Below are 57420 nucleotides of genomic sequence, written 5' to 3' on the forward strand. Positions count from 1 at the left end.
GACGATCGTGGGTGCCACGACGATCTTGGGCCCCGCGATGGTCTTGACGTCGGGGCCAGTCACCAGCTTGATGTCCACGGCGTTGACGACTTCGATGAGGCCGCTGCCGGTGATTCGGATGTCGATGCCGCTTAAGAGGCGGATGGTGCTGCCGTTGACGGTCAGCAGGATGTCGCCGTCGACGGTCTCCGTGATGCCGCCGTTGACCGTTCGCGTCTCCCCGCCCGTGATGGTCTCGGTCGCCCCGCCCGTGATCGTGCGCGTCTCCCCACCCGTCACCGTCTCGGTCGCACCGCCCGTCACCGTGCGCTCTTCCCCGCCGTCGATGGTCTCGACGGCCCCGCCCGTGATGTGCCGCTCCTCGCCCGACTCGTACGTCGCCGACTCATGCCCCTTGATCAGCGTCGTGCGCGTCTTGTCGGTCGTGTGCGTCTCGTCACCCTCCACCTCCACGTCCAGGTTGCGCTCGGCGTGCACCAGGATCTGCTCGGCCCCCATCCTGTCCTCGAACACGAAGGCGTTCGCGTTCGCGCCCGAGCCGCCCTTGCTCGAGCGCGTCACGATCCCGCTCTTGGTCGCCTCGCCCGGCAGCGCGAACGGCGGCATCTGGTCCGCGTTGTACACGCGCCCCACGATCACCGGCCGGTCGGCACGCCCGCCGATGAAGTCCACCACCACCTCCTGCCCTATGCGCGGCGTGAACACGCCCCCGAAGCGCTCCCCGGCCCAGATGTGCGACACCCGCACGAAGCGCGAGCTGTTCTCGTTGCGCTGGCCCACGCGGTCCCAGTGGAACTGCACCTTGACCCGCCCGTATTGATCCGTCCAGATCTCCTCGCCCTCCGGGCCCACGACCGTTGCGGTCTGCGGCCCGCTCGTGCGCGGCACCGGCGTTTGCCTGGGCGCCCTGAACGCCAGCGCGCTGGGCTGCACCACGAAGTCGAAGTTGTATTCGCCACTGGCCGCCCCGCTCGCATAGCCGCCCTCGCGCAGCGCGTACGACACGCCCACCACCAGGTACTCCTGGTTGTCCTGCGAGCGCGGCGAGTTGCGCATCGTGAAGGTGTAGCCCGGCGCCATGCCGCGCACCGTCGCGTGGCCCGCGCTGCGCTGCGCGAGCGCCTGCGACTCCTGCAGCCGCACCCGCGCGTAGTGCTCCCCATCTCCCGCATCCGCGTAGTCGCCCAGCCACTCGTACATGTCGTAGCTGACGTTGCCTCCGCCCAGCGGCTGGTTGCGCACGTTGATCAGCTCGCCCTTGGGCGTGGTGAAGTTGAAGTCGTCCACCGTGTAGCTGCCCGAGCGCACCTCCTCGCTGGGCTGCCAGTCGCGGATGACCTCCATGTCTTCGCCGATGTCGCGGTCCGCCGCGAAGTAGTCGATGGTCTCGTAGCCAGGCATCGCCTCGTGCGCGCCGATGTCGTCGGCCAGCACCAGCGTGTGCTGGTTCTTCTCGTGCTTGAAGTAGTAGTAGATGCCTTCCAGCTCCATCAGCCGGCTCACGAAGGCGAAGTCGCTCTCGTCGTACTGCACGCAGTACTCCCACGTCCGGTAGCTGCCACCCAGCTTCTTCTCGAACGCGAAGCCGTAGTCGCCGAACACTTCCTCCAGGATTTCCACCACGCTCTTGTTCTGGAAAATCTTGTTGTCGCTCGAGCGCGTGAGGTACCACAGCCACGGCCGAACGCTCGCGCGGTAGATGGTGTGGCGTGACGTGCCGCCCTCGCGACCCACCATCGAGAAGCGCACCACCTGGCCGTTCAGAAAGCGCGGCTGCGCGCCCGCCGTCTGGATCTCCAGCGACAGCGCCTTGCCCAGCACCGACTTCAGGTCCAGCGCCGCGCTCGCACTCAGCAGGTCCACCTCCAGCTCGAACAGCTGCGACAAGCCCTCGGTGCCTCGCATCGAGCGGAACGCCAGCTGCTCTTCGCCCAAGGGGGTGTGGGCCTTCACGATTCTCACCATCGCTATCGTCTCCTTGTTCTCTCTCCAGGGCGAACGGCTGGCGGCCTCTGCACTGGCAACGCCTCAGTTGGTCCTGACGAAAATCGTTCCACGCGAGAACTTCGCGCCCGTTTGCTTGCGGGTCTTCAAATGCTGCTTCACCTCGACGAACCCGAGGGCGTACTTGCCTGCATAGTGAATCCGGCTCTTCACCGCCACGTTGGTGAAGAAGCCATTGGCAGACCAGAAGATCCGGCAGACCTGGAGCTTGTAGCCGTAGATGTCGAAGGCCTGGCCGTGGGATTTCGCCCTGAACGAATCGATCTCGTAGCGGGTCAGCCGCCAGTGGCTGTGATCTTCGGTCTTGATCGTGTGGATCGGGGTCTTGTAGATCACCACGTCGGCAATGAGCTCGTAGTTGACCGTGTTGATCGTGTAGGTGATCGCGTGCTTGATGATGGTGGGTGCGAACACGATCTTCGGCCCGCCCACCACGGTGATGTTGGGCCCGAGGACGACCTTGGCATCGATGGCATTCACGATCTCGATGCGCCCGCCGCCAGTGATGCGGATGTCGGTGCCACTCACGATGCGCACGACGGTGCCGTTCACCGTGAGGGTCACGGAGCCGTTCACGGTCTCCGTGATGCCGCCGTTGACCGTTCGCGTCTCCCCGCCCGTGATGGTCTCGGTCGCCCCGCCCGTGATCGTGCGCGTCTCCCCACCCGTCACCGTCTCGGTCGCACCGCCCGTCACCGTGCGCTCTTCCCCGCCGTCGATGGTCTCGACGGCCCCGCCCGTGATATGCCGCTCCTCGCCCGACTCGTACGTCGCCGACTCATGCCCCTTGATCAGCGTCGTGCGCGTCTTGTCGGTCGTGTGCGTCTCGTCCCCCTCCACCTCCACGTCCAGGTTGCGCTCGGCGTGCACCAGGATCTGCTCGGCCCCCATCCTGTCCTCGAACACGAAGGCGTTCGCGCCCGAGCCGCCCTTGCTCGAGCGCGTCACGATCCCGCTCTTGGTCGCCTCGCCCGGCAACGCGAACGGCGGCATCTGGTCCGCGTTGTACACGCGCCCCACGATCACCGGCCGGTCGGCACGCCCGCCGATGAAGTCCACCACCACCTCCTGCCCTATGCGCGGCGTGAACACGCCCCCGAAGCGCTCCCCGGCCCAGATGTGCGACACCCGCACGAAGCGCGAGCTGTTCTCGTTGCGCTGGCCCACGCGGTCCCAGTGGAACTGCACCTTGACCCGCCCGTATTGATCCGTCCAGATCTCCTCGCCCTCCGGGCCCACGACCGTTGCGGTCTGCGGCCCGCTCGTGCGCGGCACCGGCGTTTGCCTGGGCGCCCTGAACGCCAGCGCGCTGGGCTGCACCACGAAGTCGAAGTTGTATTCGCCACTGGCCGCCCCGCTCGCATAGCCGCCCTCGCGCAGCGCGTACGACACGCCCACCACCAGGTACTCCTGGTTGTCCTGCGAGCGCGGCGAGTTGCGCATCGTGAAGGTGTAGCCCGGCGCCATGCCGCGCACCGTCGCGTGGCCCGCGCTGCGCTGCGCGAGCGCCTGCGACTCCTGCAGCCGCACCCGCGCGTAGTGCTCCCCATCTCCCGCATCCGCGTAGTCGCCCAGCCACTCGTACATGTCGTAGCTGGCGTTGCCTCCGCCCAGCGGCTGGTTGCGCACGTTGATCAGCTCGCCCTTGGGCGTGGTGAAGTTGAAGTCGTCCACCGTGTAGCTGCCCGAGCGCACCTCCTCGCTGGGCTGCCAGTCGCGGATGACCTCCATGTCTTCGCCGATGTCGCGGTCCGCCGCGAAGTAGTCGATGGTCTCGTAGCCAGGCATCGCCTCGTGCGCGCCGATGTCGTCGGCCAGCACCAGCGTGTGCTGGTTCTTCTCGTGCTTGAAGTAGTAGTAGATGCCTTCCAGCTCCATCAGCCGGCTCACGAAGGCGAAGTCGCTCTCGTCGTACTGCACGCAGTACTCCCACGTCCGGTAGCTGCCACCCAGCTTCTTCTCGAACGCGAAGCCGTAGTCGCCGAACACTTCCTCCAGGATTTCCACCACGCTCTTGTTCTGGAAAATCTTGTTGTCGCTCGAGCGCGTGAGGTACCACAGCCACGGCCGAACGCTCGCGCGGTAGATGGTGTGGCGTGACGTGCCGCCCTCGCGACCCACCATCGAGAAGCGCACCACCTGGCCGTTCAGAAAGCGCGGCTGCGCGCCCGCCGTCTGGATCTCCAGCGACAGCGCCTTGCCCAGCACCGACTTCAGGTCCAGCGCCGCGCTCGCACTCAGCAGGTCCACCTCCAGCTCGAACAGCTGCGACAAGCCCTCGGTGCCTCGCATCGAGCGGAACGCCAGCTGCTCTTCGCCCAAGGGGGTGTGGGCCTTCACGACTCTGCTGGTCATGCTGGATCTCCTTGCTTTGGTGTCACTCGGCAAACTCGTAGTGGAAGTCGTCGCCAGCGGCCGAAAGCCGCACGCCCTTGAGCTTGCGCGCACTGACCGTGGCGCCGATGACTTCCTCGCTCAACCGCGGCAGGATGGTGTGCGTGAGGATCGCATCGATCATCCGGCCGCCCGACTCGATGGCGGTACAGCGGCGCGCCACGAGCTCCACGGCGCTGTCGTCGTAGTCCAAGGTAATGCCGTGGTTCGCCGTGAGCCGCGCGGCGATGCGGTCGAGTTGAAGACGGATGATGCGATGCAACGCATCGGCCTGCAACGGGTAATAAGGCACTACAACCAGCCGCCCGAGCAGCGCGGGCGCGAACACCTTCAGGAGCGGTTCGCGCAGCGCGGCCGCGAGCGGCTCGGGGTCGGGGCGCAGGGTCGGGTCTTCGCACAGCTGCATGACCAGGTCGGTGCCGACGTTGGAGGTCATGATGATCACGGTGTTGCGAAAGTCGATGTGGCGGCCTTCACCGTCTTCCATCCAGCCCTTGTCGAACACCTGGAAGAAAATCTCGTGCACGTCGGTGTGCGCCTTCTCGATCTCGTCCAGCAGCACCACGCTGTAGGGCCGGCGGCGCACGGCCTCGGTGAGCACGCCGCCTTCGCCATAACCCACGTAGCCGGGCGGCGCGCCCTTCAGCGTGGAGACGGTGTGCGACTCCTGGAACTCGCTCATGTTGATGGTCACGAGGTTCTGCTCGCCGCCATACAACGCCTCTGACAGCGCCAGCGCGGTCTCGGTCTTGCCGACGCCCGAAGGGCCGCACAGGAGGAACACGCCCACGGGCTTGTTGGGGTTGTCCAGCCGCGCGCGCGCGGTGCGGATGCGCCGCGAGATGGTCTCCAGCGCATCGGGTTGCGCGACCACGCGCGCCGAGAGAATCTCGCCCAGGCGCAGCACCGACTGCGCATCGTCGCGCACCATGCGGCCGATGGGAATGCCGGTCCAGTCGGCCACGACGGTGGCGATGGCCTGCGCATCGACGGCGGCGAGGATGAGCGGCGATTCGCCCTGCAGCTGCACGAGCTTGTCCTGCGCCTGGTCGAGCTCGGCGCGGATTTCTTCGGGTGTTCGCTCGGGCTCGGAGGGCGCGATGTGGGCGCGCTCTTCTTCTGTCTCTTCTTCGGCTTCGGCCTGCACCGGCACCGCCGCGGGCGACAGCAACTTGCGCAGCGCCACGATGCGCTCGACCAGCGCAGCCTCTTCCAGGCGCCGCTGCTCCAGCAGGTCGAGTTCGGCCTGCGCCGCCGCCACTTGGGCCGCGATGTCTTCGACACGCTGGTGCTCGCCCACGCCGATCGCCGCCTCGCGCCCCGCGATGCCCGATTCGATGCCCAGCACCTCGATGCGCCGCTGCAAGTCTTCCAGCGCGGCCGGCAACGCATGCTGGCTCAACGCGACCCGCGCGCAGGCTGTGTCGAGCAGGCTCACCGCCTTGTCGGGCAACTGCCGCGCGGGAATGTAGCGGTGCGAGAGGCTCACGGCCGCCTCGAGCGCGGCATCGAGGATGAGCACGCCGTGGTGCTTCTCCAGCTCCGCCGAAATGCCGCGCAGCATGATCACCGCCTTGGGCTCGGTGGGCTCATGCACCTGGATGGTCTGGAAGCGCCGCGTGAGCGCCGGGTCTTTCTCGATGTACTTCTTGTACTCCGACCAGGTGGTCGCGCCGATGGTGCGCAGCCGGCCGCGCGCGAGCGCTGGCTTGAGCAGGTTGGCCGCGTCGCCGGTGCCGGCGGTGCCGCCCGCGCCGACCAGCGTGTGCACCTCATCGACGAACAGCACGATGGGCTTGGGGCTCTTCTCCACCTCGTCGATCACCTGGCGCAGCCGCTGCTCGAACTCGCCCTTCACGCCCGCGCCGGCCTGCAGCAGCGTGGGGTCGAGCACCCACAGCGACACGTCCTTGAGCGAGGGTGGCACGTCGCCCGAAGCGAGGCGCGAAGCGAGCCCCTCGACCACTGCGGTCTTGCCCACGCCGGCCTCGCCGGTGAGCAGCGGGTTGTTCTGCCGGCGGCGCATGAGGATGTCGATGATCTGGCGGATCTCGTCGTCGCGGCCATACACCGGATCGAGCTCGCCGGCGCGCGCCTTGGCGGTGAGGTCGCTCGCGTACTTGGCGAGCGCCGAGCCGCCGGCCGGGGCGCCATCGCCCTGATGCTGCACCGCGGGCGCGCCGCCGCCCGTGCCCGTGCCTGGCGCGGCGTCGTAGTCGTCTTCGGGCGAACCTTCGGTCCACGCGGCGAGCTGCGCCACCAGCACGTCGGGCACGATCTTGTCGAACTCGCGCGAGATGCCCGAGAGCACCTGGCGCAGCCCCGGCGTCTTGATGATGCCGGCGAGCAGGTACGCGCCGCGGATCGACGTGGCCTCGAAACGCAGGCTCGCATACACCCATGCGCGCTCGACGGCGTTGTCCACGTGCTCGGAGATGTCGCTGATCGACGTCGCGCCGTGCGGCAGGCGGTCGAGCGCGCGCACGAGGTCTTGCTCCACCGCATCGAGGTTGAGCCCCGCGCGCTTGACGATGCGCAGCATGTCGCTGTCCTGCAGCTGCAGGATCTGGTGCAGCCAGTGCACGAGCTCGACGTACGCATTGCCGCGCAGCTTGGCGAAGGCGGTGGCGGTCTCCAATGCCTTGTAGAGCATCGGATTGAGCTTGGAGAAAAGAGAGACGCGGCGGATGTCGGTCATAGGGCCATGGAAGATGCGGATTCGGCAGGCCCATCGGCCGCCGAAGCATTGCGGGGATACAGCGCCTCGGGCGCGAACAGCATGTCGCCGGCGTCGGTGTCCGAGAGGCGCGTGCCGACCCAGCTGCCCCAGCCCAGGCCCTGGTCGCTGCCCAGTTGCATGCCGCGCGCTTCTTCTTTCTTCAGCACGAGCCGCAGTTCCCAGGCGAACTCGATGCCGACGTACTGCCGCACCCAGTCGACCACCTGCTGCAACCTGCGGCTGCCCGGCAAGAATTCGCGGAACTGCTGCTGCGAGAGCGGCCCGAGCTCCAGGCGAAACTTGCTCTGCGCATCGCGTACCGCCAGACCGATGGTCGCGCCGCCGCCCAGGCGATGGTTGCGCCCGAAGAGGCCGAGCGTGCTCACCTGCCGCTCGTCGATCATCACCCAGTCGCTCACGAATTCCTCGACGCGCACGGGCACGTCGAAGTACAGGCGCAGGATCTGGATCAGCCCCTCGGGGTTGCGCGTCTGGCGCACGAGGTGGCCCGCCATGAAGGTGCGCGCATGGTCGGCGATGCGGTCGCGTTCCTTCAGGCCCGGTTGCCCCATGTTCATGAGGCTCGCGACGTAATCGACGAAGCGGTGGCCGTCGGGCCGGTCCAGGCTGTTGACCGACTGCGCATCGGCCCACGCGCGGTAGAACAGCAGGATGAGCCGGTGATGGAACAGGTCGGCGAAGGCGCTGAGCGTGTGGTCGTTGTGGTGGCGCTTGCGTTCGCGCGCGTACTCGGTCAGGTGCAGCGGCAGCGGTCCGTTGGGGCCGAACAAGCCGAAGCCATAGATCGAGATGCGCGGCGGCCCGTCGCCATCGACGTCCACGCCCGACACGTTCGACGGCGCGAAGGCCATCGAGGGCTCCTGCCCGAGGCGCAGCGGCTCGTCCGAGGGGCGCGGTGCGCGGCCCAGCAGCGGGTGATCGCCTTGCGCATCGAGCCGGCGCAGCAGCATGAAGAGATCGTGCTCGAAGGGCTGATCGACCAGGCCGGCCCAGAGCGCGGGGTCCGCCAGCAGCGCATCGCGGCGGGGCGCCGTCGCGATCTCGCGCATCTCATGGCCAGCGGTTTCATCGGCCGAAGGCAGCTCGAACAATTCCTCGCCCTCCGCCTGCTCGGCGTGCGACATCCCGTTGGAGAAGCCGGCTGCACTCATACGGCGGGGCGGCGCCCGACCCGAGGGGTCCAGCGCGCGATTTCGCCGCGCTGCAGGCTGGAGAGCGCGAACTCGGTGAAGGCGTTGAGCGACACGTGGCGGCTGAAGAACTGCTCCAGCACCGCGCCGAAAAGATAAGGGCTCGCGCCGGAGAAGGCGACCTCGTCGATCTTGAGCGCCACCTCCACGCCGCGCCCGAAGACGATCGGCCCCGGCTCGGGCAGGCGGCGGAACACCGGCGCGAGCGCCATCGAGCGCACGCCCTGGATCTGGCGGCGCACCGCGGGGTCGGCGAGGTTGCCGTACAGGTCGAGCATCTCGCGCAGCGCGGCGGCGCCCTGCGCGGCATCGACGTCGGTGAGGCTCAGGTAATTGAGGCCCAGGTGGCTGATGAGCCGCCAGGTGAGCGCGCCTTCCGCGAGCGCGGGGTACGGCCGCGACGGGCCGCGCAGGATGCGGATCGCGCGCACGGGCGCCGAGATGCGCAGCGTGAAATCCGATTCGAGCCCCGTGGGCAGCAACAGCGGCAGGTCGCGGTTGGTGCACAGCGCATCGAGCGTGATGTGCCGCAGGCTGTGCGGAAACGGTGCGTCGTGCTGGTCCACCAGCGACACATACACCTCGCTGCCGGTGTAGCTGGTGCGCGTGCCCTGCGCGCGGGCGCGGTCGGACACCAGGCGCGGCTCGCGGCGCAGCGAGAAGTAGGCGCCGAAGTCGCCGTCGTCGGTCGCGAACGAGCCGAGGAAGGGGCGGAACTCCCGCTCCTCCGAGCCGTTGGCCATGTGGCCGGTGACGCGCTCGACGGTGAAGATCTCGAAGTCGCGCGGCCGCGTGCGGTCGATCACCGCGTGGTGCTCGTGCTGGCCGGGGCCGACCGGAATGCGGTCGCTCCTGCGCGGCACGAGGTTGATGATGGGCGTGCAGAAGAGCGAGAAATGCTTGGCATCGACCAGCCGCTCCAGGTCGCCGTCGGCGCGGTCCAGCAGGATCACGATTTCCATCGTGCTGCCGCTCATGGCCGAGACCGCGGCGCGCAGGTTCTTCACGCTGAAGAAGAGGTAGCGGTCGGGAAACGCGAAGTACTCGTGCAGCAGCCGGTAGCCCTGGAACGAACGCGCGTCGTAGGGCAGCAGCGACTGGTCGGGATCGAACCCTTCGTGGCGGATCGCCTCGTCGCCCAGCGGCACGATGCGCGAGGACCCGCCTTGGGCGCCCGGGCCGCTGCGGCACACGGTGCCCACGCTGTGGTGCGCCACCAGTTCGAGCACGCGCAGCGCGTGCAGCTCGGCGCCCGAGAGAAAGAACTCGAGCCTGTCGAGCGGCATCTCGGAAAAGCGCGCACCGCCCACCGCTTCGAGCTTGATGGTGATCGCGCTCTTGGCCTGGCGCGCCACCATCGGCATCGCATGCCCGATCTCCGCGGGCACCGGGCCGATGCTGGCCTCGGCGATGCGGATGGGCCACAGCGTGACGGCGTGGCCCGTGCGGAACTCGCAGGCCGTCTGCTCGCCCTTGATCATGCGGCCGCGCAGGATGGTGTGGCGCGGCAGCTCGTAGCCTGCCTTCAGCGACCCTTCGTTGAGGTTGCCGTCGATCTGCACCACCGCCATCGCGGGCAGCGGCGCGAGGAAGTTGGGGTACACCACTTCCAAGAGGCGCTGCGAGAAGCGCGGGAACTCCGCGTCCATCTTGAGCTGGATGCGCGCGGTGAGAAAGCTGAAGCCTTCGAGCAGGCGCTCCACGTACGGGTCGCTGACCTCGATGCCGCGCATGCCCAGGCGCCCCGCGATCTTCGGATAGCGCTGCGCGAACTCGGCCCCGAGCTCGTGCATGTAGGTGAGCTCGCGGTTGTAGTAGTCGAGAAGCCTTGCGTCCATCAGAGGCCTCCCGTGGGCCGCAGGATCATGTGGCCGCTTTCCAGGTCGAGCTCCGAGCGCAGGATGAATTCGATCGGGTAAGGCACCGACCACAGCGTGCCGCGGATCTCCAGCGCGAGCAGGTTGTGGTGTTCCAGGTCGGTCGCATCGGTCACGCAGCGCACGTCGATGCTGTCCTTCATGATGCGCGGCTCGAAGTCGATGATCGAGGCGCGGATGGCCGCCTCGACGTCCGCGAAGTCCACCTCCGACATGCGCCCGCCGGCCCAGCCGCGCACGCCGTAGTTCACGACCGAGCGCCGCGCGCGCGGCATGGCGTTGATGTCGTGGTCCGCGCCGAAGTTGGTGGTGTTGAGTAGCCACTGCAGATCGCGCAACACGGAGTCGCGCAGGAGCTTGCCGCTCATGAGGAAACTGCCCGCGCGCTCCTGGCGGCTTTGCGGCTGCTTGTCGGTCAGGCGGTCCAGCAGCACAGGCTGCAGGCGGTCGCGTGCGACGCTTTCCTGCGGATCGCCGTCGGCCTCCATGGGCACGCGGCTGGCGGGCAGCAGGGTGCTCACGGTGCGGCGCCCTCCGCGGTTGCCGCGTCGAATTCGACGAGCCGCACATCCAGGAGCGAATGGTCGCCGGCCTCGCTGATGAGCGTGCGCTGGCCGATGCCCGCGTACTGCTCCTCGCCCGCGAGCGGCAGCCAGTCGGTGCGGCGGCCCAGCGTGGTGTCGTCGTCGAGCCCGTCGAGCTTGCCGGGATAGCGCACCGGCACCAGGCCGTTGAGGCCGCGGCCGTCCTGCAGCACGATCTCGGCCGGCGCCCACAAGAGGTCGACCAAGTGCTGCGGGCGTTTGAATTTCAGGCGGCGCACCGCATGCAGCGGCAGCCACGCATAGCCCGAAGGCGTGAGGAGTTCGAGCACGGCGCCGATGCGCACGTCGCCATCGCAGAGCCAGGCGAAATCGGCGGTCTCGACCGGCTCGCCGTCGATGGCTTCGACGGCGCGCGAATCGGAACGGTCGACCACGCTCAGCGTGCCCTGCGATGCGGGCGCGTCCTGCCGCGCTGCTTCGCGCAATGCAGCCGCTTCGTCGCCCTGCTCGGGCGGCAACGCCGCCGCGGCGATCAGCCCGTCGACCCAGCCAGCGGGGCCGGCAACGACGGCCGGCGCGCGGCCGCCGTTCCCATTCCAGAAATCGGTGCGATGGCGCTCGGCCGCCAGCGCCATCGCGCAGGTGGCGCTGGCCGGCGCGAAAGAGGGATCGATCTTCGCGGCGAGCTTGAGCTGGTCTTCAGCCCGCTGCCATTCGCCGCGCAACGCGAGGAAATGGCACAAGGCGAGGCGCAGGCTGGCGTTCTGGGGACTCGCGCGGATCTGCCGCTGTACCCATTCGGTGTGCTCGGCCACGGAGCGCTCGCCCAGCACTGCAAACCCATCGCCCATGAAGCTTCCTCATTGACTGACTCGCACACGACGCGCGGGTCGCGCGCGTCGTGCGGTGGTGATCGATCCTCGGCCGGAAGGCGGGCTTTCTTTGCATCGGCGCGCGAGTTGCTCGCGCGGCCTGCCCCCGGCATGACTGCAACGGAAGACTCAGGCTTCCTTGTTTTCCTTGAGGTTCCAGGCCAGCACGGTCTCGGCGCCCTTGCCGCCCTTGTCGGTCTGCTCCCAGTACTGCTGCTTGACCTTGGCCGCCTGGAACGCGAACTGCACGAGCACCGCGTCGCCGCCCTGCTCGGCCGTGTACTGCACCGAGGTGACCAGCACTTCCTCCAGTGTGACGCGGGAGTACTCGATCTGCGTGCCGCCGGCCTTGCACACCGACACCTCGACCTTGCTCAGGTGCTTGCCGCTCGCGCAGTTCTTCATGATGGAAGGCGCCGCCTTGTCGATGCGCGCGAGCACCTGCAGGTCGTTGAAACTCGCCTTGCCCACACCGCCGCCACCGCCGCTGACCATGTTTCCAGGCTGCGTCGCACCCCACGCGAACGACTTGATATCGCTCCAGTCCTTGTGGTTCGAGTCCTTGGATTCGCCGTTCGCGCCCTCAACGCGCATGAACATGTCTACTGCCATGAGTAACCCCCAAAGTTATTTGCGCCCTCGTGGAGCACCGTTGATTTAGCTGCTGTCCTTCTTGTTGGACGGCAGCTTCGAAACCAGCCGCAAGGAAACCGTCAGCCCTTCGAGCTGATAGTGCGGCCGGAGAAAAAACTTGGCGGCGTAATAGCCGGGGTTGTCCTCGATGGCTTCCACCTGGACCTCCGCCGCCGCCAGCGGCTTCATTGCCTTCGTGTCCTGGGACGACGTGCCGGGGCTGCCGTCCACGTAGTTCATGATCCAGTCGTTGAGCCAGCGCTCCATGTCCTCGCGCTCGCGGAACGAACCGATCTTGTCCCGCACGATGCACTTGAGGTAGTGCGCGAAACGGCAGCACGCAAAGAGGTACGGCAGGCGTGCCGCGAGGTTCGCGTTGGCCGTGGCATCGGCGTCGTAGTACTCGGCCGGCTGCTGCAGCGACTGCGCGCCGATGAAGGCCGCGAAGTCGGAGTTCTTGCGGTGCACCAGCGGCATGAAGCCGTTCTTGGCGAGCTCGGCCTCGCGCCGGTCGCTGATGGCGATCTCGGTCGGGCACTTCATGTCCACGCCGCCGTCGTCGGTCGGGAAGGTGTGGGTGGGCAGGTTCTCCACCGCGCCGCCCGACTCCACGCCGCGGATCGAGGTGCACCAGCCGTACTGCTTGAACGAGCGGTTGATGTTCACGCCCATCGCATAGGCCGAGTTGGCCCAGGTGTAGCGGGTGTGCGCGGCCGAATCGGTTTCTTCCTCGAACTCGAACTCGTCCACCGGGTTGGTGCGCGCGCCGTACGGCAGGCGCGCGAGGAAGCGCGGCATGGCCAGGCCGATGTAGCGCGCGTCTTCCGATTCGCGCAAGCTGCGCCACGCGGTGTGCTCGGTGTTCTGGAAGATCTTGGTGAGGTCGCGCGGGTTCGACAGCTCCTGCCACGAATCCATCTGCATCACCGTGGGCGATGCGCCCGCGATGAAGGGGCAGTGCGCGGCCGCGGCAATCTTGGCCATCTCGCCGAGCATCTCCACGTCGGGCGGGCTGTGGTCGAAGTGGAAGTCGCCGATCAGCGCGCCGAAAGGCTCGCCGCCGAACTGGCCGTACTCGGCCTCGTAGACCTTCTTGAACAGCGGGCTCTGGTCCCAGCCGATGCCCTTGTGGCGCTTGAGCGAGCGCGCCACTTCGCGCTTGGAGGCGCACATCACGCGGATCTTCAGTTGCTCGTCGGTCTCGGTGTTGTTCACGAGATAGTGCAGGCCGCGCCATGCGCCTTCGAGTTGCTGGAAGTCCTCGTGGTGCAGGATCTGGTTGATCTGCTCGGAGAGCTTGCGGTCGATCTCGGTGATGATGCCCTGAACAGTGCGATAGGCATCGTTGGAGATGGTGACCGTGCTCTCCAGCGCCTGCACGGCGAGCGTCTTGACGGCGTTCTGCACGGCTTCGCGCGCCTGCTCGGTCTTGGGCTTGAACTCGCGCTGCAGAAGGTCGGAGAACTCGTTGGGCGCGAGCGCATCGACCGTGATGGCCTGTGCGCGCGCTGTCTGTTTCGGTGCGGTGCTCATGGTGGAGATCCTGTCGGCTTGCTGTGCGTTGCTCGGCTTGGCGTGGCTTGGCGCTTACTCGGAAGAACCGCCGGGTGCGGTGCTCGTTGCGCCCGTTGCTTTCTCGTTCGCCGCATCGACCGCCTTGGCGACCGCCGGGTTCGGCGCGGCGGCGAGCGACTTGAGAAGCGCCGGGTTCTGCAGCGCCTGCGCGATCAGTTGCTCGGCGCCGTTCTTGCCGTCCATGTACGAGAGCAGGTTCGACAGCTCCGTGCGCGCCGCCAGCAACTGCTGCAGCGCGCCCACCTGGCCCGCGATGCGCGCGGGCGAAAAGTCGTCCATCGTGTCGAAGGTGATGTCCACGTTCATCTGGCCTTCGCCCGTGAGCGTGTTGGGGACCTGGAACGCCACGCGCGGCTTGATCGACTTCATGCGGTCATCGAAGTTGTCGATGTCCACCTCCATGAATTCGCGCTCGGCCAGGTCTGGCATCGGGTCCATCTGCTTGCCCGCGAGGTCGGCGATCACGCCCATCACGAAGGGCAGCTGGATCTTGCGTTCGCTGCCGTAGATCTCGACGTCGTACTCGATCTGCACGCGCGGCGCCCGGTTCCGCGCGATGAACTTCTGACCACTGTTTCTGACACGGTTGTCTGCCATAAGCTTCCTCTTGAAACTGAATGCGTGGGTCGGACCTGGCGGCCTGTGTTTGCTGAATTCGACTCCCTCGTTGTCGGCGGCGAAGGCCGCCTACTCCGGGGCGGCTCCGCCGTTCAACGGCCGTCCGGCCAGGCTCTCTATCTTTTGCAATCCCTCGGGCACGAGCTCTTCGATGATCTGGAAGAAGTTCAGGTCCAGGAGTCTTTGCGCTCGCCGTATCAGCATGGGCGCCGGATGACTGGGCTCCGTGCGCTCCATGAACTGGCAAGCCTTCTCCAACAACACCTGCACATCATCACGGCTCGATATTTCAATCTCTTTAATACTTATTGCGCGTAGGCCTGCGCCGACATTTGCGGTACCGGGAACGGCGGTGCTTGTCCCCGCGGCGGTGCTCTGCGAAGCGCCTTGCGCATGCGCATCGGCTTCATGCGAAACGCTCGCCGCAGGCTCGGGCGGTGCCTGCTCGGGCATCAGCTGCACCACGGTGCGAAGCGAACGCTCGAGCCTCGAAAAATCCGGCGCCCAGCTCTGCCCGAGCGCCCGCTCGGAAGTCTCGCGAATGCGCTGCAGCAGCTCCAGCGCCGCGCGCAGGGCCACCACCTGCGGCGTGGCTTTCTCGTGCGCGCGCCGCGCCGCCTCACGCAACCGGCCGATGCCGCCGGGGTAGTCGATCTGCTCGGCCTTGCTCGAATCGAGCAGGGCTTCGACCTGCCGCAGGCTCACCGACGAGCCGCCGTCGTCGAGCAGCCGCGCATCGCGCACGCTGCGCCCCAGGCCTTCGGCTTCGGCCAGCGCGGCCAGCGCATTCATGCGCGGCAGCGGGTCTTCGAAACCGTCGTCGACGACGCGCGGATGCACGTCGTTCCAGAATTTCTGCAGCACCGCATCGACCAGCCGGAGGCCATCGACATAACCGGAGAGGCCGCGCGTTTCAGTCCATGCAAGGGTCAGCGGAACCAGCACCCGCAGGTCGCGCGTGCGTTCGCACAACTGCTTGGCGATGCGCTCCACGCGCGCCCAGTCGGGCGGTTCGGCCGGAATGATCGTCGCGCCGAATTGCTGCTCCCGCTTGCCGGTCGTCGCTTGCTGCAACGCCATGAAATCGGGGTCGTATTCCAGATCTTCGCCGCATGGAAGCGGGCCTTGGACAGGCGACTGCAACAGATCGATCTCACTCGGCAACAACCGGTCCCCCTTGAGTTAACCATCATCAACGTTTGGTTATCTTGAGGGGAACAGGAACGGTGGTCAACCGCAACCGAATGCAACGCTCGGGCAATGAAACCCAAAGAAGTACAGCTTCTTTTCAACGTTAAACGGAAGGACTACAGAAGACCACGCCCGCCAAGATTTCGCATCAACGCGCTTACGCCAAAAGTCCAACGCGGCGCCTGATCGGCATGCACGACGCGGTTGAACAGCGCGCCGAGTTCCGGTGCGCCGATGCGCACGTGGTCGCCGACGACGTGGGTGAATCCTTGCCCAGGGCCGTGACGGTCTTGTGTCGGCGCGAACATGGTGCCCAGAAACAACATGAAGCCGTCGGGGTAGTCGTGGTGAATGCCGACGGCCTGCGAGACGATGCCCAGCGGATCGCGGCTGATCTTTGTGAGCGAGCTCGCGCCTTCGAGCACGAAGCCTTCGGGCCCGGTCACTTCGAGTGCGACGGTGATGCGGCGCACCTCGGCGATGCCGAAGTGTTCGTCGAAGAGGCGGATGAACGGGCCGATCGCGCACGAGGCGTTGTTGTCCTTCGCCTTGCCCAGCAGCAGGGCGCTGCGGCCTTCGAAGTCGCGCAGGTTGACGTCGTTGCCGAGCGCGGCGCCCAGCGTCTGGCCGCGGCTGTTCACGGCCAGCACGACCTCGGGCTCGGGGTTGTTCCAGACCGAGCCCGAGTGGATGCCCACGTCGGCGCCGGTGCCCACGGCGGCGAGCACCGGGGCCTTGGTGAAGATCTCCACATCGGGGCCGATGCCCACTTCGAGGTACTGCGACCACACGCCCTGTGCGATCAGCACCTCCTTGACCTTCGCGGCCTCGGGCGAGCCGGGCACGATGTCCGCGAGGTTGTCGCCCAGCACCTTGCCGATGGCCGCGCGCGTGGCCTCGGCCTGCGAGGCATCGCCGCGCGCCTGCTCCTCGATCACGCGCTCCAGCAGGCTCGCAACGAATGTCACGCCGCTGGCCTTGATGACCTGCAGGTCGCACGGCGCGAGGAGCCACGGCCTGGCGTTGTCGCGCGCGGTTTCGTCGCTGTTGGCGAGCACGGCATCGAGCGCGGCAATGCGCGGTGCCTTGCCGCTCTTCAATGCATCGCGCACGGCGGCGGACGGCGAGCTCTTGGCTTCGAGCAGGTCGCTCATGGTCGGCGCGAGCTTCGACAGGTCGTGCAGGCCGCCTTCGTGCACGGCCACCAGCACCGGGCCCACATCGGGTTGCCAGATGCGGCCGACCAGGGTGGCGCGGTCGGCGTCGCTGGGGAGGCTGGTCGAGGGCGTGAGGTTCAGGGCCATGGTGCTGTGTGTCTCCGTTGTGGGTGTTCGGTGCGGCGCGCGAACGGCAAACGACGAGGCCGATGCGCGACGCCGCATCGTAGCCTCGGTGGTGCGCAGGCGTGCGCACCCGTACACCGGCTCAGTGGGCCTTTGCCGCGCGCACGCGCGCCACCTCGGTGGGCAGGTTGTTCCACGCGGGCTCCTGCGGCGCGAAGCGCGCGCGCATGTAGCCGGCCAGCTCGGCGATCTGCCGATCGTCGAGCGCTTCGCGAAAGGCCGGCATGAAGCCGATGTCGCGGCTCGCCGGCTCGCGCACGCCGTCGAGGATGGTGCGCAGCAGGTTGTCGGGCCGCGCGCTCGTGAGGCTGCTGTTGAGTGCGAGCGGCGTGTTCACGCCCAGCAGCGTGGGGCCGTTGCCGTCGTGGTGGCACGCGGCGCAGGCGCTGTCGAACATGCGCTGCGCGGGGCCGAGCAACTGGCCTTGCGTGCGCGCCGCGTTGTCGATGGCCTGCTGTGCGAGCGCCTGCGGGTCGGCGGCCGGCGCGGGGTTGAACGAGCCGAGGTAGGTCGCCATCGCGCGCACGTCGGCATCGGGCACCTGGCCGAGTTCACGCACCACCTCGGCCATCGGCCCGCCCGCGATGCCGTGGCGCTGAGTGTGGCCGTTGCGCAGGTACCGGTAGAGCTCTTCGGTGTCCCACGGCACGGCGGACTTCGAGAGCTGCGTGAGCGCGGGCGCCTCCCACCCATCGACCATCGCACCCGAGAGGAACGCGCTGCCGCCCTGCTCCGCGCCGAGGGCGTTCCGCGGCGTGTGGCAGGCGCCGCAGTGGCCGAGGCCATTGACGAGGTACGCGCCGCGGTTCCATTCCGCGCTCTGCGTGGCGACAGGCTGCAGCGGCGCGGGGTCGTGAAAGAGCGCGTTCCATCCGGCCATCAGCGGCCGCATGCTGAACGGGAACTTGAGCTCGGACTTCGGCGTTTCCGCGCGCACCGCGGGCATCGACATGAAGTACGCATAGAGCGCCTGCAGATCGTCGTCGCTGGTCCTGGCGAACGCGGTGTAGGGGAACGCCGGATACAGGTGGTGCCCGTCGCGCGAGACGCCTTCGCGCATCGCTCGCTGGAACGCGCTGAACGACCAGCGGCCCAGGCCCGTGTCGGCATCGGGCGTGAGGTTGGTGGTGTAGAGCGTGCCGAAGGGCGTGTCCATCGCGCGGCCGCCCGCATTGGGCGCGCCGCCGGGCGCGGTGTGGCACACCGCGCAATCGCCGAGCGCGGCGAGCACGCGACCGCGCTCGATGGTGGTCTCGCTGTAGACCGGCGCGGTGAGCGAGATGGGTGCGATGGTGGAGCGCCAGCCCAGCAGCCCCGCGATGACGCCGATGCCGCCGATGAAGAGCGCGGCGCCCGTGGCCCACAGGCCCTTGCGCCGCGGCCAGATGGCTCCCGCATGGCTCCTTCCCCCTCTGGGGGAAGGTTGGGATGGGGGCACGGCAGCGTCACCACTCGAACGCCGCTCGCCCCCACCCCCGCCGTCTCCTGGAGGGGAAGCAAGCAAACCCCGATTCAATTCCGCCAACACCGTCTCCGGCGTGAACGGCGGTGCCCTGAACCGCACCCCCGTCGCATCGAAGATCGCATTCGCGATCGCCGCCGTTCCCGGCACCGACGACGACTCGCCCGCGCCGAGCGACGGCTCGCCCGGCCGCGGCATGTGCATCACCTCGATCACCGGCACGTCGCGGAAGTTGATGATCGGGTAGCTGCCCCATTCGCGGCTCGCCACCACGCCGGTCGGCAACACGCCCGGCAACTGCGCACCGCCGGTCGCGGTGCCCTGCTGCGGCGCGAACTTCACCTCTTCCATCAGCGCGCGGCTGGTGGTCTGGATCACGTTGCCGTGCACCTGGTGCTCGACGCCCGCGGGGTTGACCATCAGCCCCGCGTCGTGCCCCACCACCACGCGGCGCACATGCACCTCGCCGGTCTTGCGGTTGACCTCCACATCGGCCACCCAGGCGGCCCACGCGGCGCCGAAGCCCGGCCACTTGCTGTGGATGTAGCGCGCGTACGCGAAGCCCTGGCCGAAGAGGATGTCGCCGCCCTCGCCGAGCCCGCCGTCCGCGTCTTCCTGCGGCCCCGTGCGCATGCGCCAGCCGGCCTTCTGCGCGGTGGCCTGCACGAGCTCGACCGCGCGCGGATCGTTCAGATGGCGCAAGCGGAACTGCACCGGATCGACACCCGCCGCCGTCGCCAGCTCGTCGATGTACGACTCGTGCGCGAACGAACTCGGCAGCGCCGACACGCCGCGCAGCCACGAGGCGCGCACGATCGGCGCCATGTCGTTGACCTTCACGCGCAGGTTGTCGTAGGTGTACGGCGGGCGCGCGGTGCGGTCGCCCATCTCGTAGGCCTGCGCGACCGGCTCGATGGTGCGCGTGAGCAAGAGCGCGAGCGTGGGTGCGCCGTTCGATGGATAAGAAGTCTCGAAGTCGTAGGCGGCGATGCGGCCATCGGCCATCAGCCCGCCATCGACCTCCATCAATTGCGCGGCGCCCTTGGGCTCCCACGCGTGCTCCTGCTCGCGCGTGAGCTGCACGCGCACCGGCATGCCGACAGCGCGCGCGAGCAGCGCCGCATCGGCCGCCACGTCGTCCGCGCCGTTGCGGCCGTAGCAGCCCGCGGCTTCCATGCGGACCACGTCGACCTGCACGTCGTCCACGCCCATGAGCTTCGCAAGGTCGGCGCGCAGCACGTGCGGGTTCTGAGAGCCCGCCCACACGCGCAACTGCATGCCGCTGCCGTCGGCGGGCTGCCAATCGGCGAGCGCGCACGAGGGGCCGATGGAGGCGTGCATCTGGTAGGGCCAGACGTAGGTGCGCTGCATCGGCTGCGCCGCGGAAGCGATCGCGCCATCGACATCGCCTTCATCGACCAGCAGGCGCTGCGTCGAAGGGTTGTCGCGCAACGCTTGCGCAAGATCGCCGAGGTCGGGCATGCCGGGCCACGGCTTCCACGTGACGCGCAGTTCGCGCAGCGCCTGCTCGGCGTGCTCTTCGCGCTCGGCCACGATGCCGACGAAATCACGGACGACGACGACCGCACGAATGCCGCGGATGTGCGCGATCGACGATTCATCGACCGACTCGAGCGTGTTGCCGATGAAATCGCCATGGTCTGCGCCCGCATACGGCGGGCGCACGACGCGGCCGTGCAGCATGCCGGGCACGCGCATGTCGTGCACGAACACGAGGTCGCCCGCGAGCTTGGCGGGAATGTCCACGCGCGCCTGGCGCGTGCCGACGATGCGGTAGTCGGCCGGGTCCTTGAGCTTCGCGGCGGGATCGAGGCGCAGCACCGTGCGCTGGTGCGCCACGAGGTCCGCGTAGTTGACGTGGCGGTCCGGCGTCTCCGTGACGCGCACCACGCCGTTGCGCACCTGCAGCGCATCGATCGCGACGCCGAGATGCTCGGCCGCGCGCGCGAGCAGCCATGCGCGCGCCTGCGCGGCGGCAAGGCGCAGCGGCTGCGCGTGGATCTGGATCGACGCGCTCGCGATCGTCGCGCCCTGGTTCGGCACGCGCGCGGTGTCGCCGAGCATCATGCGCACGCAGGGCATGCCGAGGTCGAGTTCCTCGGCCACGATCTGCGAAAGCGCGGTCTGGATGCCGGTGCCCAGATCGACGTGGCCGTTGAGCGCGGAGACGCTGCCGTCGTCCCACACGGCGAGCAGGATCTCGTCGCCTTCGATCGGGTTGCCGGCGACCGCCATCGGCTGGCCCTTGGCGGGCGCCGGTGCGGCGGGCGTCTCGCGCACGATGAGCAGCACGCCGTCGGCAGCGAGGAACTCCGCGCGGGTCTGCGGCAGATCGGCGCGGCGGGTCATGCGGCCTTGTCTTCGTGCGATGCGCTCAAGCGCGCAGCCGCGCGCTGCACGGCGTCGAGAATTTCAATGTGCGTGCCGCAGCGGCACAGGTTGCCCGAGAGCTCGCTGCGGATGCGCGCCTCGCTCGCCTGGGGATCGCGTGCGAGCAGCGCGGCCGCCTGCATCACCATGCCGTTGAGGCAGTAGCCGCACTGCGCGGCCTGCGCGTCTTCGAACGCGGCCTGCACCGGGTGCCAGCGACCGCGCCGCGCCGCCGGGCCGCCCCAAGGCGCGGCAGCCCCCTCGGGGGGCAGCGAGGACACGAAGGTGCCGAGCGTGGAGGCCACATCCGCCAGGCCTTCCAGCGTAGTGATCGCACGGCCCGCCACGCCGTGCGCGGGAATCACGCACGCGCGCGCGGCCACGCCGTCGACGTGCACCGTGCATGCGCCGCACTGCCCCAGTCCGCAACCGTACTTCGGCCCGTTGAGGCCGAGGTCGTTGCGCAGGTAGTGCAGCAGCGACGCCTCGCGGGGCACGCCCGCGAGCGACTGCGCCTGGCCGTTGACCTGCAGGTGCAGCGGCTCAGCGCCGCAACTGGCCGTCACGGGTGTACATCTCCAGGTCCACGAAGGTCGAGCCGTTGTGGTTCTTCGCGCTGTAGTCGACGGGGAAGTCACCGAAGCGCGTGCTGCCGATGCTCTCCAGGCCCGCCACGAAGCTGTCGCGCGTGAGCGTCTTGCCCGCGCGGCGCAGGCCCTCGACCATCACGCGCGCGACGATGTAGCCCTCCAGCGTGGTGTAGCTGTCGATCTTCTCGCCGAACTCCGCGCGGTCGCGCTGGTAGTCGGCCACGATGGGCACGCGCTGCGCCGTGGGCGGCGGCACGATGCTGGCCGTGACCAGGCCCGCGAGCTTGCCGTCCAGCCGCTTGGCCGAGCCGGCCGCATCGGTGATGCCGACCGACAGCGTGTACAGCGGCGCGCCCACGCCGCCCGCGCGGTAGTCGCGGATGAAGGTCTCGACCATGCGCCCGGCCATGATCATCACGACCGCGCCGGGCTTGGCCGCGGAGATGGCGGTGGCGACCTGTTTCGCGTCTTCCGCGGTGATGGCCAGCGGCAGCGTCTTGACCACCTGCACCTTGTACTCGGCCGCGAGCTGCTCGCAGGTGGCGAGGTTCGACTTGCCGAAGGGGCTGTCCTGGAACACCACCGCGATCGACGAGATGCCGATGGTCGAGAGGTGGCTGATGATCTTGCGCAGCTCCAGGTCGTAGCCCGCGCGCACATGAAAGAGATTGCGGTTGACCTTGGTGCGGAACGAGGTGGTGCCCACCAGCGGCGCGAACATCGGCACGCCCGCCTTTTCGGCGAGCGGCATCGCGGCCGCGAGGTTGCCGGTGGCCACGAAGCCGGTGAGCGCGAAGACCTTGTCCTCGTCGATCAGCTTGGCCGTGTTGATGGCCGTCTTGGCGGGGTCGTAGGCATCGTCGTAGGTGACCAGTTCGATCTTGCGGCCGTTGACGCCGCCCGACTTGTTGGTGCGGTCGAAGAAGAGCTTGATGCCCGCGCGGTAATCGACGCCGAAGTCCTTGGCCGGCCCGCTGAACACGGCCGACTGGCCGATGCGGATGGTGCTGTCGGTCACGCCGTTCTCTGCGCGTGCCGAACGCAGAAGGCCCGGGCCCAGTGCCAGGGCTGCGCCGCCCGCCACCAGGGCGCGCCTTGAATTCGAAAGCTTCATGCGTCGTTTGTCTCGGAGTTGTTGTCTGGGAAAAAATCGGGTCAGGCGGCCTGGATGTCGGCCGACTGGATGCGCTTGACGCCCTTGGCGGTCATCTGCTTCCAGGCCGCGGCGAGCGAACCGTTGAGGTCGATGCCGCGCGTGGCGTCCTCGATCACGTAGGCCTCGAAGCCCGCCTTGCGCGCGTCCATCGCGGTCCAGGCCACGCAGAAGTCGGTGGCCAGACCCGTGACGAACACGGTCTTGATGCCGCGCGCCTTGAGGTAGCCGGCCAGGCCCGTGGCCGTCTTGTGATCGGCTTCCTCGAAAGCCGAGTAGCTGTCCATCTCCTTGTGGAAGCCCTTGCGGATGATGAGCTGCGCGGTCGGCACCTTCAGCTCCTTGCCGAGCGCGGCGTCGTCGGTGCCCTGCACGCAGTGGTCGGGCCACAGCACCTGCGTGCCGTAGTTGAGCTTGGTGGTCTCGAAGGGCTTCTTGCCCGAGTAGGTGCTTGCGAAGGAGGCGTGGCCCGCGGTGTGCCAGTCCTGCGTGACGACGATGTTCTCGAAGGCGGGCGCGAGCGCGTTGATGACCGGGATCACCTCGTTGCCGCCCTTCACCGCGAGCGTGCCGCCGTCGAGAAAACAGTTCTGCACATCGACCACGATCAGCGCGGCCTTGGCGCCGGGCTTGATCTTGCCGGCCGCGAAGGCCGAGAGGCCGAAGCTGCCGAGGCCGCTCATGAGCCCGAGGGCAGCGGCGGACTTCAATACGGTTCTGCGATGCATGGTGTGGACTCCGGTGGGTTGAAGGAAAGCAACGATCAGACGCTGAGATAAGCGCGGCGCACTTCTTCGTTGGCCGAAAGCTCGGCCATCGTGGCGTGGTAGCGGATCTGGCCCTTCTCGAGCACATAGGCCCGGTCGGACACGAGTTCGGCGAAGTGCATGTTCTGCTCGGACAAGAGGATGCTCACGCCCTGCGCCTTGAGCTCCAGGATCATGTTGGCCATCTGCTCGACGATGACGGGCGCCACGCCCTCGGAGGGCTCGTCGAGCAGCACGAGATAGGGGTTGCCCATCAGCGTGCGTGCGACGGTGAGCATCTGCTGCTCGCCGCCGCTCATGCGGCCGCCCGGGCGGTTGGGCATTTCGCCGAGGTTGGGAAAGAGCTTGAACAGGCGCTCGGGCGTCCACAGCGGCGCCTCGGTGCCGTCGGCCCACTGGCGCGCGGGCTGCTTGCCCACTTCCAGGTTCTCCATCACCGTGAGGTCGGTGAACACGCGCCGGTCTTCGGGCACGAAGCCCAGGCCCAGGCGTGCCGCGTGGTGCGGCTCGCTCTTGGAGATGTCGTGACCGAGGAAGCGCACCGCGCCGCGGCGCTTGGCGAGCATGCCGATCAGCGCCTTCAGCGTGGTCGACTTGCCCGCGCCGTTGCGGCCCATGAGCGCGACGACTTCGCCGCGGCGCACGTCGAGATCGACGTCATAAAGAATCTGCGCGGCGCCGTACCAGGCGCACAGGGCCTTGGCTTGCAAGAGAGGTTCGTGCGTGCTCATGCGGTTGTCACTCCCAGCGCTGCGGCTTTCTCGGCGATCTTCTCGAATGTCTTGCCACTGCCGAAGTACACCTCCTGCACCTTCGGATGGTCGCGGATCTCCAGCGGCTTGCCCTGCGCGATGAGGCGCCCGCGCGCGAGCACGATCATGCGGTCGGCATACGCGAACACCACGTCCATGCTGTGCTCGGTGAAGAGCACGGCCATGCCGCGCTGGATCACCAGGTCTTTGGTCAGTGCCATGAGCGAGTTGCGCTCCTTGGGCGCCATGCCGGCGGTGGGCTCGTCCATCAGGAGGAGCTTGGGGCAGTTGGCCATCGCGATGGCGAGTTCGACGCGCTTCACGTCGCCGTACGCCAGCACGCTGCAGGGCCGGTCGGCCTGCGACTTCATGCCGACCTGGTCGAGCAGCGCGAGCGCTTCGTCGCGTTTGTGGTCGGCCGCGCGGCGCCACATCGAGAACAGCTTGTGGTCGTGCGAAAGCAAGGCCATCTGCACGTTCTCGACCACGGTGAGCGAGGCAAAAGTCTCGGCGATCTGGAAGGTGCGGCCCACGCCCTTGCGCCAGATCTCGCGGGGCTTGCGGCCCACGAGCTCGTGGCCGTCGAGCGTGATCGAGCCCTGGTCGGCCTTCAACTGGCCGTTGACCATGTTGAAGGTCGTGGACTTGCCCGCGCCGTTGGGACCGATGAGCGCGAGCAGTTCGCCCGCGGGCAGCTCGAAGCTGATGCCGTCGACGGCCTTCACGCCGCCGAAGGACTTGCCCAGGTTGTCGACTTTGAGGAGGCTCATGCCTTCACCTCCTTGAGCTTGGCATCTGCTTCCGCAGCTTCATTCTTCGGTGCGCGCCAGCGGTCGGCCAGCTGCTTGACGGAACCTGCGATGCCCTGCGGGAACAGCAGCACCAGGATCAGGATGATGGCGCCGAGCATCGCGCGCCAGTAGTCGGTGTTGCGCGCGACGGTGTCGTGCAGCCAGGTGAAGGTGACGGCGCCGACCACCGGGCCCGCGAGCGTCTGGATGCCACCGAGCAGCACCATCACGAGGCCGTCGACCGACTTGCCGACCGACAGGCTCTCGGGCGAGATGCTGCCCTTGGAGAACGCGTAGAGCGCACCGGCCAGGCCCGCCACGGTGCCCGCGATGACGAAGGCCATCCACTGCATGCGCTTGACGTCGATGCCGATGGCATCGGCGCGCAGCACCGAATCGCGGCCCGCGCGCAGCGCATAGCCGAAGGGCGAGAAGAGCACGCGGCGCAGCCACCACACGCCGGCACCGACCAGCACCAGCGTGAGCCAGTAATAGGCCTGCTTGTTCGAGAGCCACTCGGAGGGCCACACGCCGGTCAGGCCGTTGCTGCCGCCCGTGAAGCTGTCCCACTGGTAGGTGATGGCCCAGGTGATCTGTGCGAAAGCCAGCGTGAGCATCGCGAGGTAGACCCCCGAGAGCCGCACCGCGAACCAGCCGTAGACCAGCGCGCCGAGCGCGGCCACGGCGGGCGCGATGATCAGCGCGAGTTCCATCGGCAGGTGCAGCCAGCGCACCAGCAGTGCAGCGCCATACGCGCCGAGCCCGAAGTACGCCGCGTGGCCGAAGGAGTGCATGCCCGCCGGGCCCATGATGAAGTGCAGGCTGGTCGCGAACAGCGCGGCGATCAGCAGGTCGATCATCAGCACCATCGTGTAGGGCGAATTCACTGTGAGCAGCGGCAGCACCGCGAGCATCAGCCCGAGCACCGCGGCGGCAACGAGGTACGCGTTGCTCGGCGGGCGCAGCGGCTCTTCCTGCATGCCCACGTAGCGGCTGGGCGCCTGCGGCCGGCCGAAGAGGCCCCACGGGCGCCACACCAGCACGATCGCCATCACGAGGAAGTCGACCATCAGCGTGAGCTTGGAGAACGACACGTCGATGCCGAAGATCTGCACCACGCCGAGCCAGATGCACACGGCCTTGATCTCGGCGATGAGCAATGCGGCCACATAGGCACCGGGCAGCGAGCCCATGCCGCCGACCACCACCACCACGAAGGCGGCGCCGATGGTGTTGAGGTCCATCTCCAGCGTGGCGGGTTCGCGCGGCAGCTGCAGAGCACCGCCCAGGCCCGCGAGCAACGCGCCGAGCGCGAACACCGCGGTGAAGAGCCAGGCCTGGTTGACGCCGAGCGCGCTGACCATTTCGCGGTCTTGCGTGGCGGCGCGCACCAGCGTGCCGAAGCGCGTGCGGGTGAGCAGCAGCCAGACGAGGCCGAGCACGAGCGGCCCGACGACGATCAGGAACAGGTCGTAGGACGGAAACTGGCGGCCGAGGATTTCGATCGAGCCCTTCAGGCCCGGCGCGCGCGGGCCGAGCAGCTCGTCAGGCCCCCAGAGCCACAGCACCGCGTCCTTGATGACGAGCACCAGCGCGAAGGTGGCGAGCAACTGGAAGAGCTCCGGCGCCTTGTAGATGCGGCGCAGGAGCAGCACCTCGATCAACGCGCCGAGCACGCCGACCGCGAGCGCCGCGATCAGGAGCGCGGGCCAGAAGCCCAGGCTCGAGCCCAGCTTCTCCACGAGCGTGTACGCGACATAGATGCCGACCATGAAAAACGATCCATGGGCGAAGTTGACGATGCGCGTCACGCCGAAGATCAACGAGAGACCGGCCGCCACGAGGAAAAGCGAGGACGCGCCGGCCAACCCGTTGAGCAACTGAACAACGAAGCCTGAGAAACTCATTCAAAAATCCTTGGTGGATGCGGTATCCATTCGCGAGGGCCGCCGCGCGCGGCCGCCCGAAGCGGCCGGCCCGCCCCCGGTAGGGGGTTGGCGAAGCGACACGAAGTGCGCGCAGCCTGGGGGCGAGCAACAATCAGTCCGCAGGGCGCATCTTCTTCACTTCGTCGTCCGAAGGCTGGAACTTGGCACCGTCCAGGTACACGTAGTCGACCATCACGCCCTTGCCGCCGTCGTTCTTGGTCTTGCCGACATACGCGCCCATGGTGGACTGGTTGTCCTGCGCGCGGTAGTTGATCTTGCCGAAGGGCGTGTCGACCTGCAGGCCCTTGAAGGCCGCGACGAGCTTTTCGGTGTCGGTGCTGCCGGCCTTCTTGATGCCCGCGGCGATCGAGTGGATCGCGCTGTAGCCGACCACCGAACCCAGGCGCGGGTAGTCCTTGAACTTGGCCTGGTAGGCGTCGAGGAAGGCCTTGTGCTCGGGCGTCTTCACGCCGTTCCACGGGTAGCCGGTCACGATCCAGCCGTTGGGCGCTTCGTCCTTGAGCGGGTCGAGGTACTCGGGCTCGCCGGTCAGCACGCTCACCACTTCGCGGTCCTTGAAGAGGCCGCGCGTGTTGCCTTCGCGCACGAACTTGGAGAGGTCGGCGCCGAAGAGCACGTTGAAGATCGCGTCGGGCTTGGCATCGGCCAGGGCCTGCACCACGCTGCCCGAATCGACCTTGCCCAGCGGTGGCGCCTGCTCGGTGACGAACTCGACGTCGGGCTGCGCGGCCTTCAGGAGCGTCTTGAAGGTGGCGGCCGACGACTGGCCGTATTCGTAGTTGGGGTACACGATCGCCCAGCGCTTCTTCTTGAGCTTGGCGGCCTCGGGCACCAGCATCGCGACCTGCATGTAGGTCGAGGGGCGCAGGCGGTAGGTGTACTTGTTGCCGTTGCTCCAGACGATCTTGTCGGTGAGCGGCTCGGCAGCCAGGTAGAAGAATTTCTTTTGCTTGGCGAAGTCGGTGAGCGCCAGACCCGTGTTCGAGAGGAACGCGCCGGCCAGCACGTCGATCTTCTCGCGCGAGATGAGCTCTTCGGCCACGCGCACGGCATCGCCGGGGTTGGCGTTGTCGTCGCGGCTGATGAGCTCGATCTTCTTGCCGTTGATGCCGCCCTTGGCGTTGATCTCGTCGACCGCCAGTTCCATGCCCTTCTTGTAGGGCTCCAGGAAGGCGGGCTGCGCCTTGTAGCTGTTGATCTCGCCGATCTTGATCACGCCCTGCGCATGCGCGGGGACGAGAGCGGCGGTGGCCAGCGTGACGACGGAAGCGGCGCAGAAGACATGGCGCAATGGATTCATCGGGAAGCTCCTAGGGGTTCGAACAGAAAACACGTGTGCGGTGATGGTGATGACGGATCAGCGGAGGCCGTCTTCGCCCTTGATTTCGCTGGCTTGAAGCCCGCCGATGCGCGGCAACGGACGGCCGCTGTCGGTGACGGCCACGGCGACGACGATTTCGTTGGCGCGCGGCGCATCGGACACGCGGGCCTCGATGGCGTCGAAGTGGCTGCGCACGAAGGCGGCGTCTTTATGGCCGAGCGGCACGTCGATGGCGGTGCCGAGCGTGCCCTGCTTCTTGGCCGAAGGCACGAGCGCCGCGCCCTTCTCGACCGCCACGCGCAGCGGCGCGCCGAGCTTGGGGTGCAGGATCGCGGCCGCATGCTCGAGCTCGCCGCGCTCGCCGACGATGGCCGCCTTGCCGTAGCTCTGCGCCTGGCCGGGCTCGATGCCCAGCGCCTTCACGGCCTTCTGGCCGAGCAGCGCGCCGAGCTCTTCGCCGATCGCGATGAGCTCGTCCAGGTTCTCGCTGAAGCGGCCGGCATAGGGGTTCTCGATCACGGCGATGGCGACGGCGCGGCGCGTGGGCGGCGTCACGTCCTGGCCCATCTCTTTGCGGGTCTCATCGACCTGAATGACGAGCTTGCGGATGTTGGCGGTCATGTTCTGTGTGTTCCTTGTCTTGTCTCTGTGTGCGTGAGATCAGCGCAGGCCGTCCCACTTGCTGATGTCTTTCGCGAGCAGGCCGCCGACGCGGGCATGCACGCGGTAGCCGGTGCTCATCGCGAGGATGAAGACGATCTCGTCGGCCGCCGGCGCGCCGGGCACGCGCACCTCGATGGCATCGAACTGGCCGCGCACGTAGCTCGCGTTGATGTTGGTGAGCGGCACGTCGAGCGCGGCGCCGGGCGGGCCGACCTTCTTGGTCGAGGGCACGATGGAAAGCGCGTTGGCGGGCTGGCCGCTTTTTTCTTCGGCAACGCCCTGGGTGTAGGCCACGCGGCTGCCCTTCCAGCCAAGCAGTTCGCGCATCGCGTAGCCGCCGGGCACATGCCAGAGCGCACCGTGCTCCAGTTCGCCGTCGGCGCCGACGATGGCGCCCTTGCCGTAGGTGGCGATCTGCTCGAGCGGCACGTCCATCGCGGCGTGCAGCTGGTGCGCCATGTCCACGCCCACGGGGTCGAGCAGCGCCATCATCGGCAGGATGTCGGGCTCGTAGCGGCCCGCGAAGGGATTGGTCAGCACCGCGCCGATGGCACCGCGCACCAACGGGGTGTCGGCACGCGGTCCGAACTCGTGGTGGATGTGCTCGACATGGGTGAAGACGCGGCGGATTTCGATCATGGAAAAGAACCTTGAGAACTTTGCTTTTTCGTTAAGCAAATACTGAACCAACTGTTTTGGGCAGCACGGTCTGCAGCGACTTCGAGCATAAGGGCTCGACGAGTCGGAACTGCCCCTGACAAACGAGTAGAACGGCCCAGACGAGCCCCCCTTTTTGCAGGACCTTGGCGCAGATCGCGCCCGTATCGAGTGCGCTTTTGACCTGCGACGGTGCGAGCGGCGGCACGTCGACGGTGACCAGGGTGTCGCCCAGGTCGCTGTCGTCCTTGCATACGCTGGCGGGCTTGCGCTGGATGAGGCCGTCGTCCACATCGACGGCGTTGGCGATCACTGTCGCCGCCGCGTCGGCCTGCGCCGCGGTGGCGGCCAGGACCGTCACGCTGTCGGCGATGCCCAGCGAGAAGCTGCGCCCGCGCCAGCCGCTGGTGGCGACGCCGCGCACGGGCGCATCGGCATGCAGTTCGAACTGGCCGTCGGTGGTGAGCACGCTGCTGCTTTCGCGCCAGTCGAAGCGCGCGATGTCGGCGAACACGCCCACGCGCGCCGAGTGGCCGGGCGCCAGGTGCAGCGCGATGTCGCCGCCGTTGTTGATCCAGGCGCGCTCGATGCCGGGGCGGTCGTAGAAGGCGATGAGTTCCTGCGCCACCGAGCCGGCGACCGACGCCATCGGCGTGATGAACATCGGCGAGAACGCGGCGCACGCATCCCACATGCGCTGGCCGACGACGCCGCGCGGGCGCATCTTGTCGACCACCGGCAGGCGCAAGAGCGGCAACTCGCGCACCAGCTCGTCCAGCACATGGCCGAAGCGCGCCCACGCCGCATCGTGCGCGGCCGCGACGGCGTAGCGGTCGCCGTAGGCCTCGGCCACGATGTCGATCGGACCGTGGTTGAAGTGCCAGCGGTCGCCGTCGAGCGGGCTGCGTTGGGCGGACATGGTTCAGCCCAGCATGGGTGCGTGGCCCAGGGGCCACGGGTTGGCATCGTCCATGACGAGCCACTGGCGCGCGAGCGGTGCGCCGTCTTCCTGCCATGCACCGCACGCGAGCGCCTGCTCGAGCGAGAAGATGTGTTCCATGTGGCCGCCGAGCGCCTCGTAGTCGTCGCGCCGCATGCTGAATTCGATCGGCGCGACGATGGCCGGCGTGGGCACGGTGCCGAAGCTGTTGTCGGGCATGCGCATGACGTCGGCCATCACGGTGATGCCGCCGCCGGGCCACACATAAGCGGGCGCGCCGCCGCAGGTGACGTTGACCAAGGCGCGCTTGATGGCGCGCGTCAGCAGCACCGGGTTTTCGGTGACGCCGGCGCGCAGGCTCCCGCCGGCACCGCCGAGGAACAGCACGGTGCACAGCGACGGCTCGCAGTTCTCGCCGATGCGATCGACGATGCGCCTCACTTCGGCGGGCATGTCCTGTTCGACGGGCTTGAGCGCGTCGTCGAGCACGTACCACTGCGCGTGCTCGCCGGTGGTCGAAGTCATCAAGAGCCGAAGGCCCGGGCGCGCGACGCCCTCTTCCCAGCCCTCGATGATCGCCAGCGGATCGGCGATGTCGGTGCCGCCCCAGCCGTTGCCCGGGTTCGCCACCTGGAAGTAGCGCCCCGGCGTGGACTTGCGCCCCAGCATCTGGATGCCCGAGGGCGCCATGTCCAGGCACCGGCCGGCCTGGTGCTCGGTGAGCACGCCGGTGATGTGGTCGTCCACCACCACCACCTCGTCGGCCACGCCCGCGAACTGGCGCGCGAAGATGCCGACCGCCGCGGAGCCGCAGCCCACGCGCATGCGCTGCTCTTCGACGCCGTTGACGATGGGCGCCTTGCCCGCCTGAATGACGAGCGTGGAGCCGCCGTCGATGGTGCACTCCACCGCCTTCTTGTTGCCCAGGAACTGCATGAGCTCGGCCGTCATGCGGCCTTCCTTCTTGCTGCCGCCGGTGAGGTGGTGCACGCCGCCCAGCGAGAGCATCTGCGAGCCGTATTCGGCCGTGGTGACGTGGCCCACGACCTCGCCGCGGTAGCGCACGTTGGCCTGCTCGGAGCCCAGGAACCGGTCGGTGTCGATCTTCACCTTGAAGCTGCAGTAGCTGAAGATGCCTTCGGTGACGACGGTGACCATGTCCACGCCACGGGCCTTGGAGGCCACGATGAACGGGGCGGGCTTGTAGTCGGGATAGGTGGTGGAGGAGCCCACGCCGGTGACGAACACTTCGTCGGCGTGCAGCAGGTCGCCATTCCAGTCGGGGGTACCCGCCTCGATCACTTCGCTCTTTTCCGCGGCCGGGCGGTCGAAGGGCACGAGCGCAGGCGCATCGCTTGCGATCTCGCGGCGCAAGAGCACGACCGGGTCCACGCGCACCAGCACGCCTTCGCGGTTCGCATAGCGGTCGCAGGCGCCGGTGCGGCCGTCGGAGATCTGGCACAGCACCGGGCAGGCGTTGCACTCGACCTTGGCGGTGCTCATCTTCTCGTTGCGCGGCGGCGCCTTGCCGAAGGCGCTCGCGCCGGCTTCGGCGACCACCGGCATGTCCATGCCGGGCATTCCGTCTGTCTTGGTGTGTTCGGTCATCGGGGCGATCTCGTGGGCGGTGTTCGGTTGTGTGGGAGAGGCAATCCGGTCCAGTCGGGGTTTGCAACAAACGTGCCGTCTGCCCGCTTGTGCGCCGTCTTCCGTTTGTGTAGCATTCCCTACACTTTCATGTTGCATTCACTACATTGAAGATCAATGTAGCAAACAGGCCCGATGCTTGCAATGGTGTTTTCTCGCGGTGTTCATCGGGGTTTTTCCGACCAACGACAATGGAGGGTTCGCAGCCGGCCGACGGCTCGCGCACCACGGGTGTGCACCTCGGCGCAGCCAGCCTCCCCTCTTTCTGTCATCAACCAACTCTTGAGTTCCGTATGAGTGCATTCAGCGAAGAACGCGTCCTGAGCGTCCACCACTGGACCGACCGCCTGTTCACCTTCACCACCACGCGCGATCCGGCGCTGCGCTTCTCGAACGGTCATTTCACGATGATCGGGCTGAAGGTCAACAACAAGCCCCTGCTGCGCGCCTACAGCATCGTGAGCCCGAACTACGAGGAGCACCTGGAGTTCCTGAGCATCAAGGTGGAAGAAGGCCCGCTCACCTCCAAGCTGCAGCACATCCAGGTGGGCGACACCATCATCGTGGGCCGCAAGCCCACGGGCACGCTGCTGATCGACTACACGCTGCCGGCCAAGCGCCTGTACCTCTTCGGCACGGGCACCGGCCTCGCACCGTTCATGAGCATCATCCGCGACCCGGACACCTACGAGAAGTTCGAACAGGTCATCCTGGTGCACGGCGTGCGCCAGGTCGACGAGTTGGCCTATCACGACCTGGTGACCGACCACCTGCCCAAGCACGAGATCCTGGGCGAGATGATCGAAAAGCAACTGCTCTACTACCCGACCGTCACGCGCGAAGAGTTCCGCAACCAGGGCCGCATCACCGACCTCATCGAGAGCAACAAGCTCACCGACGACCTGGGCCTGCCGCCGCTCAATGTCGAGGAAGACCGCGTCATGCTGTGCGGCAGCCCGGGCCTCCTGGTGGACCTGAAGCACATCCTGGAGAAGCGCGGCTTCAAGGAAGGCAACACGAGCACGCCCGGCGACTTCGTCGTCGAACGCGCCTTCGCCGAGAAGTAAGCCGAAGACGCCGCGCGCACGATGGCCGACAGCCGCACCGCATCGAAGCCCAAGCCCCAGCGCCGCACCGGCGTGCGCGAGGCCGCGGCGCAGGCCACGCGCGACAGCATCCTGAAGTCGGCGACCAAGGTGTTCGCCAAGTACGGCTACGACGGCGGCAGCGTGGAGAAGATCTCCAAGGCGGCCAAGTCGTACGACCGGATGATCTACTACTACTTCGGCAGCAAAGAGGGCCTGTTCATCGCGGTGCTCGAAGGCATCTACCAGCGCATGGACGATGCCGAGGCAGCGATCGCACTCGATGCGAGCCGCCCCGTGGAAGCGCTCACCGAAGTCATCCGCTTCGTGCTCGGCTACTACCGCAAGAACCCCGAGTTCGTGACGCTCTTGAACACCGAGAACCTGCACAAGGGCCGGCACATTTCCAAGTCGCTGCGGGCGCGCGAATACTCGTCGCGCGCGGTGGCGATCATCGAGGAAATTCTGGCGAGCGGCTCGGCGCAGGGCCTCTTCCGCCGGGACCTGGTGGCGCGCGACATCTATCTGCTGATCGCCTCCACCGGCTATTTCTATACCTCCAACCGGCACACGCTCACCGCCTTCCTCGGCGAGCCGCTGGAGTCGCCCGAGGCGGTCACGCATTGGGAAGATTTCGTGATCGAGACCGTGCTGCGCACCGTGCGCGCGGACGACATACAAGACAACACCCCACCCCACGACGAGGACACCACGAAATGGCAGAAATCGCAGCCGGCGCAAAGTCGGGCAAGGTCGTCATAAAGAACATCGGGCTCTTGCTCTCGGGCGACATCGACAAGCCCATCCTGGACGCCGACACCATCGTGGTGAACGACGGCCTGATCGTCGCGGTCGGCAAGGAAAAGGACTGCGACCTCGAAGGCGCGAAAACCGTCATCGACGCGAAGAAGACCTGCGTCGCGCCCGGCCTCATCGACAGCCACGTGCACCCGGTGTTCGGCGACTGGACGCCGCGCCAGGGCCAGATCGGCTGGATCGATTCCACAATGCACGGCGGCGTGACCACCATGATCTCGGCGGGCGAAGTGCACCTGCCGGGGCGCCCCAAGGACATCGTGGGCCTGAAGGCGTTGGCCATCACCGCGCAGCGCGCGTTCGACAACTTCCGCCCCGGCGGCGTGAAGGTGCTGGCCGGCGCGCCGGTCATCGAGAAGGGCATGGTCGAGAGCGACTTCAAGGAGCTCGCCGAAGCCGGCGTGGGCCTCCTGGGCGAAGTGGGCCTGGGCTCGGTGAAGGCCGGCTACGAGGCCAAGGAGATGGTGGCGTGGGCGCGCAAGTACGGCATCCAGAGCACGATCCACACGGGCGGCCCGTCGATCCCGGGCTCGGGCCTGATCGACAAGGACGTGGTGCTCGAAGCCGACGCCGACATCATCGGCCACATCAACGGCGGCCACACCTCGCTGCCCGAGGCGCATGTGTGCGAGCTGTGCGAGAAGAGCTCGCGCGCGATCGAGATCGTGCACAACGGCAACGAGAAGGTCGCCATCGCGGCGGCCAAGGCCGCGCTCGAACTGAAATGCCCGCACCGCGTGATCCTGGGCACCGACGGGCCCGCGGGCTCGGGCGTGCAGCCGCTGGGCATCCTGCGCATGGTGGCGATGCTGTCGTCCATCGCGAACATTCCGGCCGAGCTGGTGTTCTGCTTCGCGACGGGCAACACCGCGAAGATCCGCAAGCTGAACTGCGGCCTTGTCGAAGTGGGCCGCGATGCCGACTTCGTCTTCATGGACCGCGCGCAGCATTCGCCCGCGCCGGGTCTCCTCGAGAGCGTGCAGCTGGGCGACATTCCGGGCGTGGGCATGGTGATGATCGACGGCATCGTGCGCTGCGGCCGCAGCCGCAACACGCCGCCCGCGACGGAGATTCCGGTGGTGGCGTCGGGCGGGCACTGAAGCGCGGGGTGGCCCGGGGTGCGCGTGGCGCTCAGGCGCCGGGCTTCGACTTGAAGATCAGGTAGCGCGCCGACAGGAAGTTCACGACCAGTCCCGCGCAGCTGCCCGCGGCCACGCCCGCCGCGGGCGCCCAGGGGCTGGTGACCCAGTGCAGCACCAGCACATACGCGCTGTAGTTGAAAACCAGGCCGCCCAACATGGTGAAGAGATAGCCGAGGTATTCGCGCAGGATGGGGACATCGGCGCTGCGGTCGCTGAAGGTGTAGCGGCGGTTCAGCGCCCAGGTGGCGGTGGCGGCCGCCAGGAACGACAGCACGCGCGCGCCATACCAGCCCAGGAGCGGCGCGAGCAGGTACAGCACCGTCACATCGACCACGTAGCCGATCACCCCCACCAGGCCGAACGACAGGAGCTCGCGCCCGAGCTTCATTTCAAGGCGCTGCGGGTGGTGCTGCGACTGCAGTTGCGCACGCCCGGAATCGCCAGGTAGCGCAGCCGCTTGGCCTCCCTGCGGCCGAGCGTCACGGCGTGCATCACCACGCCGCACACGATCGAGAGCATCGCGCCCAGCATCGCGCCGGTGGCCAGCACCGCCGTGGGGAGCCGGGGCACCAGGCCGGTGTGCATGTAGGTGACCACCAGAGGCACGACCAGCGCGATCGCGCCCGCCGCGAGCAGCGCAGCGATGATCGAGAAGAACTGCAGCGGCCGCTCGCTCACGAAGAGCTTGCAGATGGTCTTGAGGATGCGCCAGCCGTCGCGGTAGGTCGAGAGCTTGCTGTGCGAGCCCTCGGGGCGCGTGCTGTAGGCGGTGCTTTCCTCGGCCCAGGGCATGCGCAGCTCCAGCGCGTGCACGGTGAGTTCGGTCTCGATCTCGAAGCCGCGCGAGAGCGCCGGGAACGACTTCGCATAGCGACGCGAGAACACGCGGTAGCCCGAGAGCATGTCGGTGAGGCCCCCGCCGAAGAGCTGCACCACGGCGCCCGTGAGCATGCGGTTGCCCAGGCGATGGCCCGCGCGGTAGGTGAGCGCGTTCTGCCCGTCGTCGATGCGGTTGCCCACCACCATGTCCAGGTTGCCGTCGACCAGCCGCTGGATGAGGCGCGGCGCCGCGGCCGTGTCGTAGGTGGCGTCGCCATCGACCATCACGTAGATGTCGGCCTCCACGTCGGCGAACATGCGCCGCACCACGTTGCCTTTGCCCGGCGCGGCCACGTGCGTGACGATGGCGCCGGCCGCGCGCGCGACGGCGGCGGTGTCGTCGGTCGAGTTGTTGTCGAACACGTGGATCTCGGCGTCGGCCGGCAGCGCCGCGCGGAACCCCTCGACCACCTGGCGGATGGCCAGCGCCTCGTTGAAGCACGGAATGACCGCGGCAATGCGCGGCGCGGCGCGCGGTCGGCTCACGGTGTCGTCGGCGTCATTCATGGTGCGGTCGGAAGGATACGGTAGGCCCGGCTGCCGTCTTGCGCGAACAGCGGGGCGAAGTGGGTGTCGAAGCCGGCGCGGGTCGCCAGCGTCGGCGCCAGGTGGTCGGGCATGACGATGGCGGTGAAGCCCAGCTTGCCGAGCTTGCGCGCCATGTCGCCGGGCGGCAGCAGCAAAAAGTCGGCATAGCGCCACGGGCCGAGCGTGTCGCCCCAGATCGGATTCGGGCCGTAGTAGATCGCTTCGTTCAGCGCGATCTGGTAGACGCGGCCGGTCGGGTTGCGGCGCAGGTAGTCCATGACGGCATAGCCCGGCACGTGCTGGCGCAGGAACGCCTCGCGCGTCTCGGGCGTGGGCGAAACCATCGCGACCTTGCCCGCGGTCTGCCGCACCGACACCGCCGCGAGCACGGCCAACAGCAGCACGACCACCCAGTCGCCGATGCGCGCCGCACTGCGCCGGTTGGTGAGCTCGGGCACGCCTTCTGCGGCGGCCGCCTTCATGCCGAAGAGGCGACGCACGCCCGCCGCGATCCAGCCGAACAGCACCTGCCAGCCGATGGCGGCCGTCATCGCGAGCAGCGGGAACGAGGCCGTGAGGTACCGCGGATAGCGCGAGGTCACGACCCACACGGCCAGCGAATAGAAGCAGAACCAGCCCGCGGCGCGCACCGCGGCCGAGCGCTTCCACAAGGCGCCGAAGGGCGCGAGGAACACCGACCAGATCAGCGCGTTCGGCATCTCGGCGTGGTCGCGCACGTCGGCCAGTTGCTGCACGTAGTCGGCCGGAATCCACTCGCTGAAGCCGAACACGCGCGCGCCGATCGGGTTGAACGGATCGCCGGTCATGACGGCATTGCGCGCATACCAGTAGATGCACGGAATGAGAAAGCACACGAGCGCGAGCGCCCAGGCCTTGGGCCGGCGCTCATGCCACACGACGAACAGCGCCACCAGCGGCATGAAGACCAGCGCCTGGTACTTGGAGCCCGCCGCCACGCCCAGGCAGAAGGCGGCAAGCCCGAGCCAGCGCATGCCGCTGTGCACCGGCTGCGATTCACGCCACCACCACAGCGACACGCAGGCCGTGAGCACGAAGAGCGCCACGCCCATGTCGATCAGCGCGTTCGAGTAATCGCCCAGCCCCAGCCAGATCGCCGCGCCGATACAGGCGGTGAGCCGGTTGGCGTGCAGCATGCCCAGGCGATAGATCATCACCACCGAGAGCCCGCCCGCCAGCGCGTTCAGGAAGTGCGGCAGCACGTCGTCGCCCACCTGCAATGCAGCGGCGTAGAGCAGGTTGTAGTTGTACGGAAACCAGGGGTAGCGCAGCCATTCGTGGATGCCCAGCGAGCCCTGCTGCGCGACTTCGCGTGCATAGGGCAGGTGGTACATCAGCTCGTCGAAGGCGGCCGGCGGGGCGAGCGGCGCGACCAGCGCGGGCAGCGCGACCAACGCCAGCGCCACCATCGCGATGCGGTCGAAGTAGGTCCACGGCACGGCGACGGCGCTCGCGTTCAGGGCGCGCCGCTCGCGCAGCCAGGCGGGCAACTGCAGCGCGGCGACGACGACGCCCGCGGCAACCACCGCCAGCGTGGCGCCGAGCTTGAACACGCCGAAGATCGCCAGCACCTGGAACGCGCAGATGAAGAGCCCGACGCCGAGCGCCGTGGCCACCGCGCCTTCGAGCCATGCATCGCGGCGCGGCGGCGGTGCCAGGCGGGCCAGCACGCCGCGCCCCCACCCCCAGCAGCTGACGATGAAAACCACGAGTGCCGCGTAGTGCGCGGCTGCAAACATCAGCTTCTGAATAACAACTCCCGGTGCCGGTCGGCCACGCCGGCCGGCAGGTTCAAAGGTTGGGCGCCAGCAGGCGCTCCAGGACGGACTCGCTCTCCTTGCGCCGCGCGGCCTGGTCCTGCAACTGGTCGTGCCCGATCTTGCCGACGTTGAAGTACGTCGCGTCGGGGTGGCTCAGGTAGAAACCGCTGACGCTGGCGGCGGGCATCATAGCGAGGCTTTCCGTCAGGGTCATGCCAATGTCCGCGCAGTTCAGAAGGTCGAACATCGGGCCCTTCACGCTGTGGTCCGGGCAGGCCGGGTAGCCGGGCGCGGGGCGGATGCCGCGGTACTTCTCGCCGATCATGTCCTCGTTGCTGAGGCTCTCGTCGTGCGCGTAGCCCCAGAGGTCGGTGCGCGCACGGTGGTGCAGCGATTCGGCAAAGGCCTCGGCCAGCCGGTCGGCCAGGGCCTTCAACATGATGGCCGAGTAGTCGTCCAGGTCGTCGATGAAGTACTTCTCTTTTTTCTCGACGCCCAGGCCCGCGGTGACTGCGAACACGCCCACGTAGTCCGCGAGGCCGCTGTCCTTGGGCGCGACGAAGTCGGCCAGGCAGCGGCTGGGGCGCATCACGCCGTCGATCGCCTGCTTTTCGGTCTGCTGGCGCATGCCGTACCAGGTGAGCGCGACTTCGCTGCGCGTCTCGTCGGTGTAGAGCTCGATGTCGTCGTCGTTCACCGTGTTGGCGGGCCAGAAGCCGACGATGCCGCTCGCGCTGAGCCAGCGGCCTTCGATCAGGCGCTTCAACATGCGCTGGCCGTCGGCGTACACGCGCACGGCTTCCGTGCCGACGACTTCGTCCTTCAGGATCGCGGGGAACGGGCCGGCCAGGTCCCAGGTCTGGAAGAACGGGCCCCAGTCGATGTACTTGGCGAGCTCGGTGAGGTCGAAGTTCTTGAACACGCGACGGCCGATGAACTTCGGCACGGGCGGCGTGTAGTTCGTCCAGTCGATGGGCGTCTTGTTGGCGCGCGCCTTGGCCAGCGGCCACATCGGCACCTGCTTCTTGTTGGCGTGCTGCGTGCGCACCTTCTCGTAGTCGGCATTGATCTCGTCGATGTACGCGGTGGCCTGGTCGGAGAGCAGCGACTGCGCCACGCTCACGCTGCGCGACGCATCGGGCACGTAGACCACGGGGCCTTCGTAATGCGGCGCGATCTTCACGGCCGTGTGCACGCGGCTGGTGGTGGCGCCGCCGATCATGAGCGGGATCTTCTTGATGCGGAAATGGTCGTCGCGCTGCATCTCGCCGGCCACGTACTGCATCTCTTCCAGGCTCGGCGTGATGAGGCCCGAGAGGCCCACGATGTCCGCGCCCTCGACCTTGGCGCGCGCCAGGATCTCGTGGCACGGGACCATCACGCCCATGTTCACCACTTCGAAGTTGTTGCACTGGAGCACGACGGTCACGATGTTCTTGCCGATGTCGTGCACGTCGCCCTTCACCGTGGCGATGATGATCTTGCCCTTGGTGCGCACGTCGCGGCCGGCGGCCTCGTCGCGCAGCTTTTCTTCCTCGATGTAGGGCAGCAGGTGGGCCACGGCGGACTTCATCACGCGCGCCGACTTGACCACCTGCGGCAGGAACATCTTGCCGGCGCCGAACAGGTCGCCCACGATGTTCATGCCGTCCATGAGCGGGCCTTCGATCACGTGCAGCGGACGGCCGCCCCTGGCCAGGATCTGCTGGTAGGCCTCTTCGGTGTCTTCGACGATGAAGTCGGTGATGCCGTGCACCATGGCGTGCGAGAGGCGCTGGTTGACGTGCACCGGGTGCTCGGGCGTGCCGCGCCATTCGAGGCGCTTGCTCTCGTCCTTGGCGCCGCTCTTGGCGGTCTCGGCGACTTCCACGAGGCGTTCGCCAGCGTCCGGACGGCGGTTGAGCACCACGTCTTCCACGCGCTCGCGCAGTTCGGGCTCCAGGTCGTCGTACACGCCCACCATGCCCGCGTTGACGATGCCCATGTCCATGCCCGCCTTGATCGCGTGGTACAGGAACACGGTGTGGATCGCTTCGCGCATCGGGTCGTTGCCGCGGAAGCTGAAGCTCACGTTCGACACGCCGCCCGACACCTTGGCGCCCGGCAGGTTCTCCTTGATCCAGCGCACCGCGTTGATGAAGTCGACCGCGTAGTTGTCGTGCTCCTCGATGCCGGTGGCGATGGCGAAGATGTTCGGGTCGAAGATGATGTCCTCGGGCGCAAAGCCCACCTCGTCCACCAGGATGCGGTAGGCGCGCTCGCAGATCTCGACCTTGCGCTCGTAGGTGTCGGCCTGGCCCTTCTCGTCGAAGGCCATCACCACGGCGGCGGCGCCGTAGCGCTTCACGAGCTTGGCCTCGTGCTTGAACTTGTCCACGCCCTCCTTCATGGAGATGGAGTTGACGATGCCCTTGCCCTGGATGCAGCGAAGGCCCGCCTCGATCACCTCCCACTTGGAGCTGTCCACCATCACCGGCACGCGCGCGATGTCGGGCTCGCTGGCAATGAGGTTCAGGAAGCGGACCATCGCGACCTTGCTGTCCAGCATGGCCTCGTCCATGTTGATGTCGATCACCTGGGCGCCGTTCTCCACCTGCTGGCGCGCGACGGCCAGGGCCTCTTCGAACTGGCCGTTCAGGATCATCCGCGCGAAGGCCTTGGAGCCGGTGACGTTGGTGCGCTCGCCGATGTTGACGAACAGCGTCCCCGCGCCGATGGCGACCGGCTCGAGGCCGGACAGCTTCATGGGGGGAACGGCAATTTGGGGGGTCTGGGCCATGGGCTCACCTGCGAAAGGAACAAACAGGCGAGCGTCGTTTTGAAATCCCAAGCCTGACGGCCCGCCTGGCGGACCGCTGCAACGCTCCTTGGGAGGGGATGGATTTTAAGGGCGTTCGCCCGCTCCCGCGGGAAAGCCCTATGCAGGCCTCCCAGGCACCCCCCACAGAATGCGGGCGCGCAATTCGTCGAAGAACGAACGTTCGTGTTTTTATTTGAAAACAAAGGAATGAACATATGCCAAGAAAGAGGAATTCGAGGCTGCTGCGCCTCACCGCCCGCCCGGTCTGCGCCGCACTGCTCTTCGGCCTTTTGGGGACGACCACGCTGAGCCAGGCGGCCATCACCGACACCCCCACGCAGGTCCAGGCCCGGGTGACGTCCAGCGAAGCGAAGACGAAGAACCCGATCGTGCTGGTGCACGGCCTCTTCGGCTTCGACAACGTGCTGGGCATCGACTACTTCTATCGCATCCCCGAGAGCTTGGCCGGCGCGGGCGCCAAGGTGTACGTGGCCCAGGTCTCGGGCGCCAACAGTTCCGAGATCCGCGGCGAGCAGCTGATCCAGGAGCTGAAGAACCTGCGGGCGCTCTCGGGCAACCCGTCGCTCAAGTTCAACCTCATCGGCCATTCGCAGGGCGCGCCCACCGCGCGCTACGTGGCGGCGGTGGAGCCCGGGCTGGTCGCCTCGGTCACCTCCGTGGGCGGTGCCAACGGCGGCTCGAAGGTGGCCGACATCCTGCGCAGGATTCCCGAGGGCAGCGTCTCCGAGGCGGTGGTCGCCGAGACGCTGCGCCTGGCGATGCTGCTGCTGGGCGCCCTCTCGGGCAAGGACCCGAGCGAGCTGCCCGAGGTGCCGTTGAACGCGCTCAGCTCGCTCACCACCGCGGGCGGCGCGGCCTTCGACAAGAAATTTCCGCAGGGCCGCCCGGCCCCCGGCGCCTCGTGCGACGTGAAGAGCGGCCCGGCCGAGGCGAACGGCGTGCGCTACTACTCGTGGTCCGGCGTGCAGCCGCTCACCAACGCGTTCGATGCGAGCGACGTGGCGATGGGCGGGCTGAGCCTCATCGCCTTCGGGGGCGAGACCAACGACGGCCTGCTGGCCGTGTGCAGCACCCGCCTGGGCACGCACCTGGGCGACTACCGCCAGAACCACCTGGACGAGGTCAACCAGCTTTTCGGCCTGACCTACATCGGGCTGTGGACGCTGTTCGAGAAGAAGCCGGTGCAGCTCTTCCAGGAGCAGGCGGCGCGCTTGAAGAGCGCGGGCCTCTGACGATGCGGCACGCCTCCTCGTGAAAAAGGCCAGACCGCTGCAGCTCGGTGCGATGGCGGGCGCCGCGGCGCTCGCCATCCTCGGCGGATGGTGGCTGGTGGACGGGCTGCCGCCGGCCGACGCCCCCGAGACGGTGGTGGCGACTTCCGCCGCCGCCGGCCCGGGTGGCACGGTCGGCGCAGTGCCGGCAGCGCAGCCGATCGGCGACGCCCGCCCCGCCCCCGATGCCATGCTGAACCCCTCGCTCATCCTCGTCTTCGAGAGCGTGCTCGCCGAGGCGCAGGCCACCGGCAAGGCGGCCTTCATGGCGATGGCGCCCGCCCTGCTCGCCAAGCGCCTGCCGGCCGAACTGGTCGCGCGCGCGATGGGCCTGCTGGAGCGCTACGTCGACATGCAGGAGGCCATGCAGGCCCTGCCACCGCCCGATGGCGGCGACCCCGCATCGCTGCGCAAGACCATCGAGGCGCGCGCCGAAGTGCGGCGCCGGTACTTCGCGCCCGAGGAAATCGAAGGCCTCTTCGGCGACGAGATCCGCCAGGACATCCTCATGGCCGAGAAGATGGCGCTCGCCCGAGACGCCAACCTCACGCCCGAAGAGCGCGCGGCCGCCGCGCAGCGCCGCGAGGAGGCCCTGCTCACGCCCGAACAGCGCGAGCAGCGCCGCGCCTTCACCGCGCAGGTCGACGTGCAGCGCCAGACCGACGCCATGGACGCGCGCGGCGCGAGCGCCCAGGAGCGCTTTGCCGAACGCAGCGCCGCCTACGGCTACGAAGCGGCCCGCCAGCTGGCCGCGCTGGACCAGGAAAACCGGGACTGGAACAGCCGCCTCGACCAGTACGCCAATGCGCCCCCGGAGCAGCAGGAGCAGCTGCGCGAATCGCTCTTCAACGAACGCGAGCGCCTGCGCCTGGCCGGCGCGCTGGCGCTGCGGGGGTCACGGTCTACGCCGTCTGGGCCGAGCCCATCGCCGAACGCGGCAGGCCAAACACCCGGTCGAAGCCCCAGTTGAAGACGAAGGTGTAGACCAGGAAGAACACCACCAGGCCCAGGTCCATCACCAGCGCCTGCCAGAGCGAAACGCCCAGGCCCCAGGCGAACATCGGCACCAGGAACGCGATCAGCCCGCCCTCGAAGCCGATGGCGTGGGCGATGCGGCGGCGCACGCTGCGCCCGCGCACGGCCTGGCGCGATTCCCAGCGCTCGAAGAGCGCGTTGAAGATCAGGTTCCAGATCACCGCGACGACCGAGGCCGCCACCGCCAGCACGCCGGAATGGCCGAGCCCCGCGTCCGTCATCAGGGCCAGGCCGGCGCTGGCGCACACGATGGCGATCCCTTCGTACAGGGAGATGTAGACGACACGACGCTGGAGCCCTTGCATGACTTTTCCTCTTGAACTTGAATACGATGGATGGACTTTATTTGCTATTTACTGATATAAATAGTCATCTTATTTCAATTAAATTGATAGATCGGACGCCATGGCCTTCTCCAGCGACAACGTCGAGGTGTTCCTGGCCGTGATCGACCACGGCTCCTTCTCGGCCGCCGCGCGGGCGCTGCACAAGGTGCCCTCGGCCGTGAGCATGGCCATCGCGGGCCTGGAAGCCGAGCTTGACCTGCCCCTGTTCGACCGCAAGGGCCGCGAGCCCCAGCCCACCGCCGCCGCGCGTTCGCTGGAGCCGCAGGCGCGGATGCTCGCGGCGCAATTGAAGCAGCTGCAGGTGCAGGCGCTCGCGCTGACCCAGGGGCTGGAAAACCGCCTGACGCTGGCGATTGCGCCCGAGCTCCTGGCCGCGCCCTGGAGTGGCCCGCTCGCCGAACTCGCGCAGGAATACCCGCTGCTGCAGGTCGAGGTGCTGGCCGCGCCGCAGGCCGACGCGCTGGCGCTGCTGCACAGCGGCCGCGCACAGCTGGCGCTGGTGTTCGAGCGCCCGAGCCTGGACGGCCGCGAGGGTTTCCAGGAAGTGGGCAGCGACACGATGGTGGCCGTGATGGCGCCCGATCACCCGGCGCTCGTCGCGGCGGCCGGCGAACGGCTGCGGGAAGAGCACCTCACGAACACGCGCCAGATCGTCGTCGCCGGCCGCGACCTGGCCACCAGCGATCCGCGCTTCGTGTTCGCGCGTCACGTCTGGCGCACCGACAATGCGCTGGCCGCGCTGAGCCTGATCACCGCCGGTCTCGGCTGGGGGTGGCTCCCGCGCAATTTCGCGCGGCCGCACGTGGCGGCGGGCGCGCTGGTCGAGATTCCGTTCGAGAACCTCAGCAACGGCCTCGACCTGTGGGTCGATGTGGTGTGGTCGAGGGAGCGCCCGCTGGGGCTGGGCGCGCAGCGCTTCGTGGCGCTGATCGCGCGCGACCGGCAGGCGGCCGCGCACGCGCCGAAGGATTCGGCGCCGTGAGTGGGTGATCGACGAGTGCGCTGAAGCGATCGCACCGATGGGGTGCCTTGCGCAGCGAAATCAAGGAGGAGGCCGCAGGCCGGGGGACATTCGCGGAGCAAGGCACCCCGTCGGTGTGATCGCTGCCCTGAACGATCCGTCCCACGCGCCCCGACCTCACAACGCTCAGGGCGCAGGCTTCGGTGGCGGCAGCATCAACACCATTTGCGTGATCGCGTACTCGCAATCGCGCGTGCCACGCAGGCAGTAGGCGGCCGTCGGCGCGACGTCGAAGATGGCGGGCGGCAGATCCGGGCAGGCCACGGCGATCTTGCCGGGGGTCGGCACGCTGACCTTGCAGTCGGGGCGCGCACCGGCGATGCGGTCGGACAGCAGCGTGTCCCACGACGGCGGCTTGCCGGTGTCGCCGCAGCCTCCCGCGAGCGCCGACACCAGGAGCGCGAATCCCGCGAAGCGGGGGGCGGCACCGCGCATCGGGTGCGCCGGTTCAGGCGGCTTCGCTGTAGAAGCCGGCGGCGTTGTTCAGAAGGCGTCCGGGCACCGGGGCCACGGCACGGCCGATCGCCGCGATGTGGTCCGGCGTCGTGCCGCAGCAGCCGCCCACGATGTTCACCAGCCCCTCGGCCGCGAACTCGTGCAAGAGGCGCGAGGTGACATCGGGCGTCTCGTCGAAACCGGTGTCGCTCATCGGGTTGGGCAGGCCCGCGTTCGGGTAGCAGCTGATGAAGGTGTCGCCCGCCACGCGCGCGAGCTCCTGGATGTAGGGGCGCATCAGCGCCGCGCCCAGCGCGCAGTTCAGGCCGATGGCCAGCGGCCGCGCGTGCCGCACGCTGTGCCAGAACGCGGTGACGGTCTGGCCGCTCAGGATGCGGCCGGAGGCGTCGGTCACCGTGCCGCTGATGATCAGCGGCAGGCGCTCGCCGCTGTTGTCGAAGTACTCGTCCACCGCGAAGAGCGCGGCCTTGGCGTTGAGCGTGTCGAAGATCGTCTCGACCAGGATCACGTCGGCGCCGCCTTCGACCAGCGCCTCGGTCTGCTCGTAGTAGGCGGCGCGCAGCGATTCGAAATCGACATTGCGCGCGCCCGGGTCGTTCACGTCGGGGCTGATGCTCGCGGTCTTGGGCGTCGGGCCGAGGGCGCCGGCCACGAAGCGCGGCTTGTCGGGGGTGCTGAACTTGTCGCAGGCCGCGCGCGCGAGCTTGGCGGATTGGAGGTTCATCTCGCGCGCCAGGTGCGCCATCTTGTAGTCCTCCTGCGCGATGGTGGTCGCGCCGAAGGTGTTGGTCTCGATGAGGTCGGCGCCCGCCGCGAGGTAGCCCTCGTGGATGTCGGAGATCACGTCGGGCCGGGTGAGCGAGAGCAGCTCGTTGTTGCCCTTCACGTCGCGCTCGAAGTCCTTGAAGCGCTCGCCGCGGTACTGTTCCTCGGTGAGCTTGAAGCGCTGGATCATCGTGCCCATGGCGCCATCGAGGATGGCAATGCGCTTTTCGAGGATGCCGGCCAGAGCCTGGCCGCGGGTATAGATGACGGGCTTCATAACCTCCGATTGTAGAAAAGGAGGCTTGCCCTGCCGCCCGTCAGTGCTTTGCCGGCCCCTCGACGAAGGCCAGCACCGCCTCGATCATCCGCCGCACATGCGGCTGCACGCCGGCCGCCACCTCGGGCAGATAGTCGAAGGGCAGCTTCTCCTGCATGTAGCTCGACTGCGTCATCTCCAGCTGCACCGCGTGCACGCCGCCGGCCGGGTTGCCGTACTGGCGCGTGATGTGGCCGCCCTTGAAGCGGCCGTTGAGGACGCCCGTGTAGCCCGTGGCCGATTCGGCGATGCCGAGCACCGTGGCGGCCAGCGCCGGGTCGCAGCTCGTGCCGTTGCCGGTGCCCAGGTTCAGGTCGGGCAGCTTGCCTTCGAAAAAGCGCGGCAGCACCGAGCGGATCGAGTGCGCATCCCACAGCGCGATGGTGCCGTGCTCGGCCTTCAGGCGGTCGAGCTCGGCCTGCAGCTGGCGGTGGTACGGGTGCCAGATCGCGTCGCGGCGCTGGGCCACTTCTTCGTCGTTCGGCAGGTCGTCGCTCGATGCGTAGACCGGCGTGTCGTCGAAGGTGTCGACCGGGCACAGGCCGGTGACGCTCTGGCCCGGGTAGAGGCTCGCGCCATCCGGTGGACGGTTCAGGTCGATCACGTAGCGCGAGTGCGTGGCCACGAGCACCGAGGCGCCGAGTTCGTCGGCGAAGTCGTAGAGCCTCTCGAGGTGCCAGTCGGTGTCGGGCACATGGCGCGCCTCGTCGGTGAGGCGCGCGGCCAGCGCGGGCGGCACGTGGGTGCCGACGTGCGGCATCGAGATCAGCAGCGGGCGCGTGCCCTGGCGGAAACGGAATGCCGGTTCGGCGGTGGTGAAGGCCATGGTGGTTTCAGTCCTGAAGGAGTTGGGTGCGCGCCGCCACGAAGGCGGACGCGGATTCGGCGTGCAGCGTGTGGCGTCCGGCCGAGACGCGCTCGCGGCCGGCCACCCACACGGTGTCGATGGCAGAGGTGCGGTGGCTCGCGAAGACATGCGCCGAAAGCATGTCGGGCGCGGGCAGACCTTGCAGCGCAACGTGCGCCGCATCGAGCACGATGAAGTCGGCCTGCTGCCCCGCGGCGAGCCCGCCGGTCGCGCGGCCCGAGGCCTGCGCGCCGCCCTGCACTGCTTCGAGCGTGAGCGCCGTGGCGACATGCGGCTGCGCCGCGCTCGCGCCGACGTTGCGCTGGCGCTTGGCCAGGCGCTGGCTGTATTCGAGCATCAGCAGTTCTTCGGCCGCGTTGACGCTCGCGTGGCTGTCGGAGCCCACGCCCCATGCGCCGCCGTGGCTGCGCCACTTGGCGAAATCGAAGATGCCGTCGCCCAGGTTCGCCTCGGTCGTCGGGCACAGGCCCGCGACCGCGCCGCTCTTCGCGGCGTATTCGTATTCGGCGTCGTTCATGTGCGTCGCGTGCACGAGGCACCAGCGCGCATCGACCGGCGCATGGTCGAGCAGCCACTCGACGGGGCGCAGGCCGCTCCATTCGACGCAGTCGTCCACTTCCTTCGTCTGCTCGGCGATGTGGATGTGGATCGGCGCCGTGCGGTCGATGGCTTCGAGCCCCGCGACCGCATCGCGCAGCGCCTCGGGCGGCACGGCGCGCAGCGAGTGCGGCGCCAGGCCCAGGCGCGCGCCCTGCGCATCGCACGCGGGCTTGAGCGCTTCGAGCAGGCGCAGCATCGATTCGGTCGAGCGCACGAAGCGGCGCTGGCCTTCGTTGGGCGGCTGGTCGCCGAAACCGCTGGTCTGGTAGAGCACCGGCAGCAGCGTGAAGCCGATGCCGGTCTTTTTCGCGGCGCGCAGCAGCGCGAGGCTCAGCGTCGCGTCGTCGGCATAGGGGCGGCCGTCGGCGTCGTGGTGCACGTACTGGAATTCGCACACGCTCGTGTAGCCCGCCTCGAGCATCTCGGCATAGAGCCAGGTCGCGATCGCTTCCATGTGCTGCGGGCCCAGGCGCGCGGCGAAGCGGTACATCAGCGTGCGCCAGCTCCAGAAGCTGTCGTGCTGCTCGGCGCGGTGCTCGGTGAGGCCGGCGAAGGCGCGCTGGAAAGCATGCGAGTGCAGGTTGGGCATCCCGGGGATCACGGGGCCGTTCGCCACCTGCGCGCCTGCCGATGGCTGCGCGGCGGTCTGCACTTGCGTGAGCTGGCCGGCGTCGCTCCATGTAAGCAGCACATTCTTCGCCCAGCCCGCAGGCAGCAGCGCATCGGCTGCGAAAAGCGTGCGCGTCATGCTGCGTTTTCCAATGCAATGCGCCCTTGGCGCACCGCGGTGCGCAACGGACGTTGACCGAACCAGTACGCGAGCTCGGCCGCATCGCGCACATTCCACAGCACGAAGTTCGCGGGCATGCCTTCGGCGATCGCGCCGTGCGTGGCTGCGAGGCCCAGCGCGCGCGCCGCATGCAGCGTGACGCCGGCCAGCGCCTCGGGCACCGTCAGGCGGAACAGCGTGCATGCCATGTTCACCATCAGCAGCAGGCTCAGCGTCGGCGAGGTGCCGGGGTTGTGGTCGGTGGACACGGCCATCGGCACGCCCGCGGCGCGCAGCGCCTCGATGGGCGGCAGGTGCGTATCGCGCAGCGTGTAGTAGGCGCCGGGCAGCAGCACGGCCACGGTGCCCGACTGGCGCATCGCCGCGATACCCTCGGCCGAGAGGTGCTCGATGTGGTCGCACGACAGCGCCCCGTAGCGCGCGGCGAGCGCGGCACCGCCCATGTTCGAGAGCTGCTCGGCATGCAGCTTCACCGGCAGGCCCAGCGCCTTCGCGGCCTGGAAGACCTGTTCGGTTTCCGCGAGCGAAAAGGCAATGCGTTCGCAGAACACGTCCACCGCGTCGACGAGGCCTTCGGCCGCGAGCGCGGGCAGCATCTCGCGGCACACGAGGTCGACGTACTCGCCGCTGCGGTTCGCGTATTCGGGCGGCAGTGCGTGCGCGCCGAGGAAGGTGGTGCGCACGGTGACGCCATACGCGTCGCCGAGGCGCCGCGCGACCCGTAGTTGCTTTCGCTCATGTTCGAGCGAGAGGCCGTAGCCCGACTTGATCTCGATGGCGCAGACGCCATCGGCCAGCAGCTGTTCGAGGCGCGGTGCGGCCTGCGCGAAGAGCGTGTCTTCATCGGCCTCGCGCGTGGCGCGCACCGACGAGACGATGCCGCCGCCCGCCTTCGCCACTTCTTCGTAGGTCGCGCCCGCGAGCCGCATCGCGAATTCGTTCGCGCGCTGGCCGCCGTAGACCAGGTGCGTGTGGCAATCGACGAGGCCGGGCGTGACGAGCGCATCGCCGCCGTCGTGCGCAGAAAGCTCCGCGAACTCGGCGGGCAACGCGTTGCGTGCGCCGACCCAGCGGATCGTGCCTTCCGCAACCACGATGGCGGCTTCGGTGCCGGCATCGGTCGCCAGGCGCAGGCCAGTCCAGAGGCCGTCGGCCGATGGGTATTCGTTGGCAGGTTTCATCATCTTGTTCTTTCTGCAGATTACGCCGGCACGATGCGGACCGCCACCAGCCGCGCGTCTTCGCTCTCTGGCGCCGCTTGCCACGCCAGCGGCGCGTCGGCCCAGTGCAGGCCCTCGCCCTCCGTGCACGCCTGGTCGTTCACACGCCATGCGCCGCGCAGGGCCAGCAGCACGCCGTGCGGTGCAGCCTCGATGGTCGATGCGTGGTCCAGCACCTGCACGTCGGCGCGCCACTGGCCGTGGCGCGTCATCACGTTGAAGTCGTTCGACGCACCGCCCAGCAGCGTGCAGTCGATCGCATCGTCGCCGCTGAAGGCGAACGGCCGGTGCGGCACATCGAGCCGGTGTTCCACGCGCCCGTCGTGCGTGAAGAGCCGCACCCCATCGCCTTCGAGCAGCATGATGCTGCGGTCGATGCCCGCGAACACCGAGAATGGCCCCGCCGCCGCGATGGTCGCGATGCTCACGCGCCAGCCGAAGCGCTCGAGCCCCGCGCCCTGCGGCCAGCTCGCGATCTCCTGCGTGGTGCCGCCGCCGTTCTTCCACGGCATGGCGGGCAGCGTGGCGCGCGAAAAACGTTGCACGCTCATCGCATCAACCCGCCTTGCCGCAGCTTCTGCTCGAAGTGCCGCAGCACCAGCGTCATCGTCCCGGTCAGCACGAAGTACACGAGCGCGATCGCCAGGTACACCTCCAGCGACCGGTACGACACGCTGATGATCTTCTGCCCCTCGTGCATCACGTCGTGGATCGTCAGGAGCGACACCAGCGCCGAGTTCTTGATGAGCGCGATGAACTCGTTGCCCAGCGGCGGAATCATCCGCACCACCGCCTGCGGCAGCACGATCTGGCGCATCGCCACGCCGGGCGTCATGCCGAGCGATTGCGCGGCCATCGTCTGGCCCTTGTCGATCGACTGGATCGCGCCGCGCACGATCTCCGACACGTACGCGCCCGAGTACACGCCGAGCCCCAGCACGCCGCAAAGGAACGCGGGCAGCAGGATGCCGAAGTGCGGCAGGCCGAAGAACAGGATGAAGAGTTGCACCAGCAGCGGCGTGCCGCGGATGACGGCCACGTAGGCGGTGCACACGCCGTAGAGCCAGCGCCGCTTCGGGTTCAGCCGGCCGATGCCGACGATGAGCCCGAGCACGCAGCCCAGCGCGAGCGCGCACGCGGTGATTTCCACCGTGACGAGCGCGCCGCGCAGCAGGTCGGGCCAGCCCTGCCAGACCGGCGAGAAATCGAAATCCATCGCGCGTTACTTTTCTTTTTTACTTGGCCGTGGTGCTGAACCACTTCTTCTCGATCTGCGCGTAGGTGCCGTCCGCCTTGAGCTTCTCGATCGCACCGTTCACCGCCTTGGTGAGTTCGGGCGTGTCCTTGCGGATGGCCATGCCGTACTCCTCGGTGGTGATCTGCTCGGGCAGCACCTTCAGGCCGCCGCGCGTGCGCACGTACTGGTAGGCGGCGGGCTTGCCGGTGACGGCCGCGTCGGCCCGGCCGATGTCCACGAGGTTGAACATCTCCTGGTTCTTCTCGACTTCCATCAGCTGCACCTGCGGGTACTTTTCCTTCGTGAAGGCAACCGACTTGGTGCCCACCTGCACGCTGACCTTCTTGCCGTTGATGTCGGCCGGTGCCTTGATCGCCGTGTTGCCATCCTTCACCATCACCACGAGGCCGCCCGCGTAGTAGGGCACGGTGAAGTCGACCACCTTCTTGCGCTCGTCGGTGATGTAGATGGCCGAGACGGCCATGTCGAAGCGCTTGGAAATGAGGCCCGGAACGAGCCCCTTGAAGTCGATGTCGATCCACTCGATCTTGCGGCCCATCGCCTTGCCGACGGCTTCGACCAGCTCCACGTCGAAGCCGGTGCGCTTGCCGTTCTCCACGAACTCCATCGGCGGGAAGGTGGCATCGGTGGCCACGCGCAGCGGCTCGCCCTGCGCGTGCGCGGCGCCGGCGAAGAAACCGAAGAGAGCGAGGCCGGAGACTGCGGCGGCGGCGAGGGTGCGACGGGTGTTCATGGTGAAGGCTTTCATGGGGTTTGAAAAAGGTAGAAGCGACTGGCTAACTGGCTGACTGGACGACTGGCTACTGGAGCGCGCGCGAGATGCGCGCCGCCGTGACGACGGTCATGTGGAGCAATGCAGCTTCCATGCCCTGCACGCGCGTGATCGGCGCCATGAGCGTGATCGCGCCGCGCAGCCGCCGGCCCGTGGCCAGCACCGGCGCGCTCACGCCCCAGACGCCGGCATCGACCTCGCCCTGCGTGACGGCATGGCCCGCTTCGCGGATCGCATCGAGTTCAGTCGTGCGCTCTGCGCGACGCTGTGCGCTTTCGCCCAGGCCCTCGAGCAACGCATCGCGCTGGTCCAGCGGCATGTGCGCGAGCAGGCACTTGGCGCTCGCGCCGTCGCTGGCCGGAACGCTGCGGCCGCGGTCGAACGAGCAGCGCAGCGAATGTTCGCTGTCGATCATCTCCAGGCACACCACGCGGTCGTTCACCGCGGTGACCAGCGCCACGCTCTCGTGGCTCTGCTGCACCAGCGCGCGCATGTCGGCGCGCGCGGCCATCACGAGGTCGGAGTTGCCGTCGAAGCCGCTCGCCAGTTGCACGCTCACGGGGCCCGGCGAGTAGCGCCCGTCGGACTCCATCACGAAGCCCCAGCGGCGCAGCGTGGCGATCTGGCGGTACAGCGTGCTCTTGACGAGGCCGGTGGCCTGCGCGAGTTCGGCGGCCGTCATCGCGACCTTGCTCTGCGCCAGCACCGACAGCACGAACAGCGCGCGGTCGTTGTGGGCGGGAGCATCGGTCGGGAGCGTCATCGCAGGCAGTATCTTGCTGGCCGTTCTCACTTCCAAGCCCTGATTCCCACCGGGTGGGAATGGGCCGGATTTTTACTTCTACCTTTGTCTTACCGATTGGCGCGCCGGGGGCCCGCTCAACGCACCATCGGCAGCTTCAGGCCCTGCTTCTTGGCGGTGGCGACGGCGATGTCGTAGCCCGCATCCGCATGGCGCATCACGCCGGTGGCCGGGTCGTTCCAGAGCACACGCTCGATGCGCTTGGCGGCCGCGTCGGTGCCGTCGCACACGATCACCACGCCCGAGTGCTGCGAATAGCCCATGCCCACGCCGCCGCCGTGGTGCAGGCTGACCCAGGTGGCGCCGCCCGCGGTGTTGAGCAGTGCGTTGAGCAGCGGCCAGTCGCTCACCGCGTCGGTGCCGTCCTTCATCGCCTCGGTCTCGCGGTTCGGGCTCGCGACCGAGCCGGTATCCAGGTGGTCGCGGCCGATGACGATGGGCGCCTTCAGCTCGCCGCTCTTCACCATCTCGTTGAAGGCCAGGCCCGCGATGTGGCGCTCGCCCAGGCCCAGCCAGCAGATGCGCGCGGGCAGGCCCTGGAAGGCGATGCGCTCGCGCGCCATGTCGAGCCAGCGGTGGGTGTGGGTGTTCTCGGGGAACAGCTCCTTGATCTTGGCGTCGGTCTTGTAGATGTCTTCCGGATCGCCCGAGAGCGCGACCCAGCGGAACGGGCCCTTGCCTTCGCAAAAGAGCGGGCGGATGTAGGCGGGCACGAAGCCGGGGAAGTCGAAGGCGTTCTTCACGCCCTCGTCGAACGCGACCTGGCGGATGTTGTTGCCGTAGTCGACGGTGGGGATGCCCATGGCCTGGAAGTCGAGCATGGCCTGCACGTGCACCGCGCACGATTTCGCGGCCGCCTTCTTGAGCGCATCGTGCTGCGAGGCGTCCTTCATCGCGGCCTGCCATTGCGGCACGGTCCAGCCCGAGGGCAGGTAGCCGTTGATGAGGTCGTGCGCGGAGGTCTGGTCGGTCACCAAGTCTGGCTTGATGCCGCCGGCCTTCGCGCGCTTCACGAGCTCGGGAAGGATGTCGGCCGCATTGCCCAGCAGCGCGATCGACACCGCCTCTTTCGCATCGCAGTGCTGCTTGATGAGCTCGAACGCATGGTCGATGTCGCGCGCCTGCTTGTCGACGTAGCGCGTGCGCAGGCGAAAGTCGATGCTCGTCTGCTGACACTCGATGTTGAGCGACACCGCGCCCGCGAGCGTGGCCGCCAGCGGCTGCGCGCCGCCCATGCCGCCCAAGCCGGCCGTGAGGATCCACTTGCCCGCCAAGCTGTTGTTGTAGTGCTGGCGGCCGGCTTCCACGAAGGTTTCGAAAGTGCCCTGCACGATGCCCTGGCTGCCGATGTAGATCCAGCTGCCCGCGGTCATCTGGCCGTACATGAAGAGGCCCTGGCGATCGAGCTCGTTGAAGTGCTCCCAGTTGGCCCACTTGGGCACGAGGTTGGAGTTGGCCAGCAGCACGCGCGGCGCGTTCTCGTGCGTCTTGAACACGCCGACCGGCTTGCCCGACTGGATGAGCAGCGTCTCGTCGTCGTTCAGGTCCTTCAGCGACGCGAGGATCTGGTCGTAGCACGCCCAGTTGCGCGCGGCGCGGCCGATGCCGCCGTACACCACGAGGTCCTGCGGACGCTCGGCCACCTCGGCATCGAGGTTGTTCTGCAGCATGCGGTAAGGCGCTTCGGTGAGCCAGCTCTTGCAGTTGAGCTCGCTGCCGCGCGGGGCGCGGATCACACGCGTCGGGTCATGACGCGGGTCAGCAGCGTCGGGATTGTTGAGGGCGAATTTTTCGGGAGCGTTCATGGCGTGGTTCTCCTATCGGGCGGTGTTTACGAGTGACTGGGCAGGATGTTCAGCAGCGCGGCCGGCAGTTCGGCCTTCAGCGCCCACTGGCGCATGGCTTCGATGTCGGGGGCGAGGTAGCGGTCGCGCTCGAGGAAGGCGACGCGCTGGCGGATGCGGGCGAATTCCGCTTCGACCAGCGGCGAGCTCTTGAGCTTGCGCTTGAGCTCGATGCCTTGCGCGGCGGCCATCGCTTCGATGCCGACGACGACAGCCGTGTTGTTGACCATGTCGCCCAGGCGCCGCGCGGCGAAGGTGGCCATCGAGACGTGGTCTTCTTGATTGGCCGAGGTGGGCAGGCTGTCGACGCTGGCGGGGTGCGCGAGCGACTTGTTCTCGGAGGCGAGTGCGGCAGCCGTGACCTGCGCGATCATGAAGCCGGAGTTCAGGCCCCCATCGCGCACCAGGAACGGCGGCAGGCCCGAGAGGCCGGTGTCGAGCAGCAGCGCGATGCGGCGCTCGGCGATGGCGCCGACTTCGCTCACGGCCAGCGCAATGATGTCCGCCGCGAAGGCCACGGGCTCGGCGTGGAAGTTGCCGCCCGAGATCACCTCGCCCGTGTCGCAGAACACGAGCGGGTTGTCCGATGCGGCATTGGCTTCGATGACCAGCACGCGCGAGGCGTGCGCGAGGTTGTCCAGGCACGCGCCCATCACCTGCGGGATGCAGCGCACGGAGTACGGGTCTTGCACGCGGCCGCAGTCGGCGTGCGAGGGGACGATCTCGCTGCCTTCGAGCAGCGTGCGCACGGCGCCTGCGACGGCGATCTGGCCGGGCTGGCCGCGCGCGGCATGGATGCGCGCGTCGAAGGGCTTGATCGAGCCCTGGATCGCTTCGAGCGACAGCGCGCCCGACATCAGCGCGGCGGCGAACACATCTTCCGCGCCGAAGAGGCCGGCGAGCGCCAGCGCGGTCGACACCTGCGTGCCGTTGAGCAGCGCGAGGCCTTCCTTCGGGCCGAGCACGAAGGGTTCGAGGCCGATGCTGCGCATCGCCTCGGCGCCGCTGACCTTCTTGCCGTCGGCCAGCGTCGCTTCGCCTTCGCCGATCAGCACGCAGGCCATGTGCGCGAGCGGTGCGAGGTCGCCCGATGCGCCGACCGAGCCCTTGCACGGAATGCTCGGCGTGACGCCCGCGTTGAACAGCGCCAGCAGCGCATCGACCAGCGCGGGCCGCACGCCCGAGTGCCCGCGCGCGAGGCTCACCGCCTTGGTCGCGAGCACCATGCGCACGACCGGCGCGGCCAGCGGCTCGCCCGTGCCCACGCTGTGCGAGACGACGAGGTTGCGCTGCAGCTCGGCCAGGTGGTCGTTGCCGATGCGCGTGCTCGCGAGCTTGCCGAAGCCGGTGTTGATGCCGTAGACCACCTGGTCGTTCTCGACGATGTGGCGCACGGCCGCCTCGGCCTTCTGCATGCCGTCCAGCACCGACGGATCGAGCGCGAGCCGAACACCGCCAGCCTGGATGCGTCGCAGCATCGCAAGGTCGACCTTGCCGGGCGTGAGGGTCAAAGTGGCATCGGAGGAGTCGGTGTGATGACTTGGCATGTGAACCTGTCTATACAAGTAGTTGCGAGAGATAACGATCGTTCTGCGAGGCGAAAAAAACTAACCGAAGCTCGGGTTGCCGTCGGCCTTGAAGCGGCTGCCCAGGCTGTAGCGCGACGCGGGATGCAGGCAGCGCACCCAGGTCACGGGCGTGTTGCGCGTCCAGGTGCGGCGCGTGAGCAGCAGGCACGGGTCGGTCACTTCCATCGCGAGCCGCTCGGCCTGTTCGGCGTTGGGCAGCACGGCATCGACGACGTGTTCGATCTGGTCGAAGGGCACGTTGCGCACCAGGTATTCGCTGGGCGGCACGAGGGTGAAGTCCTGCTCGAGGTAATCGGGCACGACCTGCGGGTTGACGTAGCGCTCTTCCAGCTGCACCGGCGTGTCGTTCTCCAGGTGCAGGCAGGCGCTGTGGAACACCGAATCGCCCGCGCGCAGGTCGAGCCATGCGGCCACGTCGGGTGAGGCGGCGATGCGCTCCACGGCCAGCATCTCGCAGCGGTAGTCGTGGCCGCGCTGGCGAATTTCGCTGGCGATGTTGGCGATCTGCAGCAGCGTCGATTGCGGCTTGTTCTCCGCCACGAAGCTGCCCACGCCGGCCACGCGCACGATGCGGCCCTGCTCCACCAGTTCGCGCAGCGCGCGGTTCACCGTCATGCGCGCCATGCCGAACTGCGCGACCAGCTCGTGCTCCGAGGGCAGGCGGTGGCCGGGCGGCCAGGTGCCGTCCTGGATCTTGCGGGAGATGTGGTCCTTGACTTGCGCGTAGAGCGCGAGGGTCGGCAGGTCGCGTTTCATCGTTGTGTTCAATGCTCCGCGGCGGCCATCGACTCGGCGCGGATCTCTTCCGTGAGGCGCGCCTTGATGTCCATGAACTCGGGCGAGGTCTTGATCGTGTAGCTGCGCGGATGCGGAAAGTCCACCGCGATCTCGGTCTTGATGCGCCCCGGCCGCGCGCTGAACACCGCCACGCGGTTGGCCATGAAGATCGCCTCGTCGATGTCGTGCGTGACGAAGAGCACCGTCTTCTGCGCCGACTCCCAGATGCCGAGCAACAGCTCCTGCATCAGCACGCGCGTCTGGTTGTCCAGGGCGCCGAAGGGCTCGTCGAGCAACAGCATCTTGGGGTCGTTGGCGAGCGCGCGCGCAATGGCCGTGCGCTGCTGCATGCCGCCCGAGAGTTGCTTGGGAAAATGGTGCTCGAAACCGCGCAGGCCCACCTTGGCGATGAAGAACTCGCTGCGCTCCTTCTGGTCGGCCTCGCTCATGCCGCGCTCGCGCAGGCCGAAGCGAATGTTCTGCGCCACCGTGAGCCACGGAAAGAGCGTGTAGCTCTGGAACACCACGCCGCGGTCGGCGCCCGGGCCTTCGAT

General features: G+C 68.0%; 48 protein-coding genes and 1 riboswitch (1 of these 49 only partly in view). Of the genes, 6 read left to right on the forward strand and 42 right to left on the reverse strand.

Annotation, left to right across the window (positions count from 1 at the left end; genetic code table 11):
- From ACZYRS_RS00005 to ACZYRS_RS00120, 24 genes are all read right to left on the reverse strand, one after another.
- Positions 1-1965, reverse strand: a 1965-nt coding sequence (locus tag ACZYRS_RS00005; RefSeq protein ID WP_463417648.1) for a type VI secretion system Vgr family protein, incomplete at its 3' end; no start/stop codon positions are given.
- A gap of 63 nt (positions 1966-2028) precedes the next feature.
- A complete protein-coding gene (locus tag ACZYRS_RS00010; protein ID WP_463417649.1) occupies positions 2029-4359 on the reverse strand; it encodes a type VI secretion system Vgr family protein in 2331 nt (776 codons plus the stop codon).
- Between the two features lie 22 nt (positions 4360-4381).
- Complete coding sequence (tssH, locus tag ACZYRS_RS00015) at positions 4382-7096, reverse strand: type VI secretion system ATPase TssH (protein ID WP_463417650.1); 2715 nt, start codon at positions 7094-7096, stop codon at positions 4382-4384.
- The gene (tssG, locus tag ACZYRS_RS00020) at positions 7093-8289 is read right to left on the reverse strand and encodes a type VI secretion system baseplate subunit TssG (RefSeq protein ID WP_463417651.1); all 1197 of its coding nucleotides are present in this window, start codon (positions 8287-8289) and stop codon (positions 7093-7095) included. The genes tssH and tssG overlap by 4 nt, the downstream gene beginning before the upstream one ends.
- Positions 8286-10166, reverse strand: a complete 1881-nt coding sequence (gene tssF, locus ACZYRS_RS00025) for a type VI secretion system baseplate subunit TssF (protein WP_463417652.1) — start codon at positions 10164-10166, stop codon at positions 8286-8288. Before tssF ends, tssG begins: the two co-directional genes overlap by 4 nt.
- Positions 10166-10693 carry a type VI secretion system baseplate subunit TssE gene (tssE, locus tag ACZYRS_RS00030; protein WP_198789454.1) on the reverse strand — a complete coding sequence of 176 codons (528 nt, stop codon included), beginning with the start codon at positions 10691-10693 and terminating at the stop codon, positions 10166-10168. The genes tssF and tssE overlap by 1 nt, the downstream gene beginning before the upstream one ends.
- A gap of 29 nt (positions 10694-10722) precedes the next feature.
- Positions 10723-11601 carry a type VI secretion system accessory protein TagJ gene (locus ACZYRS_RS00035; protein WP_463417653.1) on the reverse strand — a complete coding sequence of 293 codons (879 nt, stop codon included), beginning with the start codon at positions 11599-11601 and terminating at the stop codon, positions 10723-10725.
- Positions 11602-11751: 150 nt separating this feature from the next.
- Positions 11752-12234 (reverse strand): Hcp family type VI secretion system effector, encoded by a 483-nt coding sequence (locus tag ACZYRS_RS00040; RefSeq protein WP_198789406.1) that lies wholly within the window; start codon positions 12232-12234, stop codon positions 11752-11754.
- Positions 12235-12279: 45 nt separating this feature from the next.
- Positions 12280-13788 carry a type VI secretion system contractile sheath large subunit gene (tssC, locus tag ACZYRS_RS00045; RefSeq protein ID WP_198789407.1) on the reverse strand — a complete coding sequence of 503 codons (1509 nt, stop codon included), beginning with the start codon at positions 13786-13788 and terminating at the stop codon, positions 12280-12282.
- Between the two features lie 54 nt (positions 13789-13842).
- Complete coding sequence (tssB, locus tag ACZYRS_RS00050) at positions 13843-14427, reverse strand: type VI secretion system contractile sheath small subunit (RefSeq protein WP_198789408.1); 585 nt, start codon at positions 14425-14427, stop codon at positions 13843-13845.
- 90 nt (positions 14428-14517) lie between these two features.
- The gene (tssA, locus tag ACZYRS_RS00055; protein ID WP_463417654.1) at positions 14518-15615 is read right to left on the reverse strand and encodes a type VI secretion system protein TssA; all 1098 of its coding nucleotides are present in this window, start codon (positions 15613-15615) and stop codon (positions 14518-14520) included.
- A 140-nt stretch (positions 15616-15755) separates the two neighbouring features.
- Complete coding sequence (locus ACZYRS_RS00060; RefSeq protein ID WP_463417655.1) at positions 15756-16943, reverse strand: fumarylacetoacetate hydrolase family protein; 1188 nt, start codon at positions 16941-16943, stop codon at positions 15756-15758.
- A 121-nt stretch (positions 16944-17064) separates the two neighbouring features.
- The gene (locus ACZYRS_RS00065; RefSeq protein ID WP_463417656.1) at positions 17065-20814 is read right to left on the reverse strand and encodes a molybdopterin cofactor-binding domain-containing protein; all 3750 of its coding nucleotides are present in this window, start codon (positions 20812-20814) and stop codon (positions 17065-17067) included.
- Positions 20811-21401, reverse strand: coding sequence for a (2Fe-2S)-binding protein (locus ACZYRS_RS00070; RefSeq protein WP_198789412.1), 591 nt, complete (start codon positions 21399-21401; stop codon positions 20811-20813). Before ACZYRS_RS00070 ends, ACZYRS_RS00065 begins: the two co-directional genes overlap by 4 nt.
- The gene (locus tag ACZYRS_RS00075) at positions 21379-22539 is read right to left on the reverse strand and encodes an ABC transporter substrate-binding protein (protein ID WP_463417657.1); all 1161 of its coding nucleotides are present in this window, start codon (positions 22537-22539) and stop codon (positions 21379-21381) included. Before ACZYRS_RS00075 ends, ACZYRS_RS00070 begins: the two co-directional genes overlap by 23 nt.
- 41 nt (positions 22540-22580) lie before the next feature.
- Positions 22581-23306 (reverse strand): bifunctional nicotinamidase/pyrazinamidase, encoded by a 726-nt coding sequence (pncA, locus tag ACZYRS_RS00080; protein ID WP_463417658.1) that lies wholly within the window; start codon positions 23304-23306, stop codon positions 22581-22583.
- 35 nt (positions 23307-23341) lie between these two features.
- Positions 23342-24076 (reverse strand): ABC transporter ATP-binding protein, encoded by a 735-nt coding sequence (locus tag ACZYRS_RS00085; RefSeq protein ID WP_013538683.1) that lies wholly within the window; start codon positions 24074-24076, stop codon positions 23342-23344.
- Positions 24073-24867 (reverse strand): ABC transporter ATP-binding protein, encoded by a 795-nt coding sequence (locus tag ACZYRS_RS00090; RefSeq protein WP_463417659.1) that lies wholly within the window; start codon positions 24865-24867, stop codon positions 24073-24075. The genes ACZYRS_RS00085 and ACZYRS_RS00090 overlap by 4 nt, the downstream gene beginning before the upstream one ends.
- Positions 24864-26795 (reverse strand): ABC transporter permease, encoded by a 1932-nt coding sequence (locus tag ACZYRS_RS00095; protein ID WP_463417660.1) that lies wholly within the window; start codon positions 26793-26795, stop codon positions 24864-24866. The genes ACZYRS_RS00090 and ACZYRS_RS00095 overlap by 4 nt, the downstream gene beginning before the upstream one ends.
- Before the next feature lie 133 nt (positions 26796-26928).
- On the reverse strand, positions 26929-28137 hold the full coding sequence (locus ACZYRS_RS00100; protein ID WP_463417661.1) for an ABC transporter substrate-binding protein: 1209 nt from the start codon (positions 28135-28137) through the stop codon (positions 26929-26931).
- 57 nt (positions 28138-28194) lie between these two features.
- A complete protein-coding gene (locus ACZYRS_RS00105; protein ID WP_198789419.1) occupies positions 28195-28779 on the reverse strand; it encodes an amino acid synthesis family protein in 585 nt (194 codons plus the stop codon).
- Between the two features lie 39 nt (positions 28780-28818).
- Positions 28819-29460 carry an amino acid synthesis family protein gene (locus tag ACZYRS_RS00110; RefSeq protein WP_198789420.1) on the reverse strand — a complete coding sequence of 214 codons (642 nt, stop codon included), beginning with the start codon at positions 29458-29460 and terminating at the stop codon, positions 28819-28821.
- Between the two features lie 31 nt (positions 29461-29491).
- The gene (locus ACZYRS_RS00115; RefSeq protein WP_463417662.1) at positions 29492-30397 is read right to left on the reverse strand and encodes a UPF0280 family protein; all 906 of its coding nucleotides are present in this window, start codon (positions 30395-30397) and stop codon (positions 29492-29494) included.
- A gap of 3 nt (positions 30398-30400) precedes the next feature.
- Positions 30401-32026, reverse strand: coding sequence for a 6-hydroxynicotinate reductase (locus ACZYRS_RS00120; RefSeq protein WP_463417663.1), 1626 nt, complete (start codon positions 32024-32026; stop codon positions 30401-30403).
- A 332-nt stretch (positions 32027-32358) separates the two neighbouring features.
- Here ACZYRS_RS00120 and ACZYRS_RS00125 point away from each other — a divergent pair, with 332 nt between their 5' ends.
- From ACZYRS_RS00125 to ACZYRS_RS00135, 3 genes are read left to right on the forward strand one after another with little or no spacing between them, the layout of a single operon-like run.
- Positions 32359-33132, forward strand: a complete 774-nt coding sequence (locus tag ACZYRS_RS00125; protein ID WP_130426483.1) for a ferredoxin--NADP reductase — start codon at positions 32359-32361, stop codon at positions 33130-33132.
- A gap of 21 nt (positions 33133-33153) precedes the next feature.
- Positions 33154-33912: a TetR/AcrR family transcriptional regulator gene (locus tag ACZYRS_RS00130; RefSeq protein ID WP_198789423.1), complete on the forward strand. Its 759-nt coding sequence runs from the start codon at positions 33154-33156 to the stop codon at positions 33910-33912.
- The gene (locus tag ACZYRS_RS00135) at positions 33867-35066 is read left to right on the forward strand and encodes an amidohydrolase family protein (protein WP_463417664.1); all 1200 of its coding nucleotides are present in this window, start codon (positions 33867-33869) and stop codon (positions 35064-35066) included. Before ACZYRS_RS00130 ends, ACZYRS_RS00135 begins: the two co-directional genes overlap by 46 nt.
- A gap of 31 nt (positions 35067-35097) precedes the next feature.
- On the opposite strand, the gene ACZYRS_RS00140 is transcribed toward ACZYRS_RS00135, so the two are convergent.
- Genes ACZYRS_RS00140 through metH form a run of 4 tightly spaced genes read right to left on the reverse strand, consistent with a single transcriptional unit; the run spans position 35098 to position 41093 of the window.
- Positions 35098-35496, reverse strand: a complete 399-nt coding sequence (locus ACZYRS_RS00140; protein WP_463417665.1) for a GtrA family protein — start codon at positions 35494-35496, stop codon at positions 35098-35100.
- Positions 35493-36494 carry a glycosyltransferase gene (locus tag ACZYRS_RS00145; protein ID WP_463417666.1) on the reverse strand — a complete coding sequence of 334 codons (1002 nt, stop codon included), beginning with the start codon at positions 36492-36494 and terminating at the stop codon, positions 35493-35495. Before ACZYRS_RS00145 ends, ACZYRS_RS00140 begins: the two co-directional genes overlap by 4 nt.
- A complete protein-coding gene (locus tag ACZYRS_RS00150; RefSeq protein WP_463417667.1) occupies positions 36491-38293 on the reverse strand; it encodes an ArnT family glycosyltransferase in 1803 nt (600 codons plus the stop codon). The genes ACZYRS_RS00145 and ACZYRS_RS00150 overlap by 4 nt, the downstream gene beginning before the upstream one ends.
- Positions 38294-38345: 52 nt before the next feature.
- On the reverse strand, positions 38346-41093 hold the full coding sequence (gene metH, locus ACZYRS_RS00155) for a methionine synthase (protein WP_463417668.1): 2748 nt from the start codon (positions 41091-41093) through the stop codon (positions 38346-38348).
- Positions 41094-41115: 22 nt separating this feature from the next.
- Positions 41116-41189, reverse strand: a riboswitch (S-adenosyl-L-homocysteine riboswitch).
- A 140-nt stretch (positions 41190-41329) separates the two neighbouring features.
- Here metH and ACZYRS_RS00160 point away from each other — a divergent pair.
- Positions 41330-42367: a lipase family alpha/beta hydrolase gene (locus ACZYRS_RS00160; RefSeq protein ID WP_198789429.1), complete on the forward strand. Its 1038-nt coding sequence runs from the start codon at positions 41330-41332 to the stop codon at positions 42365-42367.
- 19 nt (positions 42368-42386) lie between these two features.
- Positions 42387-43376, forward strand: coding sequence for a lipase secretion chaperone (locus ACZYRS_RS00165; RefSeq protein WP_463417669.1), 990 nt, complete (start codon positions 42387-42389; stop codon positions 43374-43376).
- Here ACZYRS_RS00165 and ACZYRS_RS00170 read toward each other — a convergent pair.
- Positions 43309-43746: a PACE efflux transporter gene (locus ACZYRS_RS00170; protein WP_198789431.1), complete on the reverse strand. Its 438-nt coding sequence runs from the start codon at positions 43744-43746 to the stop codon at positions 43309-43311. The genes ACZYRS_RS00165 and ACZYRS_RS00170 overlap by 68 nt on opposite strands.
- Positions 43747-43846: 100 nt before the next feature.
- On the opposite strand from ACZYRS_RS00170, the gene ACZYRS_RS00175 reads away from it, so the two are divergent.
- Complete coding sequence (locus ACZYRS_RS00175; protein WP_463417670.1) at positions 43847-44770, forward strand: LysR family transcriptional regulator; 924 nt, start codon at positions 43847-43849, stop codon at positions 44768-44770.
- Between the two features lie 165 nt (positions 44771-44935).
- On the opposite strand, the gene ACZYRS_RS00180 is transcribed toward ACZYRS_RS00175, so the two are convergent.
- From ACZYRS_RS00180 to ACZYRS_RS00240, 13 genes are all read right to left on the reverse strand, one after another.
- Entirely contained in the window at positions 44936-45244 is a 309-nt protein-coding gene (locus ACZYRS_RS00180) for a hypothetical protein (protein WP_198789433.1), read from the reverse strand.
- Between the two features lie 13 nt (positions 45245-45257).
- Positions 45258-46307, reverse strand: a complete 1050-nt coding sequence (locus ACZYRS_RS00185) for a homocysteine S-methyltransferase family protein (RefSeq protein ID WP_198789434.1) — start codon at positions 46305-46307, stop codon at positions 45258-45260.
- Between the two features lie 40 nt (positions 46308-46347).
- Positions 46348-47172 carry an N-formylglutamate deformylase gene (gene hutG, locus ACZYRS_RS00190; protein ID WP_463417671.1) on the reverse strand — a complete coding sequence of 275 codons (825 nt, stop codon included), beginning with the start codon at positions 47170-47172 and terminating at the stop codon, positions 46348-46350.
- 7 nt (positions 47173-47179) lie between these two features.
- On the reverse strand, positions 47180-48562 hold the full coding sequence (locus tag ACZYRS_RS00195; RefSeq protein WP_463417672.1) for a formimidoylglutamate deiminase: 1383 nt from the start codon (positions 48560-48562) through the stop codon (positions 47180-47182).
- A complete protein-coding gene (gene hutI / locus ACZYRS_RS00200) occupies positions 48559-49785 on the reverse strand; it encodes an imidazolonepropionase (RefSeq protein ID WP_463417673.1) in 1227 nt (408 codons plus the stop codon). The genes ACZYRS_RS00195 and hutI overlap by 4 nt, the downstream gene beginning before the upstream one ends.
- 20 nt (positions 49786-49805) lie before the next feature.
- The gene (locus ACZYRS_RS00205) at positions 49806-50375 is read right to left on the reverse strand and encodes a HutD/Ves family protein (RefSeq protein WP_463417674.1); all 570 of its coding nucleotides are present in this window, start codon (positions 50373-50375) and stop codon (positions 49806-49808) included.
- Positions 50372-51040 (reverse strand): amino acid ABC transporter permease, encoded by a 669-nt coding sequence (locus tag ACZYRS_RS00210; RefSeq protein WP_198789439.1) that lies wholly within the window; start codon positions 51038-51040, stop codon positions 50372-50374. The genes ACZYRS_RS00205 and ACZYRS_RS00210 overlap by 4 nt, the downstream gene beginning before the upstream one ends.
- 19 nt (positions 51041-51059) lie before the next feature.
- Positions 51060-51815 carry a transporter substrate-binding domain-containing protein gene (locus ACZYRS_RS00215; protein ID WP_463417675.1) on the reverse strand — a complete coding sequence of 252 codons (756 nt, stop codon included), beginning with the start codon at positions 51813-51815 and terminating at the stop codon, positions 51060-51062.
- A 67-nt stretch (positions 51816-51882) separates the two neighbouring features.
- A complete protein-coding gene (locus ACZYRS_RS00220; RefSeq protein WP_463417676.1) occupies positions 51883-52617 on the reverse strand; it encodes an IclR family transcriptional regulator in 735 nt (244 codons plus the stop codon).
- Positions 52618-52733: 116 nt separating this feature from the next.
- A complete protein-coding gene (gene hutU / locus ACZYRS_RS00225) occupies positions 52734-54461 on the reverse strand; it encodes a urocanate hydratase (RefSeq protein WP_463417677.1) in 1728 nt (575 codons plus the stop codon).
- A gap of 26 nt (positions 54462-54487) precedes the next feature.
- Positions 54488-56047: a histidine ammonia-lyase gene (gene hutH / locus ACZYRS_RS00230; RefSeq protein WP_463417678.1), complete on the reverse strand. Its 1560-nt coding sequence runs from the start codon at positions 56045-56047 to the stop codon at positions 54488-54490.
- Between the two features lie 60 nt (positions 56048-56107).
- Positions 56108-56845 carry a histidine utilization repressor gene (gene hutC / locus ACZYRS_RS00235; protein WP_198789444.1) on the reverse strand — a complete coding sequence of 246 codons (738 nt, stop codon included), beginning with the start codon at positions 56843-56845 and terminating at the stop codon, positions 56108-56110.
- An 8-nt stretch (positions 56846-56853) separates the two neighbouring features.
- On the reverse strand, positions 56854-57420 hold the 3' portion of the coding sequence (locus ACZYRS_RS00240) for an ABC transporter ATP-binding protein (protein WP_013538650.1). It continues 228 nt past the right edge of the window; only the last 567 of its 795 coding nucleotides appear in the window; the start codon falls outside the window, past its right edge; its stop codon occupies positions 56854-56856.

The organism is Variovorax sp. AC194 (assembly GCF_979257995.1).

Coding starts and splice junctions, on each gene's coding strand:
- ACZYRS_RS00100 (WP_463417661.1), bottom strand. CDS start 28,137: ATGAATCCATTGCGCCATGTCTTCTGCGCCGCTTCCGTCGTCACGCTG.
- ACZYRS_RS00095 (WP_463417660.1), bottom strand. CDS start 26,795: ATGAGTTTCTCAGGCTTCGTTGTTCAGTTGCTCAACGGGTTGGCCGGC.
- ACZYRS_RS00180 (WP_198789433.1), bottom strand. CDS start 45,244: ATGCGCGGTGCCGCCCCCCGCTTCGCGGGATTCGCGCTCCTGGTGTCG.
- ACZYRS_RS00105 (WP_198789419.1), bottom strand. CDS start 28,779: ATGACCGCCAACATCCGCAAGCTCGTCATTCAGGTCGATGAGACCCGC.
- ACZYRS_RS00210 (WP_198789439.1), bottom strand. CDS start 51,040: ATGGATTTCGATTTCTCGCCGGTCTGGCAGGGCTGGCCCGACCTGCTG.
- hutI (WP_463417673.1), bottom strand. CDS start 49,785: ATGAAACCTGCCAACGAATACCCATCGGCCGACGGCCTCTGGACTGGC.
- ACZYRS_RS00175 (WP_463417670.1), top strand. CDS start 43,847: ATGGCCTTCTCCAGCGACAACGTCGAGGTGTTCCTGGCCGTGATCGAC.
- tssG (WP_463417651.1), bottom strand. CDS start 8,289: ATGAGTGCAGCCGGCTTCTCCAACGGGATGTCGCACGCCGAGCAGGCG.
- metH (WP_463417668.1), bottom strand. CDS start 41,093: ATGGCCCAGACCCCCCAAATTGCCGTTCCCCCCATGAAGCTGTCCGGC.
- hutH (WP_463417678.1), bottom strand. CDS start 56,047: ATGCCAAGTCATCACACCGACTCCTCCGATGCCACTTTGACCCTCACG.
- ACZYRS_RS00120 (WP_463417663.1), bottom strand. CDS start 32,026: ATGACCGAACACACCAAGACAGACGGAATGCCCGGCATGGACATGCCG.
- pncA (WP_463417658.1), bottom strand. CDS start 23,306: ATGCATCGCAGAACCGTATTGAAGTCCGCCGCTGCCCTCGGGCTCATG.
- tssB (WP_198789408.1), bottom strand. CDS start 14,427: ATGGCAGACAACCGTGTCAGAAACAGTGGTCAGAAGTTCATCGCGCGG.
- ACZYRS_RS00220 (WP_463417676.1), bottom strand. CDS start 52,617: ATGACGCTCCCGACCGATGCTCCCGCCCACAACGACCGCGCGCTGTTC.
- ACZYRS_RS00140 (WP_463417665.1), bottom strand. CDS start 35,496: ATGAAGCTCGGGCGCGAGCTCCTGTCGTTCGGCCTGGTGGGGGTGATC.
- ACZYRS_RS00115 (WP_463417662.1), bottom strand. CDS start 30,397: ATGTCCGCCCAACGCAGCCCGCTCGACGGCGACCGCTGGCACTTCAAC.
- ACZYRS_RS00215 (WP_463417675.1), bottom strand. CDS start 51,815: ATGAACACCCGTCGCACCCTCGCCGCCGCCGCAGTCTCCGGCCTCGCT.
- hutC (WP_198789444.1), bottom strand. CDS start 56,845: ATGAAACGCGACCTGCCGACCCTCGCGCTCTACGCGCAAGTCAAGGAC.
- ACZYRS_RS00040 (WP_198789406.1), bottom strand. CDS start 12,234: ATGGCAGTAGACATGTTCATGCGCGTTGAGGGCGCGAACGGCGAATCC.
- ACZYRS_RS00135 (WP_463417664.1), top strand. CDS start 33,867: ATGGCAGAAATCGCAGCCGGCGCAAAGTCGGGCAAGGTCGTCATAAAG.
- ACZYRS_RS00130 (WP_198789423.1), top strand. CDS start 33,154: ATGGCCGACAGCCGCACCGCATCGAAGCCCAAGCCCCAGCGCCGCACC.
- ACZYRS_RS00195 (WP_463417672.1), bottom strand. CDS start 48,562: ATGACGCGCACGCTTTTCGCAGCCGATGCGCTGCTGCCTGCGGGCTGG.
- ACZYRS_RS00160 (WP_198789429.1), top strand. CDS start 41,330: ATGCCAAGAAAGAGGAATTCGAGGCTGCTGCGCCTCACCGCCCGCCCG.
- hutG (WP_463417671.1), bottom strand. CDS start 47,172: ATGGCCTTCACCACCGCCGAACCGGCATTCCGTTTCCGCCAGGGCACG.
- ACZYRS_RS00125 (WP_130426483.1), top strand. CDS start 32,359: ATGAGTGCATTCAGCGAAGAACGCGTCCTGAGCGTCCACCACTGGACC.
- ACZYRS_RS00170 (WP_198789431.1), bottom strand. CDS start 43,746: ATGCAAGGGCTCCAGCGTCGTGTCGTCTACATCTCCCTGTACGAAGGG.
- ACZYRS_RS00075 (WP_463417657.1), bottom strand. CDS start 22,539: ATGAAGCTTTCGAATTCAAGGCGCGCCCTGGTGGCGGGCGGCGCAGCC.
- ACZYRS_RS00110 (WP_198789420.1), bottom strand. CDS start 29,460: ATGATCGAAATCCGCCGCGTCTTCACCCATGTCGAGCACATCCACCAC.
- ACZYRS_RS00010 (WP_463417649.1), bottom strand. CDS start 4,359: ATGACCAGCAGAGTCGTGAAGGCCCACACCCCCTTGGGCGAAGAGCAG.
- ACZYRS_RS00060 (WP_463417655.1), bottom strand. CDS start 16,943: ATGGCCCTGAACCTCACGCCCTCGACCAGCCTCCCCAGCGACGCCGAC.
- ACZYRS_RS00150 (WP_463417667.1), bottom strand. CDS start 38,293: ATGTTTGCAGCCGCGCACTACGCGGCACTCGTGGTTTTCATCGTCAGC.
- tssE (WP_198789454.1), bottom strand. CDS start 10,693: ATGGAGGCCGACGGCGATCCGCAGGAAAGCGTCGCACGCGACCGCCTG.
- ACZYRS_RS00185 (WP_198789434.1), bottom strand. CDS start 46,307: ATGAAGCCCGTCATCTATACCCGCGGCCAGGCTCTGGCCGGCATCCTC.
- ACZYRS_RS00085 (WP_013538683.1), bottom strand. CDS start 24,076: ATGAGCACGCACGAACCTCTCTTGCAAGCCAAGGCCCTGTGCGCCTGG.
- ACZYRS_RS00035 (WP_463417653.1), bottom strand. CDS start 11,601: ATGGGCGATGGGTTTGCAGTGCTGGGCGAGCGCTCCGTGGCCGAGCAC.
- ACZYRS_RS00145 (WP_463417666.1), bottom strand. CDS start 36,494: ATGAATGACGCCGACGACACCGTGAGCCGACCGCGCGCCGCGCCGCGC.
- ACZYRS_RS00065 (WP_463417656.1), bottom strand. CDS start 20,814: ATGACCCGCCGCGCCGATCTGCCGCAGACCCGCGCGGAGTTCCTCGCT.
- tssC (WP_198789407.1), bottom strand. CDS start 13,788: ATGAGCACCGCACCGAAACAGACAGCGCGCGCACAGGCCATCACGGTC.
- tssF (WP_463417652.1), bottom strand. CDS start 10,166: ATGGACGCAAGGCTTCTCGACTACTACAACCGCGAGCTCACCTACATG.
- hutU (WP_463417677.1), bottom strand. CDS start 54,461: ATGAACGCTCCCGAAAAATTCGCCCTCAACAATCCCGACGCTGCTGAC.
- tssH (WP_463417650.1), bottom strand. CDS start 7,096: ATGACCGACATCCGCCGCGTCTCTCTTTTCTCCAAGCTCAATCCGATG.
- ACZYRS_RS00205 (WP_463417674.1), bottom strand. CDS start 50,375: ATGAGCGTGCAACGTTTTTCGCGCGCCACGCTGCCCGCCATGCCGTGG.
- ACZYRS_RS00090 (WP_463417659.1), bottom strand. CDS start 24,867: ATGAGCCTCCTCAAAGTCGACAACCTGGGCAAGTCCTTCGGCGGCGTG.